Origin of the sequence: Paenibacillus sp. NFR01 (assembly GCF_900111565.1) — a bacterium.
GTDB lineage: Bacteria > Bacillota > Bacilli > Paenibacillales > Paenibacillaceae > Paenibacillus_AQ.
Genome location: NZ_FOIK01000002.1, coordinates 115344 through 173014, shown reverse-complemented (window position 1 = coordinate 173014; position 57671 = coordinate 115344). Strand labels below are relative to the sequence as shown.

Annotated in this window: 45 protein-coding genes and 1 tRNA gene (2 of these 46 cut by a window edge); 29 read left to right on the top strand and 17 right to left on the bottom strand. The window is 56.0% G+C overall.

Features of this window, described 5'->3' with window-relative positions; all coding sequences use genetic code 11:
- The 3 genes in view from BMW84_RS12005 to BMW84_RS11995 are tightly spaced (at most 40 nt apart) and all read left to right on the top strand, a layout consistent with a single transcriptional unit that may run on beyond the window.
- Nucleotides 1–274, top strand: partial view of a carbohydrate ABC transporter permease gene (locus BMW84_RS12005; protein WP_091068598.1) — the end only. It extends 635 nt beyond the left edge of the window; the window shows 274 of its 909 coding nt (coding positions 636–909); the start codon falls outside the window, past its left edge; it ends in the stop codon at nucleotides 272–274.
- Nucleotides 275–304: 30 nt separating this feature from the next.
- Nucleotides 305–1783 carry an alpha-N-arabinofuranosidase gene (locus BMW84_RS12000; protein ID WP_091068597.1) on the top strand — a complete coding sequence of 493 codons (1479 nt, stop codon included), beginning with the start codon at nucleotides 305–307 and terminating at the stop codon, nucleotides 1781–1783.
- A gap of 40 nt (nucleotides 1784–1823) precedes the next feature.
- Entirely contained in the window at nucleotides 1824–2795 is a 972-nt protein-coding gene (locus BMW84_RS11995; protein WP_091068594.1) for a glycoside hydrolase family 43 protein, read from the top strand.
- A gap of 633 nt (nucleotides 2796–3428) precedes the next feature.
- On the opposite strand, the gene BMW84_RS11990 is transcribed toward BMW84_RS11995, so the two are convergent.
- Together BMW84_RS11990 and BMW84_RS11985 are read right to left on the bottom strand one after the other, a co-directional pair.
- The gene (locus BMW84_RS11990; RefSeq protein WP_091068593.1) at nucleotides 3429–3857 is read right to left on the bottom strand and encodes a hypothetical protein; all 429 of its coding nucleotides are present in this window, start codon (nucleotides 3855–3857) and stop codon (nucleotides 3429–3431) included.
- A 132-nt stretch (nucleotides 3858–3989) separates the two neighbouring features.
- Nucleotides 3990–4517 (bottom strand): hypothetical protein, encoded by a 528-nt coding sequence (locus BMW84_RS11985; RefSeq protein WP_091068590.1) that lies wholly within the window; start codon nucleotides 4515–4517, stop codon nucleotides 3990–3992.
- Nucleotides 4518–4832: 315 nt separating this feature from the next.
- Between BMW84_RS11985 and BMW84_RS11980 the strand changes: the two genes are divergently transcribed.
- The 7 genes from BMW84_RS11980 to BMW84_RS11950 all read left to right on the top strand — a co-directional run bounded on the left by BMW84_RS11980 (nucleotide 4833) and on the right by BMW84_RS11950 (nucleotide 15872).
- Nucleotides 4833–6653 (top strand): cache domain-containing sensor histidine kinase, encoded by a 1821-nt coding sequence (locus tag BMW84_RS11980; RefSeq protein WP_091068587.1) that lies wholly within the window; start codon nucleotides 4833–4835, stop codon nucleotides 6651–6653.
- Nucleotides 6634–8250, top strand: coding sequence for a response regulator (locus BMW84_RS11975; protein WP_091068583.1), 1617 nt, complete (start codon nucleotides 6634–6636; stop codon nucleotides 8248–8250). The genes BMW84_RS11980 and BMW84_RS11975 overlap by 20 nt, the downstream gene beginning before the upstream one ends.
- A gap of 200 nt (nucleotides 8251–8450) precedes the next feature.
- Nucleotides 8451–9863 (top strand): ABC transporter substrate-binding protein, encoded by a 1413-nt coding sequence (locus BMW84_RS11970; protein WP_091068580.1) that lies wholly within the window; start codon nucleotides 8451–8453, stop codon nucleotides 9861–9863.
- A gap of 98 nt (nucleotides 9864–9961) precedes the next feature.
- Nucleotides 9962–10858: a carbohydrate ABC transporter permease gene (locus tag BMW84_RS11965; RefSeq protein WP_091068578.1), complete on the top strand. Its 897-nt coding sequence runs from the start codon at nucleotides 9962–9964 to the stop codon at nucleotides 10856–10858.
- 13 nt (nucleotides 10859–10871) lie between these two features.
- A complete protein-coding gene (locus BMW84_RS11960; RefSeq protein ID WP_091068572.1) occupies nucleotides 10872–11708 on the top strand; it encodes a carbohydrate ABC transporter permease in 837 nt (278 codons plus the stop codon).
- Nucleotides 11709–11761: 53 nt separating this feature from the next.
- Complete coding sequence (locus BMW84_RS11955; protein ID WP_091068570.1) at nucleotides 11762–12763, top strand: glycoside hydrolase family 130 protein; 1002 nt, start codon at nucleotides 11762–11764, stop codon at nucleotides 12761–12763.
- Between the two features lie 7 nt (nucleotides 12764–12770).
- The gene (locus BMW84_RS11950; protein WP_091068566.1) at nucleotides 12771–15872 is read left to right on the top strand and encodes a glycosyl hydrolase; all 3102 of its coding nucleotides are present in this window, start codon (nucleotides 12771–12773) and stop codon (nucleotides 15870–15872) included.
- Between the two features lie 15 nt (nucleotides 15873–15887).
- On the opposite strand, the gene BMW84_RS11945 is transcribed toward BMW84_RS11950, so the two are convergent.
- Both BMW84_RS11945 and BMW84_RS11940 read right to left on the bottom strand, forming a co-directional pair.
- Complete coding sequence (locus tag BMW84_RS11945) at nucleotides 15888–16700, bottom strand: ABC transporter permease subunit (RefSeq protein ID WP_091068564.1); 813 nt, start codon at nucleotides 16698–16700, stop codon at nucleotides 15888–15890.
- Nucleotides 16697–17584, bottom strand: coding sequence for an ABC transporter ATP-binding protein (locus tag BMW84_RS11940; protein WP_091068561.1), 888 nt, complete (start codon nucleotides 17582–17584; stop codon nucleotides 16697–16699). Before BMW84_RS11940 ends, BMW84_RS11945 begins: the two co-directional genes overlap by 4 nt.
- A 329-nt stretch (nucleotides 17585–17913) precedes the next feature.
- Between BMW84_RS11940 and BMW84_RS11930 the strand changes: the two genes are divergently transcribed.
- On the top strand, nucleotides 17914–18522 hold the full coding sequence (locus BMW84_RS11930) for a TetR/AcrR family transcriptional regulator (protein WP_091068557.1): 609 nt from the start codon (nucleotides 17914–17916) through the stop codon (nucleotides 18520–18522).
- Between the two features lie 81 nt (nucleotides 18523–18603).
- On the opposite strand, the gene BMW84_RS11925 is transcribed toward BMW84_RS11930, so the two are convergent.
- Nucleotides 18604–19059, bottom strand: coding sequence for a CBS domain-containing protein (locus BMW84_RS11925; protein ID WP_091068554.1), 456 nt, complete (start codon nucleotides 19057–19059; stop codon nucleotides 18604–18606).
- 189 nt (nucleotides 19060–19248) lie between these two features.
- On the opposite strand from BMW84_RS11925, the gene BMW84_RS11920 reads away from it, so the two are divergent.
- Nucleotides 19249–20046: a methyltransferase domain-containing protein gene (locus BMW84_RS11920; protein ID WP_175498786.1), complete on the top strand. Its 798-nt coding sequence runs from the start codon at nucleotides 19249–19251 to the stop codon at nucleotides 20044–20046.
- Nucleotides 20047–20137: 91 nt separating this feature from the next.
- Here the strand turns inward: BMW84_RS11920 and BMW84_RS11915 are convergent, their stop codons facing one another.
- Nucleotides 20138–21577, bottom strand: a complete 1440-nt coding sequence (locus tag BMW84_RS11915; RefSeq protein ID WP_091068549.1) for a glycoside hydrolase family 1 protein — start codon at nucleotides 21575–21577, stop codon at nucleotides 20138–20140.
- 119 nt (nucleotides 21578–21696) lie between these two features.
- Between BMW84_RS11915 and BMW84_RS11910 the strand changes: the two genes are divergently transcribed.
- Nucleotides 21697–22878, top strand: coding sequence for a LacI family DNA-binding transcriptional regulator (locus BMW84_RS11910; protein WP_091068545.1), 1182 nt, complete (start codon nucleotides 21697–21699; stop codon nucleotides 22876–22878).
- Nucleotides 22879–22992: 114 nt separating this feature from the next.
- On the opposite strand, the gene BMW84_RS11905 is transcribed toward BMW84_RS11910, so the two are convergent.
- Both BMW84_RS11905 and BMW84_RS11900 read right to left on the bottom strand, forming a co-directional pair.
- Nucleotides 22993–24036: a HAMP domain-containing sensor histidine kinase gene (locus BMW84_RS11905; protein ID WP_217646132.1), complete on the bottom strand. Its 1044-nt coding sequence runs from the start codon at nucleotides 24034–24036 to the stop codon at nucleotides 22993–22995.
- Complete coding sequence (locus tag BMW84_RS11900; protein ID WP_091068543.1) at nucleotides 24033–24707, bottom strand: response regulator transcription factor; 675 nt, start codon at nucleotides 24705–24707, stop codon at nucleotides 24033–24035. Before BMW84_RS11900 ends, BMW84_RS11905 begins: the two co-directional genes overlap by 4 nt.
- 158 nt (nucleotides 24708–24865) lie before the next feature.
- Here BMW84_RS11900 and BMW84_RS11895 point away from each other — a divergent pair, with 158 nt between their 5' ends.
- The gene (locus BMW84_RS11895) at nucleotides 24866–27247 is read left to right on the top strand and encodes an ABC transporter ATP-binding protein/permease (RefSeq protein WP_091068540.1); all 2382 of its coding nucleotides are present in this window, start codon (nucleotides 24866–24868) and stop codon (nucleotides 27245–27247) included.
- Between the two features lie 49 nt (nucleotides 27248–27296).
- On the opposite strand, the gene BMW84_RS11890 is transcribed toward BMW84_RS11895, so the two are convergent.
- The gene (locus BMW84_RS11890; RefSeq protein ID WP_091068538.1) at nucleotides 27297–28616 is read right to left on the bottom strand and encodes a sugar phosphate nucleotidyltransferase; all 1320 of its coding nucleotides are present in this window, start codon (nucleotides 28614–28616) and stop codon (nucleotides 27297–27299) included.
- 13 nt (nucleotides 28617–28629) lie between these two features.
- On the bottom strand, nucleotides 28630–29436 hold the full coding sequence (locus BMW84_RS11885; RefSeq protein ID WP_254772966.1) for a DUF6492 family protein: 807 nt from the start codon (nucleotides 29434–29436) through the stop codon (nucleotides 28630–28632).
- A gap of 279 nt (nucleotides 29437–29715) precedes the next feature.
- Here BMW84_RS11885 and BMW84_RS11880 point away from each other — a divergent pair, with 279 nt between their 5' ends.
- On the top strand, nucleotides 29716–33609 hold the full coding sequence (locus BMW84_RS11880) for a glycoside hydrolase family 10 protein (protein ID WP_091068534.1): 3894 nt from the start codon (nucleotides 29716–29718) through the stop codon (nucleotides 33607–33609).
- Nucleotides 33610–33715: 106 nt separating this feature from the next.
- Here the strand turns inward: BMW84_RS11880 and BMW84_RS11875 are convergent, their stop codons facing one another.
- Both BMW84_RS11875 and BMW84_RS11870 read right to left on the bottom strand, forming a co-directional pair.
- Complete coding sequence (locus BMW84_RS11875; RefSeq protein ID WP_091068532.1) at nucleotides 33716–34093, bottom strand: MerR family transcriptional regulator; 378 nt, start codon at nucleotides 34091–34093, stop codon at nucleotides 33716–33718.
- A gap of 66 nt (nucleotides 34094–34159) precedes the next feature.
- Nucleotides 34160–34993, bottom strand: a complete 834-nt coding sequence (locus BMW84_RS11870; protein WP_091068530.1) for an oxidoreductase — start codon at nucleotides 34991–34993, stop codon at nucleotides 34160–34162.
- Nucleotides 34994–35300: 307 nt separating this feature from the next.
- On the opposite strand from BMW84_RS11870, the gene BMW84_RS11865 reads away from it, so the two are divergent.
- The gene (locus BMW84_RS11865; protein ID WP_091068528.1) at nucleotides 35301–37079 is read left to right on the top strand and encodes a methyl-accepting chemotaxis protein; all 1779 of its coding nucleotides are present in this window, start codon (nucleotides 35301–35303) and stop codon (nucleotides 37077–37079) included.
- Nucleotides 37080–37165: 86 nt separating this feature from the next.
- Here the strand turns inward: BMW84_RS11865 and BMW84_RS11860 are convergent, their stop codons facing one another.
- Entirely contained in the window at nucleotides 37166–37759 is a 594-nt protein-coding gene (locus BMW84_RS11860) for a TetR/AcrR family transcriptional regulator (protein WP_217646131.1), read from the bottom strand.
- A gap of 114 nt (nucleotides 37760–37873) precedes the next feature.
- Between BMW84_RS11860 and BMW84_RS11855 the strand changes: the two genes are divergently transcribed.
- Both BMW84_RS11855 and tyrS read left to right on the top strand, forming a co-directional pair.
- Nucleotides 37874–39292 (top strand): MDR family MFS transporter, encoded by a 1419-nt coding sequence (locus tag BMW84_RS11855; protein WP_254772965.1) that lies wholly within the window; start codon nucleotides 37874–37876, stop codon nucleotides 39290–39292.
- A 454-nt stretch (nucleotides 39293–39746) separates the two neighbouring features.
- Complete coding sequence (tyrS, locus tag BMW84_RS11850) at nucleotides 39747–41006, top strand: tyrosine--tRNA ligase (protein ID WP_091069702.1); 1260 nt, start codon at nucleotides 39747–39749, stop codon at nucleotides 41004–41006.
- Nucleotides 41007–41082: 76 nt separating this feature from the next.
- Here the strand turns inward: tyrS and BMW84_RS24785 are convergent, their stop codons facing one another.
- The 3 genes from BMW84_RS24785 to BMW84_RS11840 form a co-directional block, all read right to left on the bottom strand.
- Entirely contained in the window at nucleotides 41083–41259 is a 177-nt protein-coding gene (locus BMW84_RS24785; protein ID WP_175498784.1) for a hypothetical protein, read from the bottom strand.
- 27 nt (nucleotides 41260–41286) lie between these two features.
- A complete protein-coding gene (locus BMW84_RS11845; protein WP_091068523.1) occupies nucleotides 41287–42672 on the bottom strand; it encodes an FUSC family protein in 1386 nt (461 codons plus the stop codon).
- Between the two features lie 152 nt (nucleotides 42673–42824).
- Nucleotides 42825–44366, bottom strand: a complete 1542-nt coding sequence (locus BMW84_RS11840) for a flavocytochrome c (protein WP_091068521.1) — start codon at nucleotides 44364–44366, stop codon at nucleotides 42825–42827.
- A 203-nt stretch (nucleotides 44367–44569) separates the two neighbouring features.
- Here BMW84_RS11840 and dcuS point away from each other — a divergent pair, with 203 nt between their 5' ends.
- Both dcuS and BMW84_RS11830 read left to right on the top strand, forming a co-directional pair.
- On the top strand, nucleotides 44570–46159 hold the full coding sequence (gene dcuS / locus BMW84_RS11835; protein WP_091068519.1) for a DcuS/MalK family sensor histidine kinase: 1590 nt from the start codon (nucleotides 44570–44572) through the stop codon (nucleotides 46157–46159).
- An 8-nt stretch (nucleotides 46160–46167) separates the two neighbouring features.
- Nucleotides 46168–46878, top strand: coding sequence for a response regulator (locus BMW84_RS11830; protein WP_091068516.1), 711 nt, complete (start codon nucleotides 46168–46170; stop codon nucleotides 46876–46878).
- Nucleotides 46879–46976: 98 nt separating this feature from the next.
- On the opposite strand, the gene BMW84_RS11825 is transcribed toward BMW84_RS11830, so the two are convergent.
- Nucleotides 46977–47053 (bottom strand) — tRNA-Pro (locus BMW84_RS11825).
- Between the two features lie 500 nt (nucleotides 47054–47553).
- Between BMW84_RS11825 and alaS the strand changes: the two genes are divergently transcribed.
- The 9 genes from alaS to BMW84_RS11780 form a co-directional block, all read left to right on the top strand.
- Complete coding sequence (alaS, locus tag BMW84_RS11820; RefSeq protein WP_091068514.1) at nucleotides 47554–50187, top strand: alanine--tRNA ligase; 2634 nt, start codon at nucleotides 47554–47556, stop codon at nucleotides 50185–50187.
- A gap of 333 nt (nucleotides 50188–50520) precedes the next feature.
- Nucleotides 50521–50796 carry an IreB family regulatory phosphoprotein gene (locus BMW84_RS11815; RefSeq protein ID WP_091068512.1) on the top strand — a complete coding sequence of 92 codons (276 nt, stop codon included), beginning with the start codon at nucleotides 50521–50523 and terminating at the stop codon, nucleotides 50794–50796.
- Nucleotides 50793–51209, top strand: a complete 417-nt coding sequence (gene ruvX / locus BMW84_RS11810) for a Holliday junction resolvase RuvX (protein ID WP_091068510.1) — start codon at nucleotides 50793–50795, stop codon at nucleotides 51207–51209. The genes BMW84_RS11815 and ruvX overlap by 4 nt, the downstream gene beginning before the upstream one ends.
- 13 nt (nucleotides 51210–51222) lie before the next feature.
- A complete protein-coding gene (locus BMW84_RS11805; protein ID WP_091068507.1) occupies nucleotides 51223–51531 on the top strand; it encodes a DUF1292 domain-containing protein in 309 nt (102 codons plus the stop codon).
- Nucleotides 51524–51832: a DUF1292 domain-containing protein gene (locus BMW84_RS11800; protein WP_091068505.1), complete on the top strand. Its 309-nt coding sequence runs from the start codon at nucleotides 51524–51526 to the stop codon at nucleotides 51830–51832. Before BMW84_RS11805 ends, BMW84_RS11800 begins: the two co-directional genes overlap by 8 nt.
- A 169-nt stretch (nucleotides 51833–52001) precedes the next feature.
- Entirely contained in the window at nucleotides 52002–53051 is a 1050-nt protein-coding gene (mltG, locus tag BMW84_RS11795) for an endolytic transglycosylase MltG (protein ID WP_091068503.1), read from the top strand.
- A gap of 14 nt (nucleotides 53052–53065) precedes the next feature.
- Complete coding sequence (locus BMW84_RS11790) at nucleotides 53066–53995, top strand: peptidase U32 family protein (protein WP_091068501.1); 930 nt, start codon at nucleotides 53066–53068, stop codon at nucleotides 53993–53995.
- A gap of 345 nt (nucleotides 53996–54340) precedes the next feature.
- The gene (locus BMW84_RS11785) at nucleotides 54341–55663 is read left to right on the top strand and encodes a peptidase U32 family protein (RefSeq protein ID WP_091069700.1); all 1323 of its coding nucleotides are present in this window, start codon (nucleotides 54341–54343) and stop codon (nucleotides 55661–55663) included.
- A 309-nt stretch (nucleotides 55664–55972) separates the two neighbouring features.
- Nucleotides 55973–57671: the 5' portion of a methyl-accepting chemotaxis protein gene (locus BMW84_RS11780; protein ID WP_254772964.1), read on the top strand. It continues 506 nt past the right edge of the window; 1699 of the gene's 2205 nt are visible here — the first part of the coding sequence; its start codon is at nucleotides 55973–55975; its stop codon lies beyond the right edge, outside the window.

Genomic DNA, 57671 nt, shown 5'->3' with positions numbered 1-57671 from the left:
GCTGATCAAGCCGGTGCTTATCGTGTGTGCGCTGTTCTCCTTTACGGGATCGTGGAACGACTTCCTGTGGCCGGTCATCGTGTTTACCGATGTGGATAAAATGCCGGTTACCGCAGGTCTGCTGCTTCTGCAGGATATCTACGGCAACTACCGGATGATCGGACAATTGATGGGCTCGGCCATTCTGGCGATTATTCCGACGCTGCTGCTGTTTTTGTTCGCGCAAAAATATTTCGTGCAATCCATCAACTTAAACTCGGGCATCAAAGGTTAATATATAAGCTTCGACTAAGGAGAGAGAAACATGACTGTACAACTGGTACTCAACACGGATTTGGCCAAGGGCCGGATCAATCCCAATATTTACGGGCATTTTGCCGAGCATCTCGGCCGGTGCATTTATGAAGGACTCTGGGTAGGCGAAGATTCGAAGGTACCGAACACGGACGGAATCCGCAACGATGTCGTCGAGGCGCTGAAAAAGCTGAACATTCCGGTGCTGCGCTGGCCGGGCGGCTGTTTCGCCGACGAGTATCACTGGAAGGACGGCATCGGGCCGAAGGAAGGCCGCAAGCGGATGATCAACACCCACTGGGGCGGTGTGGTGGAGAATAACCATTTCGGAACGCATGAATTTTTCCGGTTGTGCGAGCTGCTGGAATGCGAGCCGTATATCTGCGGCAATGTCGGCAGCGGCACGGTGCAGGAGATGTCAGAGTGGGTCGAGTACATGACCTTTGACGGCGAGTCGCCGATGGCCAATTGGCGTGCGGAGAACGGCCGCGAGCTCCCCTGGAAGCTGACTTATTTCGGCGTCGGCAACGAGAACTGGGGCTGCGGCGGCAATATGCGTCCTGAATACTACGCGGACCTGTACCGCCGGTACCAGACGTATGCCCGCAACTACGGCGCGAACAAGCTGTACAAAATCGCCGGCGGCGCCAATATCGACGATTACAACTGGACGGAAGTGCTGATGCGCGAAGCCGGCCATCTGATGGACGGGCTGAGCCTGCACAACTACACCATTCCGGGCAGCTGGGAGCAGAAACGTCCTGCGCTGGGCTTTGACACGGCCGAATGGTTTGAAACGATGCAAAAATCACTTCATATGGATGAACTCGTAGCCCGTCACTCGGCGATCATGGATAAATATGATCCACAGAAACGGGTTGGATTGATCATAGATGAATGGGGAACCTGGTTCCTGAGCGAGCCTGGCACCAATCCGGGATTCCTGTACCAGCAGAACACGCTGCGCGATGCGCTGGTGGCAGGCATTCACCTGAACATTTTCCACAACCACAGCGACCGGGTGCAAATGGCGAATCTGGCGCAAATGGTCAACGTGCTGCAGGCGCTTATCCTGACGGAAGGCGACAAGCTTGTACTTACGCCAACCTATCACGTATTCGAGATGTACAAGGTGCATCAGGGCAATGAGCGGCTGGATGTGTCTTATGAAAGTCCGGAGTATGCTTTCGAAGGCAAGTCGATTCCGCAATTGAGCTTGTCCGCATCCCGCGACGCGGAAGGCAAAGTCTATGTGTCCGTCTGCAACTTGAGCCATGAAGCCGCGGCCGAACTAGCGCTTGAACTGCGCGGTGCGGTCTTCACCCAGGTGGCCGGCACGATCCTGACGCATACGGAACTCGGTGCGCATAACAGCTTCCAAAGTCCCGACACCCTTGCCCCTGTAGCCTTTAGCGGTGCGGTGCTTGAAGGCGGCAAGCTGAGCTGCACGCTGCCGCCGGCATCCGTGGCCGTCTTCACGCTCGAATAACCTGCCCACTTACGGAGAATGAATTCAAAGGAGAAACCATATGAGCACTGGCAAAGAATATAACAACCCTCTCGTGGAGCAGCGCGCCGATCCCTGGGTTTATAAGCATAGCGATGGCTACTATTATTTCACTGCTTCCGTGCCGGAGTACGACCGGATCGAAATCCGCCGGGCGGCTTCGATCGAAGGCCTCAAGACGGCCGAGCCGTTCGTGGCCTGGCGAAAATACGAGTCCGGACCGCTTAGCGCGAATATCTGGGCGCCGGAAATCCACCATATCGACGGTAAATGGTATATTTATTTCGCCGCCGCCCGCACTACCGAAACCAACGACGGCTTGTTCGATCACCGGATGTTCGCGCTTGAAAATGCCTCCGCCGATCCGCTGACCGACGCGTGGGAGGAGAAGGGCCAGGTGAAAACGGCGTGGGAATCGTTCGCGCTGGATGCCACAACCTTCCGGCATAAAGGCGTGCTCTACTATGTATGGGCGCAGAAGGACCCGAATATTCCGGGCAATTCCAACCTGTACATCTCCGAAATGAGCAACCCTTGGACGCTGCAAGGGAAGCAGACGATGATCGCCACGCCGGAATACGGCTGGGAAAAAATCGGCTTCAGCGTCAACGAGGGCGCTGCCGTGCTGATCCGGGAAGGCCGCATCTTCATCAGCTATTCGGCCAGCGCGACCGACCACAATTATTGCATGGGTCTCCTGACCGCCGATGCGGACAGCGACCTGCTGGATGCGGCCTCCTGGAGCAAAACGCCGGAGCCGGTCTTCCAGACCAACGAAGAGAACGGGCAATACGGCCCGGGCCATAACAGCTTTACGGTGAATGAGGACGGGGAAGACGTGCTCATCTACCACGCCCGCAATTATAAGGAAATTACCGGCGACCCGCTGTACGATCCGAACCGCCATACCCGCGCGCAGGTGCTGCACTGGAACGAAGACGGCACGCCGAACTTCGGTATTCCGGTGAAAGACACCGTCAGAACACCGGAATAAAACGGATAAAGTGTAAGGCGTACCTTATCCCGCCGTCGTGGCGGGATAAGGTACGCCTTTTTGCGTGAGCGCGCTGCCGGGCTGACTAAGCTGAGCTAAGTGGCCGGGTGGAGCATGCGGACTGAATACGCTGAGCTGAGTGCGGCAGACTGGGCATACCAATTTTCCGGCGTGAAGCACGCCGAGTTGAGCACATGCCAACTTTTTGGCGTGAAGCACGCCAAGCCAAGGAGCACGCCAAGTACTTTTGGCGTTGGGCGGTCATGCGCCGTCCTGAAATTAATTAGTGGGAATATGCCCCACTAATTTACGCTGCAACAGCGGAAGTTTAGATTAGTGGGAAATCATCCCACTAATTTCTGAGAAATGGCCCTGTTTACTCGAAAAGACCTAATTTAGAGGGACTAAATCCCACTAAATGTGCAAAACCCGCGATTCTAGAGAGATTAGTGGGATGTTTTCCCACTAAATGATTTGGCAAAGGTTGAAAGTGAGGAAGCGCCTGCAATGCTCACCTCTAGTGGCATATTGTGCGGTTAGCGACCGTTACTACCGAGTTCGAGTGGTTGGTGACCGCGCCAGTGCCTGCCGAGCGGTTGGCGACCGGCCAGTGCCCGTAGACCGGTTAGCGGGTCAACGACCCTGTTTGCGGGCAGCCCGTTTCGCTTTTCGTGTTTGAACGAGCAGGTAAATGATGAGGAACAGATTCAGCGCCAAAGCAAGCATCGAAATCGCCTGCGCCGCATTCATGGCTCCCCCGTTATGGATCAGTCCGAAGAAAAAGCGGATGGAATCCGAGGTATCCCCGCCGTCGGGCAGCAGAACGTTAAACAGCAGGAAGGAGCCGTAAGCGAAATAAGCGGCGATCCGCATCTCCCGCGATTCGATTCCGCTGCGGTGGTAGGCGTAGACGGAGCAGTAGAACAGAATGGCATGAATCAGCATCGGGATCAGAAAGATGGCCCGGATCCAGCCTATATTCAAGAACCAGCTCAGGCCTGCAACGGCGACAAAGACTATGTGAAAAATGATTTTGGCTGCTTTGGTTGAAGAGACCGACATGGCGCCCCCCCTTATCTTCGATTTCGGCTTCGTCTCAATTCTACGAGTATTTTCTCATAAATGTACAAATGTTCCAAATGGAAAAATAAAAAAAAGAGCAGCCGCGCGGCGGCCTGCTCTTCGTTTCTGATATTATGGCGTATACTGCTGTACGATGGTGACCACTTTGCCGTCCTGGATGGTCAGGTGGTAGGGCGACTGGCTGAGATCAATCACGCCGGTTTCGGCGAATTCTTTTACAAAATCCTTCAGCGTAATTTCCTCATTCCAATGGATGTCGAGATCTTCAATCTTTCCGCTCCGGTCATGGATTTGCATGATCACTTTAGCATTGTCCGCCACCGGATAGGTTGCGAGCGTTTCATCGTCATTAATGATATAGTATCCGTCCGGCGCTCCGCCCAGCTCGGCATACCCTTCCGGGTCGGCTTTAGCGAATGCCTGATCTGCTGCAGGGCCTTCATACCACTGGATCGGATCGGCCTGCAGCGTGAGATGGCCGCCGGCAGAATGCAGCGAATGAATATATACAGTTTTCACTTCGGTGTTTCCGGCCGACGCATCCACCCGTCCGGTGGAGGTGCTGGCGGAAGTGGCAACGGTGAGCAGAAGCAGGATCAGGGCGGACAGGAGATAAACGGCGGTTTTTTTCTTCAACATGCAGGTGCAGCCCCCTTAACTTTCATCTAACACGTAACAATGCTTATACCCCTAATTACCCGCTATGATAAGTCTCAAACGGCTCAGGTACTCTTATAACGGAAGGACGGGCTAAAAAGTTTCAGCAGAATCCACTATGGGAAATGATGGTATAAAAAATTTTCATCCGGGGAGGCTTGCTCTTTCTTTCCGGTGATTTTATTGTAATTGAAGGACGCATCCGTTAGTCTGACCGTAGCGGGCAAATTCCCGGTTAACAGGCAATGCGGAAAGAGATGCAGCGGACATTCGGCAATAGGGCAGGGGGAACGGCTTATGACAATCCTGCGGAGAATCTGGCGGGGACTAACGGACCGGTACTACCGGATATCGATCAAACAGCGGATTTTATTTTCTTTCATCGTTTTGATAACGCTTTCGATCAGCGCCTTGGGCACTTTCACGTATTGGAGCTCCGCGAATGAAATTCAGGACAATGCCTATAAAGCGAGTCAGGAGACGGTGAGCAAAACCGCGCAGCTGCTCGATTCGCGCCTTACCCATGTGGGGTTATCGGTACAATCGCTGATGCTGAGCGACGCGTACCGCAAAATGATGATCGACGTATTCAGCCATGACGTCACCAATTATTACGTGCATTTATCGGAGCTGCAGTACGTGCTCTCTCAGGCGACCTTCAACGAACCGCTGATCGAAAATGTGCTGATCGTTACGCCGATCGGGGATTTTTATTCGACGACCCAGGTGCGGGCGCAGGACAATTCCTTTTACGGGTCCGAATTATATGATTTGAGCAAGGAAAGTCCCGGCGGGTATTGGGCCAAAGGACACTACGACCGCCTGTTTACCGGCAATCAGCGGGTGGTGTCGTTCGTCGTCCGGGGGATTTACGAATATCCGTATACCCCGATCAGCAACGTATTCATTGTCGTGAACATCCGGGAGAGCCGGATTGTCAGCCTGCTGAACCAGGGCGGACGGCAGGCCGGGCGGAATTACTTTCTGCTGAACGGCGAAGGGGATGCGGTGGTCGAGAGCAACTGGCCTTTCCGGGACAAGTTCCCGTGGAAGCCGTTGCTGTTGACGGATGGGCAGGCTGACCCGCCGGACCGCGCCTACGCTTATGATGGCAAAAAGTATCTGGTGAATTATGAGAAATCCGAGGTTGCCCGGGACTGGATCGTCTCCGGCATGCAGTCCAAAGACCAGTTGCTGAGTAAGCTGAAACAGGTGCAGCGCACCACGCTGTACGTCATCGGGGCCGTCCTGCTGACGGCCTGGTTCTTCTCCAACCAGCTGACATCCGCGCTGCTGCGGCCATTGTTCAAGCTCGGGCGGCTCATGCGGAGGGTCGAGGAGAATCAGCTTGGCGTCACCTACGAGAGCCGGTACAAAGATGAAATTGCCCAGGTGGGCTTCCAGTTCAACCGGATGATGGCGGAGATCAAAGCTCTGATCGCGGACGTGAAGACGAAGGAAGAGGACAAGCGGCATGCCGAGATCCGCGCGCTTACGGCGCAGATGGAGCCCCATTTCCTTTACAATACGCTTAACACGATTTACTGCAAATCCGTCATGGGCGAAAACGACGATGTGAACGAGATGATTCTGGCATTGTCGCAAATGTTCCAGCTGGGCCTCAGCGGCGGGAAGGACCTGATTCCGCTGGAGGATGAGCTGTCCCATCTGCAGCAGTACTGCGCCATCCAGCAAAAATGCTACGAGGATCTGTTCGAATACACCTTGACAGTTGAAGACGACGGGGAGCTGCTGTCCTGCCCTGTTCCAAAGATCGTGCTCCAGCCCATTGTGGAGAACAGCATCCAGCACGGCTTCAGCGATCGGACTTCGGGCGGAACCATCCGCGTGGCCGTATCCAGGGAACAGGACATGCTGCATATCGCCCTCCGGGACAACGGCAAGGGGATTGACCGGGAACGCCTGGAGCAGGCCATGCGAAGGGAAGCCCCGTCCAAGAAAGGGTATGCCCTGTTCAATATCCGGCACCGCCTGCAGCTGTATTACGGCAGCGGGGCCAGAATGGAAATCTCCGGCGAACCGGGGCAGGGTGCACGGACGGACTTATGGATACCGATGGGGGGAGGAGATGTGGGCCATGGAATTTCCGGCATTTAAAATATGCATTATCGATGATATCAAAAGCGTGGTGGACATGATCTCGAAGAAGCCCGACTGGCGGGAGCACGGCATCGAGGTGGCAGGAACGGCGCTGGACGGCGAAGAAGGGCTGCGGATGATCCGCGAAACCCGGCCTGATATTGTGCTGACCGATATCCGGATGCCGCGGATGGACGGGCTGGAGATGACCCGGGCGATCCTGGAGTTTTTGCCTTCCTGTAAAATCATCATTCTCAGCGCTTATTCCGAGTTCTCGTATGCCCAGGAGGCGATCCGTCTGGGGGCGCTCGATTTTGTGAAAAAGCCGTTCTCTATCGACGAAATCGTCGGCGCGGTGCTGAAGGCGAAGGAGCTGTGCCGGCAGGAACGCACGGAGAACGCGCGGCTTGCCGTGATGGAGCGGAAGATCAAGGAGAGCCTGCCGATTCTGCGTCAGGAGTATCTCACCTTTCTGATTCACCACCAGGCCGCGGCGTCCGGCACGGAGTCCCGCTGGGACTACCTGGAGATTCCGCTGGACCGGGAGCATTTCTTCGTCTTTGTCGCCGAAATCGACCATTTCCAGGAGATGTACCACAACCAGACCGTACAGGAAGTGGAGCTCGTCCGCTTCAGCCTGCACAACATTCTGGAGGAAACCATCTCCGCATGGACCCGGGGCGTGATCTTCCGGGAAGCGACCAACCGGTATGTATGCATCATCAACGCCACCGATCCCGATACGGCGGCGCTGATAACGGAAGCCTGCTGCGCCAACGTCGCCCGCTTCTCCAAGAGCACGATCTCCATCGGTCTGGGACTCGGGGTAGCGGCCATCCACGAGCTGTCGGAGTCGTTCGGACAGGCGCTTAGCGCGCTGGCGTATCATTTCTACACCGGCGGCAACGCGGTATTCAGTTATGGCAATATCGAGCATAAGCCACGGGCGTTCCACAGCTATTCCGCCTCCGCCGAGCAGGAATTCCTGTTCGCGCTTCGCTCGGGCAACCGCGCCAAAAGCCTGGCCGTACTGGAGCAGCTTTTCGAAGACATGCTGCGCGGCGGACCGCTTCCGGAGCCCCGTTATGTCGAAAGCTTCGGTTACGAGCTGGGCTTCAAGATCTGCCGCGTCATGCTGGAGCTGTTCCCCTACGAACAGGTGGAGCCGATGGAGCGGAGGGTGAACGGTCTCAAGAGCCGGTCGCTTTCGCTGCAGGAGATCCGCAGATTGCTTAACGACATGTGCGCGGAGGCCTGCGGCTGGGTGGAGGATGCACGCTCCCGCGAATCCACGCGGATCATCCATCAGGCGAGGGAATATATCCGTTCCAACCTGGATACGAGCCTGTCGCTGGAGCAGGTCGCGAAGCAGATCAACCTCAGCCAGGGGTATTTTTCGAATATGTTCAAGAAGGTGCTCGGCGTTTCGTTTCAGCAGTTTGTCATGCAGGAGAAGATGGAGAAAGCCAAGGCCATGCTGATCGGCGGCATGCAGGTGCAGGAGATTGCCATGGACCTCGGGTATGAGCACCGGCGTTATTTCAGCGAGGTGTTCAAGAAATACACGGGCATGACCCCGTCGGAATTCAAGACCGATTATCTGGGAAAAGAATAGGCGGCAGCCGCAACGCTAAAGGATGATTCCTTGCCCGGGGGCAGGAAACCATCCTTTTTGCTCTTCTGTGCACCGAATTTCTGCATCGGATTTCTGCCCTTAATGTGGGCTTACCCGCATTATGCGCGCGGGCGGCCTACCCTATAATCAAAGTGTAAGCGAAATCATCGCTAGCGATAAATAAGAGGGGGATACATTCAATGATGAAGCGCGTGCTTATTACATCATTAAGCGCAATGCTGGCTTTCGGGCTGGCGGCCTGCGGCAACGGGGACAACGGCGGAAACAACGCGGACGGCGCAAACGGCGGGAATCAAGCGGGCAACGCGAGCGCTCCGGCAAACAGCGGTTCCGGGGAAAAGACCAAGATCAGCTACTGGACGGGCGACCGCCACGATGCCGAATATATCAAGGAAAAGGTAGCGGAATTCAATGCGACGAATCCCGACAACATCGAAGTGGAGCTGGTGGTCAAGGGGGACGACTTCGATACCGCTCTGGACCTCTCCTTCCAGACTTCCGATGCGCCGGATGTGATCCGGGTCAAAGAGAACACGATCCAGACCTTCTACAAGAAAGGGTTCCTCGCCCCGATCGACGAGTTCCTGACCGACGAGATGAAAACGAAGTTCCCGGCCATGGACGATCTGAACACGTTCGACGGCAAGCGGTACAGCCTGCCGAACTACGGTACGACGATGCGGCTCGTCTACAACAAGGACCTGTTCGCCAAGGCGGGAATTGCAAATCCTCCGACCACCCTGCAGGAGCTGGTGGATACCGCCAAAAAGCTGACGGAAGCTGGGAAGGCGGACGGCGCCTACGGCTTCGCCCAGAACTTCAAAAACCCTTCCAGCGCGCTGGGGCGTTCGGCCCGCGTCATCGCCGAGATGAGCGGCTACGGCGGCTTCGGTTATGATTTCAAGACCGCGCGTTACGATTTCAGCGGCTTCAAGCCGATCATCGAGGCGTTCAAGCAGATCAAGGATGACGGCAGCATGCTGCCGGGCGTGGAATCGCTGGACATCGATCCGCTGCGTGCGCAGTTCGCCGAAGGAAAGATCGGCATGTATCTGTCCTTCTCCTCGGAGCCCGGCGTCTACAAGAATCAGTTCCCGGCCAAAATCGACTGGGCAGCCGCACCTGCTCCCACGATTGACGGCAATGTAAAAGGCGCCTCCGGCTTCCTCGGCGGGCAATGGCTGGGCCTCAGCTCCAAGACAAAGCATAAGGAAGCGGCCTGGAAGTTCATGGAGTACATGTACAGCGATCAGATTCTCACCGCCTACCAGGAGAACGGCTTCGGCATCTCGATGGTTCCGTCGATCAGTGCCGTCGCCAAAACGCCGGATGTCAACGGAATCGAGGGCTTCCTTCCAAATAAATACGACGGCGTGTGGCCGGTCTACCCGACAGTGGCCCCGGAAGGCATGAAATCGGATGACGCCTTCTTCAAATACATGCTGAACGGCGGCGACCTGGATGCGATCATCGCTGACCTCAACAAGCGCTACAATGCCGCGCTGGACAGCGCCATCGCCAATGACGGCGTCAAGGCGGAGCCGGATGCGGGCTTCGATCCTTCCAAACTGGGCGGCAAATTCGCCAAATAGACAGAGCCTTTCCGCAAAAGAAGGCCAGGATTGAACGGTGGGGGAGCGCGCTCCCCCATTTCTTTTACCGGGAGAGGGAAAGGAGACGGAAGAAAGCTATGAACCGAACCAAAAACGCTTTGTTTTCTTACAGCTTTATATTTCCAAGCGCATTCCTTACGCTGGTGCTGGGGATCTATCCCATCGCTTGGGCGTTCCGCTATATGTTCTATGAATACAAGGGCTACGGCCATGCCCGCTTTATCGGCCTGGACAATTTCACGCGCGTGATGAAGGATACCCAATTCTGGGATTCGGTCGGCCATACCTTCGTGTATGCCGGAGGGAAGCTGCTGATTACGATACCGCTGGCCCTGCTGCTGGCCGCCATATTAAACCGGGGGCTTAAGGGCAGACATCTGCTGCGGGCCATTTTCTTTATGCCCACTGTCATCAGCACGGCGGTGATGGCTGTTGTGTTTTTTACCATTTTCAATTCCTATAACGGGATTCTGAACCAGTTCTTGCTTAAAATGGGGTTCTCTCCGGTCGATTGGCTGGGCACGGACCATGCGATGCTTACCGTGATCCTGGTCGCCGCGTGGGGCGCGGTCGGCAACTACATGCTGCTTTTTCTGGCGGGACTTCAAAATATCCCCGAGGATGTCTACGAGAGCTCTTCCCTGGACGGCGCCGGCAAAATCCAGCAGTTCCGCTACATTACCCTGCCGATGCTGGGACCGGTCATGCAGATGGTCATCATGCTTGCGATTATTACGGCCCTGAAGGGCTATGAGAGCATTATGGTGCTCACGGAGGGCGGTCCGGTCGGCAAGACGGAGGTCATGTTCCTCTACCTGTACAAGTTGTTTTTCCCTGTCGGCGGCAATGCGGCTGCAGTGCAGGTGCAGGAATTCGGGTACGGCAGCGCGGTCGCATTTGTCTGCGCGGTCATTGTCGGCATGATTTCGCTCGTTTATTTCTATGCATCCCGGCGAATGAATTCCATGGATTGAGGTGAGTTGTGAGATGAGAGTACAGAACCTGCTGGGCAAAACCGTCCTTTGGACGTTCCTGCTGATTATCGCTTTTATTACGTTGATACCGGTGGTCATCACGATTCTCGGTTCCTTCAAGACCAATGCGGAGCTGACGACCGGAGCCACCTTCCTGCCGGGCAACTGGCAATTCGCCAATTACGGCGAAGCGTGGGAGCAGGCGAATTTCTCCCGGTATACGCTGAACAGCCTGATTGTGGCCGTCGCTTCCGTCATCGGCACCCTGCTGGTGTCCTCGATGGCCGCTTATGTGGTGGACCGGATGGACTTTTTCGGCAAAAAAATTTATGTCGGCCTGCAGGCCTTCACCATGTTCGTGGCGGTCGGCGCCGTGGTGCTGCGTCCCCAGTTCGATCTGATGGTTAAGCTGAACCTGCACAGCAGCCTGTGGGGCGTCATCCTGATCCTGATCTCCGCGCATGCGTCGATTTTCTTCATTCTGCTCAGCTTCATGAAAGGGATCCCCAGGGAACTGGATGAAGCCGCGCTCATTGACGGCAGCTCCCTGAACCGGACCTTCTGGCGGATCGTGCTGCCGCTGCTCGGTCCCGGACTCGGCGTCGGCGCGTTGTTCACTTTCCGCGGAGCCTGGAACGAATACCTGCTGCCGCTGGTCTTCACGATGACGAAGCCGGAGCTCCAGACGCTGACCGTCGGACTGGCCAATCTGAAATACGGGATCTCGGCGGCGTCCCAGACGCACTATATGATGGCCGGCGCGTGCCTGTCCATTTTGCCGATCCTGATCGCCTATATTTTCGCCAACAAATCGTTTATGCAGATGACGGCCGGCTCCCTGAAGGGATAACGGCACTTTCGGGCTGCACGCCCAATAGATGAATGTTCAAGGAGGACCTGACCATGACTCAACAAGTACCCAGCATTCTTACATCCAGCTCCGTAATCAAGCGGTATGCGGCGAATCCCATTCTGGATGCCGCCAGCGTGCCTTATCCCACGGCGCTGGTCTTCAACGCGGGCGTAACCAAGTTTAACGGTAAATACGTGATGATCTTCCGCAACGATTACGGCTCGCTGGAGAAGGAGATCCTCGAACCGCATCACACCACGGATTTGGGCATCGCCTACAGCGAAGACGGAATCACCTGGAAGGCGGGGCCGAAGCCGGTCTTCAAGCTGCATGACGAAGAGATCGTCCGCGCGTATGATCCGCGTCTTACCGTCATCGACGGACGCTGCTACTTGTGCTTTGCCGTCGATACGCAGCACGGCATCCGCGGCGGCATCGCCGTCACGGATGATCTGGAGCATTTCGAAATTCTCAGCCTGTCCACGCCGGATTTGCGCAACATGGTGTTGTTCCCCGAGAAAATCGGCGGCAAATACTACCGCCTGGAACGCCCGTTTACCGTCTACAGCCGGGGCGGCATGGACCGCTTCGACACCTGGATCGCCGAATCGCCGGATCTCAAATATTGGGGCAATTCCGAGCTGCTGCTCGCTGTGGAGCAGGTTCCTTTTGCGAATGACAAGGTGGGTCCCGCGGCGCCTCCCGTGAAGACGGACAAGGGCTGGCTCACGACCTTCCATGCGGTCGATATTGATCCGGCCCGGGGCAAAAACGGCTGGGAGGCTGCCTGGAAAAAGCGGTATACCGCCGGCATTATGCTGCTGGATCTCCACGATCCGAAGAAAATCGTCGGGATGTCCAAGGAGCCTTTAATCGCGCCGGAAACGGATTACGAGATTGCCGGCGGCTTCCGCAACAACGTGATTTTCCCGGGGGGCATGATTCTGGAGGATGACGGCGAGGTCAAAATCTATTACGGCTCGGCGGATACGGTCGAATGTCTGGCTACGGCCCATGTCGACGATCTTGTAGCCCTCTGCCTGAAAGGCTAGGCGCGGGATGACAGATATTTGGAGCAAGCTTGCCCAGCCCCCGGCGGAGTACCGCTCGGCTCCGCTCTGGTCCTGGAACGACAGGCTGGAGACAGAGGAGCTGGAGCGGCAGATTGGAGAGATGCACCGCGCGGGAATCGGCGGGTTCTTCATGCATGCCCGCGGAGGACTGCAGACGCCCTATATGGGGGAAGCGTGGATGGAAGCGGTCCGCGTCTCCATTGCGAAGAGCCGCGAGCTCGGAATGAAAGCCTGGTTCTACGACGAGAACGGCTGGCCGAGCGGCTTTGCGGACGGCGAAGTCCCGTCCAAGGGGTTGGCCTACCAGCAGAAGCGGCTGGCTTGGGAGCAGGCGCCCTTCCAGGAGCCGGACGGGCGGACGCTTGCTTATTATGCGTTACAGGACGGCGAGTACCGTCTGCTTCCGGACAGTGAAGCCGGTCAGGCCGACCTGCGGATCTACTATGAAGTGAATCCGTACTACACGGATACCCTGAGCAAGCTTGCGGTCGGCGAATTCATCCAGGCCGCCTACGAGCGGTACTGGCAGGAATTCGGCGCGGCCTTCGGTCCGGAACTGCCCGGGGTGTTCACGGATGAGCCGCAGTTCGCCCGGGGCGGCCTGCCCTGGTCCTTCGAGCTGGAGGAGGTTTTTGCTTCCCGTAACGGGTACACGGTGTTGGATATACTGCCCTCCCTGTTCTTCGACACCGGGAGGTTCCGGAAAGCCCGCTACGACTACTGGGAATGTGTTACGGCGATGTTCACGGAGGCGTATGCCAAGCAGATCGGCGATTTCTGCGCGAGCCGAGGCTGGTCGGCGACCGGGCATGTGGTAGACGAGCAGGAGCTGATGCATCAGGTGACATCTGTAGGCGATCCGCTGGCCTTCTATGAATACCTGCAGATTCCCGGCTGCGACTGGCTGGGGCGGTTCGTCGGCGAGGAGCCGCTGGTGCCGAAGCAGGTCGGCTCCGTTGCCCGGCAGCTCGGCAAAAAGCGGACGATTACCGAAAGCTTCGGCTGCTCAGGCTGGAATGTCAGCTTTCAGGATTTAAAGCGGATCGGAGAGTGGCAGTTCGTCCACGGCATCAACTTCCTGTGCCAGCATTTGGAGGGGTACTCGCTGCGGGGGCTCCGGAAGCGGGATTATCCGCCTTCATTGTTCTATCAGCAGCCGTGGTGGGAGGATTATCGCCGCTTCAATGACTATTTCGCCCGCCTGTCCCTGCTGCTGGCGGAAGGCGCCGGCCGGGCCGAGGTGCTTGTGCTGCATCCGGTACGAACCGCTTGGGTTCTGCAGCGCGGGGAAGACCACGCCGAAACCATGCCCTATCATGAGTCGTTTGCGCAGCTGACCCGTTGGCTCTGCCGGGACTTTATCGAACATGATTACGGCAGCGAGAGCATCATCGCCCGGCATGGCAGGGTAGCGGATGGACGGTTTATAGTGGGCGAAGCCGCTTACCGGACCGTCATTGTTCCGCCCTGTCTGACACTGGACGCGGCGACGGTACGGCTGCTTCGCGAGTTCGCCCTTCAAGGCGGCCGGCTGATCGCCTGCGCCCCGTACCCGGTCCTCGTGGACGGGGAGGAAAGCCGGGAGCTTGCCGGGCTGCTGGAGAACGCCGTCCGCCCGGCATGGACGGCGGAAGCATTGTACGAGGCGGTGATTCCGGCGTCGCCTCCGCTGGTGTCCATCACAGGTGAAGATGGGCGGCGGCTTGCGGCGGATACGCTGAACGTGCGGTCCATGACCCTGGAGGATTCCCGGCTGTATTATATCGTGAACTCCGGGACCGAAGGCTTGGGCCGGGCCGAGATCACTCTGCGGCAGCGGGGGAGCGTTGCCCTGATCGATCTGGAGACCGGTGAAACTTCCGCCCTGGAGACGAGGGATTCCGCCGGGGGAACGTTTGTCGCTCTGGAGCTGTATCCCGCCCGTTCCCTTATGCTGAAGGTGGATGAAGGGCCGGCCGGTTTAAGCGGCAGGATAACCGGAAATGGGCCGGACGCCGGCCAGGTTATACGGAATGCAGAGGAATCGAGGGCAATCGCCGAGCAAGAGGAGAATGAGGGCTCCGTGCTGCGGCTTGGCCCGGTATGGAATGTGAGGGAAGCGGACCTGAACAGTCTGACGCTGGATCGGGCACGCCTGCGCATAGGCGGCGGAGAATGTTCTCTGGAGCAGCCCGTGATCTTTATTCAGGAACGGCTGCTTGCCTATGGCCAGCCTGCCGAAGTCGAGCTGGAGTTCCGGTTTGCGGTGGAATTCGACCTCACGCCGGAGCGGGAGCTGTATCTCGTGCTGGAGCGTCCCGAGCTGCATGCCCTTGAACTGAACGGCGAAGCCTTGGCTAACGCGGATTGCGGCTGGTGGCGGGACATTTCCTTCCGAAAAATCGACATCGCGGGGAAGGTCAGATCAGGGGAAAATATCGTCAGGCTGCGGACATCCTATCATCCGTCGGCGGAGCTCCTGGCAAAGCTTGCGAAAGCGGAACAGTTCGAGGCCGAAGGCAATAACCTGACGCTCGAACAGGAGTTTGAGAGCCTTTATATCGTAGGGACGTTTGGCGTGGAATCCGAAGCAGGCTTCACGGCGGAGGAACGCAGGGCGGTATGCACCGAAGGCCCGTTTAAGCTGACCGAAAGATCCGATACTGTCGGTGCGGGCGATTTGACGGAGCAGGGCTTTCCGTTTTTTGCCGGAACGGTAGTTTTGGAGCAGATCGTTCCTTATGAGCCGGGCCATGGACGGCTGCTGTGGTCCTTCGGTACGGCGCCGGATGCCATCGTGGCCCGCCTCTCCATTAACGGCGCGGAGGTCCGTCCGTTTCTGTGGGAGCCCTATTTCGCAGACATCACCGAATGGATGCGGGAAGGGGACAATGTCGTCACGCTAGCGCTTACCGGCAGCTGCCGCAACCTGCTCGGCCCGCATCATCATATCAAAGGCGAGGTATACAAGGTGGGTCCGGACAGCTTCAAGGATAAACCGGGCTGGACGGATAAAGACCTGGCGGCGGATACGCATGTTTATCAAGAGCGGTATGCGTTCGTCCGGTTTGGGCTGTCTTCGGACCCCCTGATCATTGGGAAGGCATAAATCACGGATGCTTGGTCATAGCGGAAGGTCGCGCCGTCTGAAGAGCTGGATACCCAGCAGAAAGGCGGCCAGACCGACCAGCGCAAGCACGATGCAGGACTGCGGAATGTCGGCGGTGCCGCCTACAATATCCCCGGGGCGGTACAGCGTGAAGAGCGTGAAATAACGCAGCGCGTCCAGCTTATCGCTGATTTTGCCGAGCAGATCCAGCGTGAAAAATATGAAGACAAGAGCGCCGGAGATTCCGAGCGCTTTTTTCTCGTCATTCGCCGCGCAGGAGACCAGGAACGAAATCGCGCCGACGGCGAAGAACAGCAGGAATGCCACGGTATTGAGCTGCAAAAAGCGGCCGCTGTCGAATTCGTAATCGCCCTTCAGAAAAATCGCATTTCCGGCAAAGCCGGCTGCCGTCGTCACCGCCATAATCAGGAACAGCGCGGTCGCCAGCACCAGCGCCTGGGTTGTGGCTACCTTTCGGCGCGTGGTCGGCGCGGTCAGGAGGTAGGCCATAGAGCCTCTGTCGACCAGCCGGGCCATCAGCTGGGTTGACATCTGCACGCAGACAACGGCGAGAATAAGGACCAGGATGAGCCCGTAGTACTCCCCGGAGATAAAGGCTTCGAAATTGGAAAAACCGTTGGTTAGCCCGAATGCGTTGTTGACGCCTGCCGGCATGGCGGACACCAGATCGTTCAGGGCATCCGTGTTTTTGCCGATCCCGGGGTAAAGCCAGATCATGAACAGGATGTAGAACGCGGAGCCGACGGCATAATTCATAATCCCCTTCAGGTTTACCTTGAGCATCTGCTTATATAAGGTCAGGTTCATTGGGAACGCTCCTCGCGGTCATAATAATTCATGAAAATATCCTCCAGGTTCTGGGTGAACACATCGATGCTGCGGATGTTGTATTTGCCCGTCTCCCTAGTGAACTCGTTATAATTGCCCTGCACGGCAACCCGGACCATACGACCTTCGCGGGCGGCAATCCGCAGCCCGGAGGCGGCGAAGCTTGCGGCATCGGCTTCCTGCTCAAATACGATCTCGAACAGCTTGCGCTGCATCGACTGCAGCTCGTGGATATTTTTCACCGTCACGATCCGGCCTTCGCGGATGATTGCCGCCCGGTCGCACGTGCGCTCGATCTCCTGAAAGCTGTGCGAGGACATCAGGAACGTCGTGCCCGCCGCTTTCTCCTCCAGCACCAGCTCGATGAACACCCGCTGCATCAGCGGATCGAGGCCCGAGGTCGGTTCATCGAGGATAATGACCTGCGGCTTATGCATGAAGGCGGCGACGATGCCGACCTTCTGCTTCATGCCCTTGGACATTTTGCGGATCGGCGTGGCGGGGTCGAACTGCAGTCGCCGGATCAGCTCCTCGCGTCTGGCCTTATCCCGGATCCCCTGCATAGCGCCGATAAAATCAAGAAACCCCGTCCCGGTCATGCCGTCGATAAAATTGATCTCACCTGGCAAATACCCGACGAGCTTCTGCACCTCGCCCTGCGCGTTCCAGACATCGAGTCCTCCGATGCTTGCCGTACCGCGGTCCGGGCGCATAAAGCCCATGAGCTGCCGGATCGTCGTCGACTTGCCCGCGCCGTTCGGCCCGAGGAACCCGAACACCTCGCCTTTCTCCACGGTAAACGTGACATCTTCGATGCCCCGGCCATTCGCGAACCGTTTCGTTAATCCTTCCACTTTAAGCATTCCGGCACCCCCGCCACAAATGATGAAATATTCTTGCTTGTAGATTTCATATGTTATAATAGTCTTGGGTATACGCGAAGTCAATATAGTTATGAAATATTTTGTTGTATATATTTCATGAATTTAAGGGGAAAGTGGCGAAAGGGAAGTTTGGAACTGGAGGAGCGAAAGCGTTCGCCTTTGTCTGAAGATTTCACCCGCAGTAGCGGTAATAATTCAAGAAATCTGCAGACAACAGCGACCGGAAGTCCAAACATTCTCTGCAGTTACGACTCACCCCGAATGAAAAATACAAATCTAGATTATATACATACAGCAAGGAGGACGCCATGAACGGCTATGAGAAGCGCGCGGCAATCATTAAAGAGAAGATCCTGAAAACGACCCTCGGCATGCTGAACGAAAGCGACTTGAAAAAGCTGCGGATCGCCGACATCGCCAAAGCCGCCCAGGTGTCCCAGGTCACGATATACAACTATTTCGGCAGCAAGGAAGCGCTGATCGGGGAAGCGTTCAAATATTTCATCGAGGAAGCGATCCGGGAGTTTGAGGCCGTGCTGCAGACGCGGTCGCTCAAAGCGCTGATTGAATATATTCTGACCAAGGAGAAAAAGACCTACACCGAGCTGTCGCCGGCGCTGGTCAAAACGCTGATGATCGACAATCCCGACATCAGCCGGTATGTGCAGGAGCGTTACGATGCAAGCATCATTCCGCTGATGGTACGGATGGTGGAAGACGGCAAGGCGCGCGGGGAAATTTCGGACAAAATCTCTGTCGCTGCGGTGCTGCTGATGATGCAGGTTTATATGAACGGTTCGGCGTTAATGCTGGGGACGCTGGAGCAGCGGGAGGATAAGGAGGCGTTCCTGGAAGAGGTGCTGCACTTGTTTTTCTACGGAATGTACGGGCAGAAGCCGGAGCTGCTGCAAGAGTAAGATACCCGGTAATAATCGATCCTACTAAAAAGGCCGCAGGCTTAGCGGATTTCTCCGTATGCTTCTGCGGCCATTCTGATGTTATAGCAGGCTCTTGAACGAGTGACGGAGCACATCGCCCCGGCTGATAATGCCGACGAGCACGCCGCTGCGTTCCACCGGAACCTTTTTGATTTGCTTTTTGCCGAGGATGGCGGCGATCTTCTCGATGTCCTCATCCCACGGGACGGTAACGACCTTCTTCTTGGCAATCATCAGCACGTTAAGGTCGAGCAGCCGCTGGGTCCGTTCCTCGAAGGCATCATCGTCTCCGCGCAAGAGATTCACCTGGAAAAAGGAATCCACGATAATATCCTCGTGTTTGCCGATATACCGCATGACATCCCCGTCGCTGATGTAGGCGACGATTTCGTTGCGGTCGTTGATGACCGGCATGCCGCTGATGCGGTGCTCGATGCATTTTTCAATAAACGTTCTGACGGTGTCGTAAGCCTTGACCTTATAAACTTGGCGGATCATAAATTCATGGGCTTTCATAATTCCCCTCCGTGTCGCAGTGCATCAAGACAAGTATACCGTGATCTACGGGAGCTTCATAGAGATAAATGTCATGCCCCCGGACAGGGAAATGGCGGAAATAGGCGGATCGACAGGGGGCGAACGTTTATACGCGAATGCCCCGGCTTGAATAGGATACAGAAAACAGCCGGGAAAGAAGTGAGCGGGATGAGAATTGACCTGGGTAGCGGAAAAAACAAACACCGGGACTGTATCGGGGTGGACCGGGCCCGGTACCGTACGACCGACATTGTCCACGATCTGAATCGGCGTCTTCCCTTTCAGGATCACAGCGTAAGCTTTGTGATGTGCTCGCATAGTCTCCAGCATGTCGACGATGTGAATGCGGTGATGCGGGAGATTTACCGGATTTGCCGGCATAAAGCGGTGGTCTGCGTGGTTGCGCCGTATGCTTCCGGCGGTTCGGGGGAGAACTCTCCTCCGGCGGAGCCGCAGTTCAATGAATATTGGCCCCGCATGCTTTCCCTGGAAACGCGGGGAGATCATCGCGAAGGTCCGGAGCCGCAGGGACAAGAGAACGCCGTGTCGGGCACGATAACGGGAGAACCGCAGATGGATTTTCGTCTGCTGCGGATGGAATTTTTTTATTTCCCTTCGTTCTACGGTTTGTATGACGAGGTCGAGCTGGCGCTGCTGCGGCAGACGCAGCCCAATGTGGCTTATCAGATCATGTATCATTTTCTGGTTGCCAAAGAACCGGTCGCGGAGGGCGAGATCGCTTCCATCGTTCAAGGCGGACTGGAGGAGCCGGAGTATGTCCGGGACCAGCGGCGCTTGATCCCCCCGGGGAGCGCGGAGGATGTGGAGGAGGAAGAGGAGGCGCAGCTGGCCGCTCCGGCGGCGGCTGAAGCCAAACCGAAGTCCCCAAAACCGGCCAAATTAAAAGCCACCCAGCGCTCAAGGCCGATGCGCGAGATCCGCCAGCGGCGGAAGAACTGGCGCTAAACGCCACCGGATGACCGAACGCGACGCAGCATGAAAAAGACCTCTTCCTCCAAAGCATTGGAGCGAAGAGGTCTTATTGTTCAAAACATGCTTAACGTTGCTCCGAAAGGCTGGCACCGTTTGTGGCGATGACGTCCTTGTACCAGTAGAATGATTGTTTGCGGTACCGCTCGAGCGTGCCCGATCCGTCGTCATGACGGTCGACGTAGATGAAGCCGTACCGCTTCTTGAGCTGTGCGCTTGTCGCGCTGACCAGATCGATGCAGCCCCACGAGGTGAAGCCCATGATCTCTACGCCGTCCTCCAGCGCTTCCGCTACCTGCAGCAGGTGATCGCGCAGATACGCGATACGGTAATCGTCTTTTACGGTCGGCACGCCGTCGTCTCCGGCAACGAGCTCGTCCACGGCGCCCAGGCCGTTTTCCACGATGAACAGCGGCTTCTGGTAACGGTCGTAAAAGGCGTTCAGCACCACGCGGAGCCCCTGCGGATCGATCTGCCAGCCCCAATCGCTTTCCGCGAGAAACGGGTTGGGAACGCCGCCGATAATATTGCCGCGTCCGGCTTGCGCTTTAGCGGGATCGGCCGTCTGACAGACGCTCATGTAATAGCTGAACGAAATGAAGTCTACGGTGTGCTTCAGGATGTCTTCGTCGCCCGGCTCCATCTGGATGGTGATGCCACGCTCGCGGAAGTAGCGTTTCATGTAACCCGGATAACGGCCGCGGGCGTGGACGTCGCCGAAAAAGTAGTTTTTATGCTCGAATTCCATGGCGGCGATCACGTCGTCAGGATGCGGCGTCAGCGGATAGGCAGGCATGCTGAGAATCATGCAGCCGATTTGCGCGCCTGGGATCAGCTCATGGCACAGCTTGACGGCCGCCGCGCTGGCGACGAGCTCATGATGCACCGCTTGGTACAAATCCTGCTTTCTGAGCTGCTCCTTCGGCGTATAAATGCCCCCGCTCAGGAACGGCGCCTCCAGAATGGAGTTGATTTCGTTAAAGGTAAGCCAATAGTTTACTTTGTCCTTATAGCGCTTGAACACGGTCTCCGCAAAACGGAGGTAATAATCAATGAGCTTGCGGTTGACCCAGCCGTCATACGTTTTGGACAGGTGCAGCGGCGTCTCGTAATGGGAGATCGTCACCAGCGGCTCGATACCGTATTTGCGGCATTCGTCGAACACATTGTCGTAAAATTGCAAACCTTCCTCGTTCGGTTCCAGCTCATCCCCGTTCGGGAAAATCCGCGCCCAGGCGATCGACGTCCGGAACACCTTAAAGCCCATTTCGGCGAACAGCTTGATGTCTTCCTTATACCGGTGGTAAAAATCGATCCCGATCAGCTTCATATTGTCTGCGGTCGGCGCTTCGGTGATCGGCCCCATGATGCCGCGCGGTGCGACGTCTTGGGTGGACAGGCCTTTGCCGCCTTCATTGTAGGCACCCTCAAGCTGGTTGGCCGCTACCGCTCCGCCCCACAGAAATCCTTCCGGAAAAGCCGGCTTTGTGCGTGTTGCATGGTTCATGGTATCTCTCCGTTTCTGCCTGTTTTTAATCTGTGCTACACTGAATCAAACGTCATGGACAGCGTAAGCGTTGTAACGCGTTACATGTCAAGGGCAATTTTGCGGCAAGGAGCGAGCCGATGTCCAAATTCGAAAAAATCATGGAGCTGTCCGGGTATTCGCGGGCGACGGTCTCCCGCGTCATCAACCGCTCCCCGCATGTGAGCGCAGCGGCCCGGGCGAAAATCCTGGCCATTATGGCCGAGCTGGACTATGTGCCAAACCGTAATGCCGTGTCGCTCTCGACCGGCCAGACCCGGCAGATCGGCATGGTGTGCAGTGTGATCGAGGAGATTATGCGGGACTTCATGAACGGCTTTGTCGAAGTTGCCCTGGAGGGCGGCTATCAGACAATTATCTATACCTCGCGCGGCGACCGGGCGACAGAGCTGCAGGCGTTCGAGGATCTGCGCAGCAAACGCGTAGACGCGCTCGTCATCGTGACCTGCGTCAACGATCCGGCCGTGCTGCAGGGCTACTGCGAATACGGGCCGATCGTGTCCTGGCAGCGGATGGCGGAAGGCGGCATCCCGTCGGTAGCGATGGACCAGGGCGGCGGCTACCGTCTGGCGCTGGAGCATCTCTTAGCCCGCGGCCATACGCGTATCGCCAATATATTCGGCAGAAAAGACAGTTTAAATACGCACAGCCGCCGCGAAGCCTATGAAGACATGATGTCCCGCCGCGGCCTGCCCATGCGGCGCGAGTGGTACCGCTATACGCTGCAGGCGATATCCGACGGCGAGCGAGCGCTCGACGAGTTAGGGTTTGGCGGACAGGCGGCGGGAAGCGGGCTGATGCGGGCGAGTACGGCGGATAACTTGCGGGAAGAAACGGCGCAGGTCAGCGTGGAGGAGGCAGCTGAAGGAAAGCGGGTTGGCCATGCACTGAATGCCGAACTGGCGCGGGCAGGTGAGGAGCGGGAGACCGCAAACGACATGTCTTGCGCGAACCGGAGCGGACAGGCCCAAGCGGCCCGGGAAAGCGGTACGCTGCCGAGCGCGGTGCTTTGCGCGAACGACTCTATCGCCGCGGGGATCGTCGCGGCGGCGCGGCGCCGGGGAATCGCCGTCCCCGGCGAGCTTGCGGTTGTCGGCTTCGATAATACCGAGCTTGCGGCAGCGCTCGGGATTACGACCGTCGACAACCCGATCGGCCCGCAGGCCCGCGCCGCCTTCGCGGAGCTGGCGGCGCAGCTTGCGGGCCGGGAGCCGGTACGCGAAGCGCTGGCGTACCGGCTCGTCGTGCGCGAGACGACGTGACTCGCGCGCCAGGTTGCGGCACACCGGCCCACCCATATCGCTCTTCGGCTCGCTGTCCCGTACCATAGTCTTCGCTGCCCCAGACCACTCCGCGTCACCCCCAGTGCCGCGCCCTTATCCCCGCGGCAGCTCCACCGTAAACGCCGCGCCCGCGCCCGGCGCGCTTTCGACGCGGATGGCGCCGCCGCTGAGGTCGAGGATGCGGCGCACCAGCGCCAGGCCGAGGCCGTTGCCCTCGCGGGAGCGGGAGCGGTCGCCTTGGTAGAACTTTTCGAAGATGTGCTTTTGCACCTCTTCAGACATCCCGATGCCGGTATCGGCGATCCGTACCCGGACGGCGTCCGCGTCGGCGGTCAGCGCAATGGCGATGCTGCCGCCGGGCGCGGTGAACTTGATTGCGTTGGCGAGCAGGTTGAACCAGATTTGCATCAGCAGTTCTTCGCTCCCCCGGATGCGGGCCGGTGCCAGCTCGATATCGAGCTCGAGCTGCTTTTCGCTCCACTGCGGCTCCAGAAGCAGCAGTGCCTGGCGGAGCTGCTCGGCAAGATCGAACTCGTCCAGCTCCGGCACGAGTTCCTGGTTCTCCAGCTTGGAGAGCCGGAGTATGTTGCTCGACAAGGAGGAGAGCTGCTTGGTGCTCTCCATGATCAGCCGGCTGTAGTCCTTGCGTTCTTCCGCCGTCAGATCGTCGCTCTGCATCAGCGAGGCGTACCCTTCGATGGCGGCGATCGGCGTTTTGAACTCATGCGACACGTTGGCGACAAAGTCGCCCCGCAGCGTCTCGATGCCGGCGAGCTCCCGGGCCATTTTATTGAAATTCACCGCCATTTCGCCCAGCTCGCGGACCCGGTGGTTCTCGTAACCCAGCTCCACGTTAAAATTGCCTTTGGCAATCTCCTGGGTGGCGTCGCTGAGGCTGGTGATCGGGGCCAGTATTTTGCGTCCGGTCAGTGCGGTTATGACCGTGCCGATCAGGATGCTGGTCAACGCGGCGATGATGACCATCCACGGGAGGCGCAGCCGGACGATCCCGGCCAGGTTCAGCTTGATCACAATAAAGGCCATCACCATCATCAGAATACCCGCGGACAGCATAATCAGAAAAACAAGCAGAACCAGCGTGCCCCACAGGTTCCTTGGCTTCCGTGTTTCGCTCAAACGTGCTTCACCGCCTTGTAGCCAAGGCCGCGCACCGTGGTGATTTCGAACTCGCCGGTGTCTTTGAAGCGGTCGCGCAGACGGTTAATGTGCACGTCGACGGTGCGCTCGTCGGTCTCGGAGTCCATGCCCCAGATTTCGTCCATCAGCTGCTGCCGGGTGAAGATTTTGTTCGGGTAGGCGAGCAGCTTGTACAGCAGATAAAATTCCTTCTGCGGCAGCTGCGTGCTCTCCTCGCCTCTGCGGACGGTGATGGTGTCGTAATCCAGCGTCAGCCCGCCGATCCGCAGCATCCGTTCCGTGGCGATTTTGGCCCGGCGCAGCAATGCACCGACCCGCAGGATCATTTCGTTGACGTCGATCGGCTTCACCATATAATCATCGATGCCGATGCCGTACGCCCGCTGCTTATCAGTAAAGCTCTCTTTCGCCGTTACCATCAGAATCGGCTTGGCATAGCCCGACTCCCGCAGCTTCCGCGCCAAATCGTAGCCGTCCACATGCGGCATCATAATATCCGAAATAATCAAGTCGATATATTGCGTATCGAGAATGTCGAGCGCCTGCCGGCCGTCTTCGGCCGGAACCGGATGATAGCCGTTTTTGCTCAGCACGGTGCACATCAGCTGGCGCAGTTTTTCATTGTCTTCGGCGACAAGTATGTTAAACATCGATTTTCCCTCCTGCCCCCATTATAACGGAACAATATAAATTCATTATGAACGAAGCCGGCCCCGCGCACTCTGCTTTCGTTGATGTTTAGTTCATAAAGCTGTGTTACCATGGCCCTGTGTTTGTTACAAAGAGAGAAGAAGGGAAGAGCATAACCATGCTGCGATTACAAAATATCACGAAAACCTACACGACGGGAACATTCACCCAGACGGCGCTGAACGGAATCAGCCTGAACTTTCGCGAAAACGAGTTTGTAGCGATTCTCGGACCGAGCGGCTCCGGCAAGACGACCTGCCTTAACCTGATCGGCGGGCTGGACCAATACGACTCCGGCGATCTGATCATCAACGGGGTATCCACCAAAAACTTCAAGGACGGCGATTGGGACGCCTACCGCAACAACAGCGTCGGGTTTGTTTTTCAAAGCTATAACCTGATCTCCCATCTCAGCATCATCGAAAATGTGGAAATGGGCATGACCCTCAGCGGCGTAGCTTCCTCCGTCAAACGGGCGAAAGCGCTGGAAGTGCTGGACCGGGTCGGTCTCAAGGACCATGTGCACAAGAAACCGGGGCAGCTATCCGGCGGACAGATGCAGCGTGTGGCGATCGCGCGGGCGCTGGCCAACGATCCCGATATTATCCTGGCGGATGAGCCGACCGGCGCGCTGGATACGGCGACAAGCGGGCAGATTATGGAGCTGATCAAGGAGATTGCCAAGGACAAGCTCGTCGTGATGGTCACGCACAACCCCGAGCTGGCCGAACAATACGCCGACCGGATCGTTCAGTTCCGCGACGGCAGCATCGTCTCCGACAACAACCCGCCGCTGGAAGAGCAGACGGCAAGCAATTATAAGCTGAAAAAGACGGCGATGAACTACTGGACGGCGCTGAAGCTGTCCGGCCGGAACATTATGACCAAGAAGTGGCGGACCGCGCTGACCGCTTTTGCCTCCAGCATCGGGATTATCGGCATCGCCTTGATATTGTCGCTTTCGAACGGCTTTGACAAGCAGATTTCCAGCTACGAATCGGGGGCCTTGTCCAATTTTCCGATTCAGATCAACCAGACGGCAACGAATATCGATTTGTCCGGCGGACCTTCCCGCAGCGAAGATTCGACGAAAGACCTGACCGAATTCACGGACGCGAAATCGATCTATCCGTATGACCCTTCGGCCAACACCGTGCTGCATACGAATGTGCTTACCGACGAATACATGCAGTACCTGCAGGCCATCGACCCGACGCTGCTGGACGGAACGTCGTACAGCCGCCAGGTGAGCATGAATATCCTGCGCTCGGACGGAACGAAGGCGGTTGCGGTTAACACGCAAAGCAGCAACTTCACCGTGTTCCCGGCCCGCCCGGACGGCAGCCTTGACGGTTATTTGAAGGATTATTACGACCTGCTGGACGGCAGTTTCCCTGCCGCGCCGACCGACCTGATGATGGTGGTGGACGAATATAACCGGATGAGCCTGTCCTCCCTGGAAGCGCTCGGTTTGGATTACAAAGCGTCCAGCATCGACTTTAAGGATATCGTGGGCAAAGAGTTCAAGCTGGTCTACAATAACGATTTTTATGCAAAATCGGGCGAACTGTTCCAGGTGAACGGCGATCCGGCCAATCTGGAGCCGATGTACAACGGCAGCAGCGCCGTGACGCTGAAGATCGCGGGGATTATCCGGGCGAAAGAGGATTCGCCGATGTCGACGATGTCCGCCGGCATTGCCTATTCCGATAAACTGGCGGCGCAGTTCATTGAGAACGCGCAAAACTCGGATATCGTGCAGGCGCAACTGAAGAACGACAGCATCAACGTGCTTAGCGGGAAAACCTTTGCCGAGGAGTCCTTTGCGGGAACAGGCAGAGGAATGGGCATGGGCATGGCAAGCGGTTCGAACGTCAGCGATCCGGCCGTCGCCGATACGAAGAAGGATGCCTTGGCCACGCTCGGCTCCGTCGCGATTCCGTCCGCGGTCGCGCTGTATCCGAAGGACTTTGAAGCCAAGGAGGCCATCACGGCCTATCTGGACCAATGGAACGTAAACCGCGCCGATAAGGACATGATCGTATATACCGATTTGGCGGAGCTGGTGACGAACCTGTCCGGCAGCATTCTGGACGGCATCACGATCGTGCTGGTCGCGTTTGCCTCCATCTCGCTCGTGGTTTCGCTGATTATGATCGGCATCATCACCTATATTTCAGTCTTGGAACGCACCAAGGAGATCGGCGTACTCCGGGCACTGGGGGCGCGCAAAAAAGACATCACCCGCGTGTTCAACGCCGAAACGGCGATCATCGGCACGATTTCCGGCCTGCTCGGCATCGGCATTGCGTACCTGCTGACGATCCCCGTCAATATTATACTAAAGAACATCACCGACTTGTCCGGCGTGGCACAGTTGAATCCGCTGCATGCATTTGGGCTGGTGGTGATCAGCGTTGTGCTGACGATGCTCGGCGGCTTCATCCCGGCGAAGTTCGCGGCGAAGAAGGATCCGGTTGTGGCATTGCGGAGCGAATAAGGGCAAACATCACAAAAGCGGCCGAAAGGCCGCTTTTTCATTTATAGGTTCAGGTTGGTAAACGCAGCTCATCCTCGTGATCACAAATGCGGATTTCAAGCAGAGACAGCGCCGTATAAGCCTTGAGCCCATGCAACTCGCCCCGAGCCATCGTGAATATATCGCCCGTCCGGGCCGCTTCGGCCGTCCCTTCCCGCAAATATTCGCCTTGTCCGGATAGAATAATCCAGCTTTTACGGGCCGGGAGACTGGGCGACTCCGTAAATCGTTGACCCGGCAGCAGAGACAATTTCATCGTAACCACGACCTGCGTACCGCTTACCGTACGATCGATTACGGTATAACTTCCCCAATCGCTTTCTCCGTACCGGGTCATATCCGATCCCGCTTGCTGAATGTCTTTGATTGCATTGGCTTCGCCCTTGTCTGCAACCAGAATGCCCTCTGGGCTGCCTACGGCGATGATGCCGGGTACGCCGATGACATGAAGCGGAATATCCAACTGGTTAACGATATGGGAATCCCGGCTTGCGCCCCAAATCCCGCCGGCTCCGGTAACCGGCTCGGAGAGCTCCGAAGACAGCGTGCTCCAGCTGCCCAGATCGCGCCATTCGCCTTCATGCGGCAGCACGACCGCGCGATGGCAGCGTTCGGCGACCTCCTTGTCAAAGCTGCGGACGGGCAGACCGGGATATTGATCGATCAACGGGGCCGGTTCAAGAGGCAGCCCCATTTGCTCCAGCTTTGCCAGCATCATGCTGAGGGGAAACGCAAAAACGCCGCAGTTCCATAACGCCTGGTCCTTTAGCAGCTGCTGCGCACGCGCAATATCCGGTTTTTCTTCAAAAGCTACGACCGGGGCGTACGCTTCCGGGCCGCCCTTCCCCGGAACGATATACCCGTATTGGTCGGAGGGATAGGCAGGTCTTGTCCCGAGCAGAGCAAGGTCGGCTTGGGATGACGATAATATGTCCGTGAATTGATGGAACAGCCGGAAGAAGCCGTCGTCCGCAAACATATCGGCAGGGGCCACGCAGAGGATGTCCTCGGGCTTTGCTTTTCCGGAACTGTACAGGTATAGGGCGCCCAGCGCAGCCGCGGTAAACGTGCCGCGTTTTTCAGGTTCGCCGATCACCGGGTAACGGTCACGCGTATACCGCCGGGTGAGCGCCAGTTGATCCCGGTGGGTAACGAACAATGCCGTTTCGCCCAGACCGGTTTGTTCCAGTTGCCGGGATACCCGGCCGATCATGGATTCTTTGCCTCCGCCCGGTGCGGGCAGGAGCTCCAGATACATTTTGGAACGGATGCGGCCGGACAGCGGCCATAGCCGCTGCCCGGAACCGCCGCAGAGAAGAATGGTATGCAAGCTGTCCGCCTCCTTAACGCTTGGCTGGAATGGAATATCCTTTTCGCTGATGGAAGGACAACGAGCGGTACGTTCGCGCCAGCTTTTGAAGCCGCTCTTTTTTTAAGGCGGTTACCGGGATCTTCAAGCTTTTGTTGGCGGCATTTTTCAGAATGACTCCGCCGCTGTTCCTGCTGTACACATAATTCGCATACGTTTCAAACTCGGAGAACCCGAACTGCTTTTTCTTGTTGATGCTGCGGAGAATGGCCGCATGCCAGGACATGCCGTGGCGGGCTTCGATGTTTCGTTTCAACGCGGCGAGTTTCGTTTTTTCAAACAGCATGTAGTGGGTGACGAAGGACCGGGGAGAAGGTGCGGCTGCGCCCATCAGCTTCCGGTACGTCCGGAAATATTCCGGCTGGCTCCAGCTGCGGCAGTAGAAAATGCTTTTTCCTCCTGAACGGAAACGATGGGGACGAATCAGCACCGTATCGGCGTCGATGACGAGAAAAAAGGCTTCCCGGCAAATATGGTCGCCGTTCATCTTCAGCAGCTGCTGGTACAGCCAGCCGGAGCGGTTCCAGCGGGGGGAGGAATAATGAATGGCGTTTTTGGTAAACGGCAGGACAGTGGTTTCGTCGACGAAAATGCAGCCTTTAAGGGAACACAGCCTGCGGATTCTGCTGCTGCTTGGCGAAACGATGTAAATATGGCTGATCGGATGGCGGACATAACGGCGCAGGCCGTCGATGACATGAGGAAGAGTCGCCAGATCTTTTTCAATGGCTGGAATCAGAATGTCTATGGCGGGACCCTGGCTCGAGGAGTGTGTTGACATCAAGTTCATCTCCCGGTGTGAATTGACACGTGAGCGTCTTCACTACGTTATGCCGTGAACATGAGGGATGACCGGGGCAATCGCTTTGTACGGCTAAGGTTTCTTTCTTCTATCCCTGCGGCACGGAAGAACTATAAAAAGTCCGGTACAATCTTTAATTTCGGGCAAGAATCCTTTTTTGGCGTTGTGCTACGATTTGGGTGGAGAGCAGGGAGGGCTTTTTCAGGTTTGTAAGCGCTTAACCGGATGCTCCCAAATTTCTGCAAAGGAGTGCAACGCATGAGGAGAATCAGAAACGGGATCCTAACGGCTGTGCTGGCCGCAAGTCTGGTGCTGCCGGCAGGCGGGCTTGTTCCGGCGGTGCAGGCTGCGGATAGCGGCCAAGCGGCAGTGACAACGATCTACCACGAAACCTTCGAGAACGGCGCGGGCAAAGCGGCACAGGCCGGCAGCGCGAGCCTCTCGGTCGTCAAAAACAAGGTATTCGACGGCAATGCCGACGGCGCGGCGTTATATGTAAGCAACCGGGTGAACAACTGGGATTCTGCCGATTTCAGCTACAGCGCGCTTGGACTCGTCGACGGCAAAACCTACACCGTAACCGCGATCCTGTACGTCGATGCGGATGTCAGCGTGCCGGAGGGAGCCAAAGCGGCGCTGCAAACGGTCGACAGCTACGAAAATTATGCGGAGGCGAATTTTACGGCAGGTCAGGCAGTTACGCTGACCCGGGAGTTTACCGCGGATACCGACAAGGATACCGCGCTGCGAATCAACTCCAACGCCGAAGGGAAGGCCGTGCCGTATTATATCGGCGATGTCCTGTTCACGGAGCAGGCCGCTGCCGGCGGCGGAGAACAGCCTCCCCGCGATCCTGCGCTTTCTTTTGCGGCAATCACCTTTGAGGATCAATCCGCCGGCGGCTTCACCGGCAGATCCGGCCAAGAAACCTTGACCGTCACCGATGAGGCGAACCATACGGAGAACGGGGCTTACGCGCTCAAGGTCGAGAACCGCTCGGACACCTGGCACGGCCCGTCGCTGCGGATCGAGAAGTATGTGGACCAAGGCAGCGAATACCGCGTCTCCGCCTGGGTCAAGCTGATCAGCCCGGAAAGCTCGCAGCTCCAGCTATCCACGCAAATCGGCGACGGCAGCAGCGCGAACTATGTAGCGCTCTCCCCGAAGACGGTGAACGCCGCCGACGGCTGGGTCAAATTCGAAGGAAGCTACCGCTATAACAGCGTAGGCGGCGAATATTTAACGCTCTATGTGGAGAGCGCAAACAACAAAAGCGCTTCTTTTTACATTGACGATATCCGCTTTGAACGAACCGGCGCCGGCCCGATCGAGATTCAAAAGGATTTGGTGCCGGTCAAGGCCGCGTATGGCAGCGACTTTCTGATCGGCAATGCGATCTCCGCCGAGGATTTGGAAGGGCCGCGGCTGGAGCTGCTGAAGATGCACCATAATGTCGCCACCGCCGGGAATGCCATGAAGCCGGATGCCCTGCAGCCGACGAAGGGGAATTTTACGTTTGCCGCAGCCGATGCCATGGTCTCCAAGGTTCTGGCTGAGGGCATGAAGATGCACGGCCACGTCCTGGTCTGGCACGAGCAATCCCCTGCATGGCTGAATACCACCCAGGATGCAGGAGGCAATACCGTACCCTTGGGCCGGGATGAAGCGCTGGAGAACATGAGAACCCATATCCGGACCGTGATGGAGCATTTCGGCGACAAGGTCATCTCCTGGGATGTCGTGAACGAAGCGATGAGCGATAACCCGGGGAGTCCGGCCGATTGGGAAAAAGCGCTGCGGCAATCGCCTTGGCAAAGGGCCATCGGCTCGGACTACGTGGAGCAGGCATTCCTGGCTGCCCGTGAGGTGCTGGACGATCACCCGGCGTGGGACATCAAGCTGTATTACAACGACTACAACGATGACAACCAGAACAAGGCTACGGCCATTTACAGTATGGTTAAAGCGATCAACGACAAATATGCGCTGACCCATCCCGGCAAGCGGCTGATTGACGGCATCGGCATGCAGGGGCACTACAACGTCAACACCAATCCCGAAAACGTGAAATTGTCCCTGGAAAAGTTCCTTTCCCTGGGTGTGGAAGTCAGCGTGACGGAGCTTGATATTCAAGCCGGCAGCAAATATGAGCTCTCCGACAAGCTGGCAGAGGCACAGGGTTACCTGTATGCACAATTGCTGAAGATCTATAAGGAACATGCGGCAGGTATTTCGCGCGTAACGTTCTGGGGGATGGACGACAACACCAGCTGGCGGGCCGAGAACAATCCGCTGCTGTTCGATAAGAACCTGCAGGCCAAACCGGCCTATTACGGTGTCATTGATCCTGAAAAATACATTGCCGAGCATCAGCCGGACACCACGGATGCGAATCAATCCACCGCAGAGTACGGTTCGCCGACGATCGACGGAAATGTCGACGCGGCCTGGAGCGCCGCCGCGGAGATGCCGGTGAACCGCTACCAGTTGGCGTGGCAGGGAGCGTCCGGCACGGCCAAGGCGCTGTGGGACGAGAAAAATTTGTATGTGCTGATCCAGGTCAGCGACGCCCAGCTCGACAAAAGCAATGCCAACAAATGGGAGCAGGATTCCATAGAAGTATTCCTGGACGAGAACAACGCGAAAACGACCTTTTATCAGGAAGATGACGGGCAGTTCCGCGTGAATTTCGACAATGAGACCTCCTTCAGTCCGGAAAGCTTTGCCGCAGGCTTCGAATCCGCAACAAAGGTATCGGGAACCAGCTACACCGTGGAGCTGAAAATTCCGTTCCGAACCGTTACGGGCGCAAATCATGCCAAACTCGGCTTTGATGTCCAGATCAACGATGCCAAAGACGGGGCGCGGCAGAGCGTGGCTGCCTGGAACGACACGACCGGCAACGGGTATCAGGATACATCGGTTTACGGGATCCTGTCGCTTACAGGCAAACCGGTGCAGCCCGGATCGCCGACACCCGGCAGCTCCAGTGAATCCAATGCGCCCGTATCCCCCGTCGAGGTTAAAGACGGCGTGATTACCCTTAAGCCGCAGGTGACAACCGCCGGAGGCATAGCCAAAGCGGAAGTGAGCAGCGCGCTATTGAAAAAAGCTCTGGAGCAGGCGCTCTCTTCGGCCGGCGGGCGTAAAGAGATCCTCGTTGAAGTGCCGAAGCAGGCCGGCGCCGATTCTTATGAAGTGCAGCTGCGGGTGCAGGGGTTGAAAGGGCAAGCGGATGTAGCGCTGCTGCTGAAGACGGAACTCGGAACCGTTGCGGTTCCAAGTCAAATGCTGTCTACGGCCGCTTCGGATAAGGAGACGGTAACCTTCCGCCTAAAACAGGCGCCGGTGCAAGGCGTCAGCGGTCCGGCGCTTGAACTTGGGGTGCTTGCCGGTGGTCAGGCAGTTCCCTGGGAGATGCCGATAACCGTATCTCTCCCTTACACGCCGTTGGCAGAGCAGCTCCGCACTTCGCAGGCGCTTGTGGTAAAGCGGGTCGACGAAAGCGGCGGCATGGCCGGCATTCCGAGCAGCCGCTATGATGCCGCAAGCGGCGCGCTGGTGTTCCGGACAACGCAAGCCGGAACCTTCGCAGCCGTATATGCGCCGCCAAGGTTTGCCGATACGGGCAACGTTTCTTGGGCGCAGGAAGCGATTGCCGCAATGGCGGCGCGGGATATCCTGCAGGGCGTGTCCGCAGACAGCTATGCCCCTGCGGCTCCGGTGACCCGCGCCGAGTTTGTGGCGCTGCTGGTGAAGGCCCTTGAACTGAAGGGCCCCGTTTCAGCAGGCACCGCGTTCAGCGATGTCCCGCCGGGCGCAGCCTATGCCGGCGAACTGTCCGCCGCCCAGCAGTTGGGCATGGTGAACGGGTACGCCGATCACACCTTCCGTCCGGACGGAGAAATTACCCGTCAGGACATGATAGTGCTGGCTGCCCGCGCGCTCGCCGCCGCCGGCAAACCCGTTCCGGCAAGCGGCCTGCCGGCAGGGTTCACCGATGCCGGCCAGGTCGCTGCGTATGCCAAGGACAGCCTGGCTGCGTTGCTGAAGGCCGGCATCGTGAACGGCAAAAACGGCCTGCTGGCTCCGGGCGATCCCCTTACCCGCGCGGAGGCGGCGGTAATCGTTTACCGTCTGTGGCAGCTGTAATTGTGAAGTGCACTGCCGGAAATACGCACAAGTTAATATAAGGTAAGAATCCCCATCATGAACAAGGCAGGCCCCCGAATACGGGGCCTGCCTTGTTTGTCATCGTTTACGCATCCAGATAACCCTTTTTGAGCACCGTGGCGTCATAAAAAGCGATTTTTTGGTTGATCCGTTCGAGATTAGCGAACATCTCCGCCATTTGTTTTTCCACGTTTTCTTTATGCTGGACAAGAAACTCCCTGCGTTCCATGACCGTCGGTTCGCCTTGCAGGGTCATTTCCATATAGGCTTTAATTTCTTCGATGCTCATGCCGGTATTTTTCAGGGCCAGGACAAATTTGAGCCATTTCAGCTGTTCCTCGGTATAGACCCGTCTTCCGCTTTCATTGCGGCCGATATTGAGGAGGATGCCTTCTTTTTCATAATAACGGAGCGTAGAGGCGTTGATGCCGGCCATGGACTCCACTTCACCGATGGTATACATGTTTCCACCTCGAACTTAAAGTTAGCTTTAAATCCAGTTTATCATAAAAGGGTAGATTCCCCGCCATCAGCCTGGAAAATCAGCGTTTACCGTTACGTCCTTCCATTCCTCTATACTTTGAAGGAGCGTGGTAAATTTGCCGACAGCCACATGGTAGGCTCCGTTTCCGAGCAGCAGGCGGAGCGGCGGTTGTTCTGTTTCCACGACCTTGATGATTGCCTCGGCCGCCTTGCGCGGGTCCCCGGGCTCGTTGCCGCTGCCGCTGCCCGCAAGCATTGGCCCGATGAGTTGCTGATATTCCGGAATCGTTGGCATCGTTTTGGCGGACGAACGTCCCGCCCAGTCCGTGCGGAAGCCGCTTGGTTCAATTAAGGTAACATGTATATTAAAAGCGGCAACTTCTTTCGCCAGGCTTTCGGAGACGCCTTCTACCGCGTATTTGGTTGCGTGATAGTATCCGAGCGAAGGGAAGGATGCCAGGCCGCCGATGGAAGAAATATTAATGATATGTCCCGACTTTTGGCTGCGCATATGCGGAAGTACGGCATTCGTCATGTTCATGAGGCCCCAAAAATTGATTTCAAACATTTTGCGGGCTTCCTCCGGAACACTTTCTTCCACGCTGCTGAAATAACCGATGCCCGCATTGTTAACCAGAACGTCAACCCGCCCGAATTTTTGTACGGCTGCAGCAACGCTATGCTCGATTTGTTCTGGTTTGGTTACATCCAGCTCCAGTGTCAGTACCTGCTCCTCACGCCCCGCGGCAAGCGCGGAAATCGAACTTAAATTGCGTGCGGTAACTGTCACCTTATAGCCGGCGCCGATTACTTGCTCGGCCAGCTCCCGTCCGAAGCCGGTCGAACATCCTGTAATGAACCAGACTTTATTGTTTGTCATTTGAATCTCTCCTTTGGGGATGGGTTAAATTATCAGCCTGAGTGTACAACTTAAAGTTAACTTTAAGTCAAGCCGGAGAGGAGCTTTCCGTCCAATCCCTGTAAAGACAATGCTCTCCGGAGTCGTTATTCGGGAAGCTTCTTTTTTTTGCTGACCAAGAGATGACATCATCTAAACAACGTCTTCCGTTCTGCCGAAGAAAATAATGTACGGTATCGTTCTGCCTAAACTTGAAAATGAAAGCAAACAATCCGTTTAACATGGAATTTACATGGAAGGTTTTTGAAAAATCAAAGGAGGCATCATTGTGGGAAAAAAGCGGATGCGTTTAGGCTCCATACTGAAACAGGCAGACGGTAAAATGAAAAAGGTCCTGGCAGCCAGAAAAGAGAGTGTTGGAGCGAAAATCGCTTCGGGCTACATAGGTTTGGCGCTATTGGTGCTGCTGATCGGGGGGACGACCCTCTACCAAATGAACAAGATGCACAACAATACACGAACGATCGTGGATGAGACCATTCCTGCACTCAACCAAGTACATAATATCAATTACTATACGGAACATATCATGTCGATCAGCATGCAGCATATCCTTACCGCCGATCCCGGAGCGAAAAAGAAGCTGGAGGAGGAACGGGACCGGTTTATCCGCAGTATATCCGATGCGATGAAGAGCTACCGGCAATCGCATGCCGGCGATACTGCTGAACTGGAGCAGCTTGCGGCTCTAAGCGATAAGTGGGAAGAATACCTGGCGATCAATAACCAGGCCATCAAGCTCAGCGATGGGGGCGACGAAGAGCTAGCACTGGAGGTGTCCGGCAAGGGAATCAGCGCATTTAACGCCATGCAGACGGATCTGGATGCGCTGGTTGGAGGCAGCCAGGAGGATGCCAAGCAGGCAGGCAAGAGTTCGGATCAGTCATTCCGGATTTCTTACCTGGTCACGATTGCCGTTATTGCGCTCGTACTTCTGATCATCGGCGTGATCAACATGCTGATCCGCAAGACCATGATTCGCCCGATCAAGACCGTGACCGCCCATTTGCAGCGGATTGCCGAAGGGAATCTGGCTTCGGAAGAGACGCTGATCCCGAATGTCGACGAGGTCGGTCAGCTTGCCAAAACCGTAAATGAAACCAACCGCACGCTGCTGGCCATTGTCAGCCAAATCCGCAATGTCTCCGGAATCATCGCCAGCCAGAGCGAGGATCTGGTGCGCACGGTGTCGGGGACGAAGGAAGGCAGCAGCCAAATCGCCCTGACGATGGAGGAGCTGGCCCGTGCGGCAGCAAGCCAGGCGGAATCGGCCGTGGAAGCCTCCAAGGCGGTCGATGACCTGAATAAACTGATTGGAGACTTCTCCGGAAAAGGAGACGAGCTGCACCGGCATTCCGAACAGGTACGCGCCAAAGGGGAACGTGGCCGGCATCTGATGGACACCTCGGTTGCACAGCTCGACCGGATTGCCGGAGCTGTATCGTTATCCATGGAGACGGTGGAAGAGCTGAACCGCAAGAACGAAGGGATTTACAGGCTCGTCGGCTCCATCCGCAGCATCTCCGAACAGACGCATTTGCTGGCGATTAACGCGGCCATCGAAGCGGCAAGAGCGGGAGAGAGCGGACGCGGTTTTGCGGTTGTCGCCGAGGAAGTGCGCAAGCTCTCGCAGGATGTGCAGGAGACCGTAAACGAAATTACCGCGATTACGCAGGGGATTCAGGCGGATTCCAGAAGCATGGTTGATCATCTGCGCGAAGGTGTCCGGATGACGCAGGAAGGCAGCCGGCAGATTGTGGAGACGGGCAGCGCCTTGGACGAGATTAACCGGTCGGTGAATGTCATGGCCGGCACGATCGGAAATATGGGCAGCGACATCCAGCGGATGGCTGAGGCCAGCGGAACGATGAACGAATTCAGCCAGCATATTTCCGCCCTTGCCCAGCAATCCGCCGCCGGCGTCGAGGAGACCTCGGCATCCGCCAATGAGCAGGTAAACGCGACCAGCGAAGTGGCGGCAGGGATCGGCGAGCTGAGAAGCCGCCTGGTGGAGCTTGAGGAATCGGTCACGCGGTTCCGGTTGTAAAACAGGTGACGACATACGAACAGGGGTCCATCCCGCAGCGATTCAAGATGCTGCAGGACGGACCCTTTTTTGCGGTCAGAAGCTTTTCAACGTTTAAGTATAAGCGGCAAGTAACATTCGTCCACGATCTCGGCGATCGTCTGCTCCGACATGGGCCCGTTGTAGAGAATTAGCTCATTGCGGGCCAAATCTCCCGGCATCGTAAGCATCCGGGGCGTAACGGCTTCGGCCGCGATCTCTCCCCGCTCTACAGCCCGCTGCAGGACAATCTTCATGGTCCTGTTGTGGCGTCCTTCGGGAAATAGCAAGGAAGCCAGCGGCATAGGGCCGATTTCCGTGACCAGGCCATAGAAAGCATGCATCATCACTTCGGTCGTGTTTTTGTTCATTACCCGGAGAACGCCGCAAACATCGTCTCTCAAATTCCCGCAATTGGGCACCTCCTCCAGCGGCAGGGGCACGCGTTCGCGGATCGCCGCGAGTACAATCTCTGCGCGGTTGGCCCAGCGCCGGTAAAGGACGGCTTTGCTTGTGCCCGCCCGCTGCGCCACGCCGTTCATCGAAAGATTGGAATATCCGACTTCGTTCAGTTCCTCCCGCACCGCTTGCAGGATGGCCGCTTCCAGCTCTTTGCCGGTGCGTCTGTTTTTCATGGGATCTGGATTCTGCACAATGGACATGGGATTCTCATGCTCCTCAAAAAATTCGTTGCGTTTCCTATAGCGATAGTATATCATAAGCGCAAACAAGAAACTCGGAGTTTCTTGTTTGCATCGCAAAGGGAGGTAATTAACTTGCAGAAACAAAGCTCCGAAAGCATGGGATCGGCTGAACCGCAGGCAGGCATGATGAAAATAGCGTTGGTTCTTATGCTCGGGATGCTGGCCCCGCTATTTGATACAACGATCACGAATGTTGCCATTGATACACTGGTTCGGGAGTTTCATACTTCGGTATCCACCATTCAATGGGTAATGACGAGTTATCTTCTAGCGCTTGGCATGGTCATCCCCCTCACCGGATGGGCGGTGGAACGGTTCGGTGGCAAAACGATGTGGATCGTTTCGCTTTTCGTATTCTTGTTTGGTTCTGTGCTATGCAGCTTGGCGTGGAACATCGAGAGCCTGATTGCTTTCCGTACGCTCCAGGGGATCGGCGGAGGGCTGCTGATGCCGATTATGCAAACCTTGGGCGTACGCGCCATGAAGGGGCAGAATATGGGCAAAATGATGGCTACGGTCGGTTTGCCAGCGCTGCTTGGACCGATTTTGGGGCCGGTGGCCGGAGGCCTCATTATCAATCATCTGAGCTGGCACTGGATTTTTTTAGTAAATATTCCGCTTTGTATTGCTGCCATCGTCCTGGCCTGGAGAATGCTGCCGGGTGATGAGCGCGGAACCCGCACGATACGGCTGGATTTGCCTGGACTGATCCTGCTTTCTCCGGCCATCGTTTTGATTATTTACGGGCTCGGAGAAGTAAGCTCCCGCCGCGGGTTCGGCCACTCCGCCGTTCTTGTTCCCCTCATTGCCGGCTTGGTGCTTCTGGCCGGGTTCGTCGTTTATGCGGCCCGTAAAGGCAAGGAAGCGTTGATTGATGTCCGGCTCTTCCGGGTGCGTTCTTTGGCCGTATCCTCGATCCTGCTTTTTTTATCCGGCCTGACCACCTATGGAGCGATGCTGCTGCTGCCGTTATATCTCCAGCAAGTCCGCGGCGAATCTGTCCTGATGTCCGGTTTGCTGCTGGCGCCGCAGGGAATCGGAATGCTGCTGACCCGGTCGCTTGCCGGCAAACTGACCGATCAGATCGGTCCGAAACCCGTCGTGCTTGCCGGGACCCTGCTTACCTTGCTTGGAACATGGCCGCTGTCGCAGCTTGGCGCGGATACGAGCTTTTATTACTTAAGCGCTGTATTGATTGTGCGGGGGGCCGGATTGGGGGCGGTGTTTCTTCCGGTTATGGCGTCCGCTTATGTCGGCTTGTCTTCGGATCAAATCCCGCATGCCAGCAGCACCACCCGGATTATGCAGCAGATCGGCGGCGCCTTTGGCGCATCGGTCATCGCGATTATTTTGCAGAACCAGTTCAATACGATGGTGTCGCATGGCCCGGCAGCGTTGGCTGCAGCATTCGATCACGCGTTTATCTGGTCGATTGCGTTCTCCGCACTGGGGCTGATTCCGGCGACGCTTCTGCCTAAGATCAAAAGATAAATTCAAGAGCGTCCACCATGCCAAAGGGCTGCGGTCTATTGCATTTGACAACAAATTTACACATAGGCTATACTTTCTGTAATCTTATAGTTGGTATACGTTGAATGAGCGCAGTAGCAGCTTAGTCCCTGTTACAGAAAGCCGGGGGAAGATGGAACCCGGACATACGAGGGCTGCGAATTACACTCAGGAGTATCTTGGGTAATGCCAAGCGGAGCGAAGCGAACGATAACTCGCTGAAAAGTGGTACGGACACAGCCTTCATGGGGGTGTTCGTGCAATTTGGGTGGTAACACGGTTAATCCAATCGTCCCTGTGTCTATATAGACAAGGGGCGATTTTTTTATGGTTTTTCCGGCCGCTGCTTCCTGAACGTAGGATACCGGCAGAGGCTGCCGCTGCGCAAACGTAGATACCAACAACCATATCTTGATCAAAAAAGGGGCTGTACATGTTGAATATTATCGATGAACTGGAGTGGCGCGGCGCCATTAACCAGCAGACCGACGCGGAAGGACTGCGGGAACTCACGAACAGCAAGGCGGTTTCGCTGTATTGCGGCGTGGACCCGACCGGCGACAGTATGCATATCGGTCACCTGATTCCGTTTATGATGCTCCGCCGTTTCCAACTGGCCGGACACCGCCCGGTGATTTTGATCGGCGGCGCGACAGGAACCATCGGCGATCCGAGCGGACGCCAGAGCGAGCGCACCCTGCAGACCATGGAGCAGGTCGAAGAGAATGTCGCGGCGCTGACTGCACAGATGAAGAAGCTGTTCATCGCCGAGGGCGACAACCAGGTGAGACTGGTCAACAACTACGACTGGACGAAAAATATCAATGTCATTGAATTCCTGCGCGACTTCGGCAAAAACTTCAGCATCAACACGATGCTGGCCAAAGACGTGGTCTCCAGCCGGCTGGACAGCGGCATTTCGTTTACCGAATTTTCGTACCAGATTCTGCAGTCGATCGACTACCTGCATCTCTTCAAGCATGAGGATGTGCAGCTGCAGATCGGCGGTTCCGATCAATGGGGCAACATCACCAGCGGCTTGGACCTGATCCGTAAAAAAGAAGGCAACGAAGCCAAAGCCTTCGGCCTTACCATCCCGCTGATGCTGAAAGCGGACGGCACCAAGTTCGGCAAAACCGCCGGCGGCGCGGTATGGCTTGACCCGAAAAAGACAACGCCTTATGAATTCTACCAGTTCTGGGCGAACACCGATGACCGGGATGTGGTGAAATACCTCAAGTACTTCACCTTCCTCGGCAAAGAAGAGATCGAAGCGCTGGAAGCCAAGGTGGAATCCGAACCGCATAAACGGGAGGCCCAGAAGGCGCTGGCTGAGGAAATGACCCGGTTCGTGCACGGCGAGGAGCTGTTGGAGCAGGCGAAGCGCATTACCGCGGCGTTGTTCAGCGGCGATATCTCTTCCCTGACCGCCGATGAAATCGAAGAAGGCTTCAAGGAAATGCCGACCTTCACCGCTTCCAAGGAATCGAAGAACATTGTCGATTGGCTGGTGGAGCTGGGGATCGAGCCATCCAAACGCCAGGCGCGCGAGGACATCACCAAAGGCGCAATTTCCATCAACGGGGAGCGCGTCAATGAGCTTGAGGTCGAAATTACCGCTGATCAAGCCATCGGCGGCAAATTCATCATCGTCCGCAAAGGCAAAAAGAACTACAGCCTCGTGAAATTAGGCTAATCGCGGACGGTACGGGTTTTATAAATAAAAGAGGCAATCCCATCGCTCTTGGATGCGGACTGCCTCTTTTTCGTGCTTAATCCTCCAGCTGCGCCAGTTCCTCTTCCAGCCGCTCCAGCTTCTTGAGGATGTTGGCGGCGCGTGTTTCGTCGTTGGCTTGCACGGCTTCGGCCAGTTCCTCGGCGGCCTTGCCGATTTGAAACTCCAGAATGACGTAATCGGAAGATGCGGCGGATCGTTGTGAATAGGTCATGGGTACACTTCCTTCCTCATTATGATTTCAGGAGCGTTCGGAATCGGCTGACGTCGCCGGCGCCGCGGGTGCAACCGCCCGGCCAGGCCGTCGGTAATGGAACAGCCGGTCGATTGCCCGGATGACGGCTCTGGGCGAGCTGGCAGACAGAACTTGCATCTCTTGCAGGTTACTATATGCCTCGCCGGCAGGGAGCGCATATTTTTCGTCCGCAGGTTCCGCCTGCATGAGTACATCGTTGCTTGCACCGATCAATGCCACGGTTTGCGCTCCCGAGGTTGCTTTAAGGTCGGCAATCGCCCGGGCAAATACCGTTTTCGCGCTGTAGATATCGAAGCGTACGGCGGACTGCGATCCGGCGTCGGGATTACAGCGGCATATCCGCAGAAAGCGGGCGTCCGCTAGCGCCGCCAATGCTGCCGCGAGCCGGTCAGCCTCGGCAATCGGAGCGAAAGCCGCGATGTGCAGCGCCTCCCGTCCTGCCGGCAGTTCGGCCAGCAGGGAATGCTGCCGCGGATACCGCCGCAGCGCCTCATGATACTCTTGCTCGGCCGGCCCGTCCAACGCCGCATGATAGATGTACAGGTCATCTTCAATCACGTAAGCGTAGAAGCCGTTCAGCCCGTACTGGATCAGAAGCTCCCGCACATGTGCAGTGGCGGTCGGCAGAATAGGAGCTGTACAAAGATAAGTCTCCTTCTCCAGATCATACAAGGCTGCTCCGTTCAACACCAGGACAGGGAGTGCCGGACCGGTGCCGCTGAGCAGCGGGGCGGTCTCGGCCGGCGTCCGTTTCGTGGAGAAAGCAATGGCGGCTCCCTTCCGGCGCAGGTCGTTCAGCTTGAACCGGGTGGCGTTGTCCAGCTCGTTCTGATTGTTCAGCAGAACACCTTCAAGCGAGGCGATGACAAGCAGATCCCGCCGCCGTTTGCGCAGCGGATGGAGTGCATTTACGCCGAGCGACACAAAGATGCCGAGCAGCGTATCCAGCATCCGGTTGACTGCAAATAAAAACGGGCTGGCATCGCCGCTGTGCGAAATCGTCACGCTAAAGAAGACGACGCAGGTGATGTACGCCGCCGCGGGTTTTTTGAAGAGCAAGGTGATATAGATTAGCGGAATGACGCAGAACGCTTCAATCAGATAAGCAAAAGGGCCGCCGCCGGTTGGAAGCAGGCCGCGCTCAAGCAGGAGAATGGCCATCCCGGACAGTCCTCCAATCAAGGTGCCCCAGGTGCGGTTAAGCGCAACTTTGATGCTGTTGGGCACATCCGGCTGCATGCATAGAACAGCAGCAATGGCTGAATAGAAAGGGAGGCCGTCCTTCCACAGCAGTGCGTTGAGGTACATGCACAGGCAGACCGCGACGAAGGTCTTAACCATCCGCATTCCGATTGTCGGCATTCGTTCCATTCTTTTTTCCACTTCTTTCGTTGTTTCGATTTACGGGTTCACTTCCTATATCATACACGCACATGAAACTTTCATGAAACAAAAAATCGCTCCCCGGTACGATTGTCGGTATCATCCGACCTTCACCGGGGAGCCATTGATAGGGCGTTAAATTATTGCTTGAGTCCGGCAAACTCGGCCGATTTGAGGCCGGCCTGGCGTCCGAAAATGATAATCTCGGCCACCGAGTTTCCGCCGATCCGGTTCTGGCCATGCAAGCCGCCTGTTACTTCACCTGCTGCAAACAGGCCGGGAATGGGCTGTCCGTCCTTATCCAGGACCTCTGTGTCCGTATTGATCTTCACGCCGCCCATTGTGTAGTGGATGCCCGGAGCAATTTTAATGGCATAGTAAGGACCGGCGGAAAGATCGTGATCCATCCCGGTCGTTCTTCCAAATTCGGAATCCTTCTTATTGCTGACGGCGCCATTCCAGGTATCGATCGCAGCCTGCAGCTTATCCGCCGGGACATTCATCGTGCCGGCCAGCGCCTCAACCGAATCCCCCTGCAGGACAAAACCCATTTTTGCATATTGCTCGATGGCTTTTGCCCGGGATCTGACGCCGGAGTCAAATACGAGATACGCCGCTTTATCCGGAAGCGCATTGATTGCCGCCGTTACTTTATCCCGCGTATCCAGTTCATTCGTGAACCGGCTGCCTGAGCTTGAAACGAGGATAGCCCCTTCACCGCGAACGGCCTCTCCGATCAGATAGGATTTCTCCTGCTGTACAGTCGGATGCACCTGAATCTGATCCATATCCACCGTCGTACCGCCCAGCTCCAGAATCATTTTGATGCCATCTCCGGTGCTGCCCGCCTGGTTAGTCGTTACATAACCTTTAAGGTCGGGTCTCACCTCGGTTATCATTTCCATATTGGCGCCGAAACCACCTGTTGTCACAACGACCGCCTTGGCCGCAATCGCTTTTTCATCGGTTTGGTTAAACAAAACTTTAACGCCGTCCACTTTCCCGTCCTGCGCGGTAATCTGCTTCACATCCGCATTCACGAACAACGGAATTCCCTGCTTCTGGACATTGCCGACTAACCCTTTGACCAGATACTGGCCGATCGCCGAGCCATCCTCGGGACGATGCGTGCGCTTCTCGTTCATTCCCCCGGTGATGGTGATATTGTTCAGGCGGATGCCAATCGAATCGAGCCAATCAATGGCGGCAGCGGAATGGTCGACGAAGAAACGGAGCATTTCCTTATCATTGGTGCCGTGGCCGCCTTTGAGCGTCTCCTCGTAGAAGAGGTCATTGCTGTCCTCGATTCCCTGCTCCTTCTGGAACTTGGTCTCAGAGGCGTTCATGCCTGAGGAAGACTTGGTTGTATTTCCTCCGGCGACCGGCATTTTTTCGAAAATGACAGGGCTCATGCCTTTGGCTTTGGCTTCAAGCGCGGCGGTCATCCCGGCGCCGCCCGCGCCGATAATCACGATATCGTAGCTGCTTTTTAGCTGGTCAAGCGGTGTGTAGCTGGCTTCGGACGCTCCCGATACGGCTTCCGTTGCTTTCGGGTTCTCCGTTGCTTCGGCTGAATCCTTGTTCTCGCCAGTGGAATGGTTTGCATTGTTGTTGCCGCACCCTGCGCCGATTAGCATAATCGAAAGAATAAGGGCAAGGATGGCAGCGGGTTTCTTTTTCATGTGTATGTTTCCCCCTTGTGCATAATTTCACAAATATCATAGCGTCCGGAGAAGCACGTTAGGAAGCTTTTATAACTTTAAAAAGAGTTTCGTAAATAAAAAAAGCGGATGAATTTGCCGGATAAAGGGAAGCGGCGTTTCTCTTTGCGGATGTTATGGGGTATAATCGACAAAAATTGTTGCAGGTGAAGCGCGTGAGATCTATGAAAATAACGCTGCGGCTTCGAACGACGGTTACTTTAATGATCGGGCTCATCGTTGCCATTGTTCTTTTGATCGTATACATCATGTTTGGCGTGAAATTCTCCGAGCAGGCCCGTAAGACGCTGGAGGACAAGGCGCTGACCGTTGCCCGGACGGTGGCGGGTACGCCCGTCGTCATTGAGGGTCTGACCGGAAAGGGGGATTCCGGGCGCATCCAGGCTTATGCCTCCCGGGTCAGTGCGGTCAACCATGTCCAATTTGTGGTTGTCATTGATATGGAGGGAATCCGTCATTCCCACCCGGATCCGGACCGGATCGGCAAGCATTTTACCGGTGGCGACGAAACGGAAGCCTTGCGGGGCCAAGAGAAAACTTCCATCGCCAAAGGCTCTCTCGGATATTCGGTGAGGGCGTTCTCTCCGGTCTTCGGGACGGATGGAGAGCAGATCGGGGCCGTTGCCGTGGGCATCCCGCTTGGCAGCGTACAGTCAGCCGTAAAACAAAATCAATGGATCATGTATACGGGGATACTGGTCGGCGGGTTAACGGGAATCGCCGGAGCGGTCATGCTGGCCTGGAAAATCAAGCGGATGATCTTCGGCATGGAACCGGGCGAAATCGCCAAGGTACTGGAAGAACGCAGCGCCATGCTGCAATCGACCAAAGAAGGCATTCTGGCGGTGGACCGTGAATCAAGGATAACCCTGATGAATATGGAGGCCAATAGGCTGATGGGCAGCGTCGGATTGACCCAGGATCCGCTTCACCAAAAAGTCGGGCAAATCTGGCCTTTCCTGCAGATGGACCGGGTGCTGGCCGACGGTCAGCCCTTGCAGGATATCGAAGTGGAGCAAAACGGGATTACGCTTCTGGTCAATATCGTTCCGGTCAAGGTCAAGGGGAAGATCGAAGGCGCAATTGCCACGTTCCGGGACAAAACCGAAGTCAGTCTGCTGATCGAAAGATTATCGGGAATTTCCTTGTATGCAGAAGCGCTGCGGGCCCAGACGCATGAGTTCAAGAACAGGCTGCACGTCATTATGGGGCTGACGACCATGCGTCAATATGAACGGCTGGAAGAATATTTAACCGATCTTGTGCAAAATAGCCATACCGAAGCGGATGCGGTGGTGAAACAGGTCAAGGACCCGGTCATGGTCGGGTTCTTACTTGGCAAGCTCAGCCGGATCAGGGAAGCGGGTGCTCAACTTCTTATGGCAGCGGACGGGGGATTGCCCGAGCCGGATCAACGTGAAGTGTCGCGGGAAATGGTTACAATCGTCGGCAATCTGCTTGACAACGCGCTGGAGGCCGTATCCGGCGTCGACGACAAGACGATTACGTTAGGCTTCAAATACGAAGACGGCGGGCTTACCCTTAAGGTTCGGGACAATGGAAGAGGCATTGCCAAAGAAGCCGGGGAGCGCATGTTTGACCAGGGGTATTCCACCAAAGGAAGGGACAGGGGAATCGGGTTGTATCTGGTGAAACGCAGCGTCGGCAAGCTTGGCGGAAGCATCCGGTGGGAGAGCATGCCCGAGGAAGGAACGGAGTTTACGGTGTTGTTACCTTATATGGCAAAGGTTTGAGGATAACGATGATAAAGGTATTGATTGTGGAAGATGATCCAATGGTTGCGGAGATGAATAAATTTTATCTGTCGCAGACAGAGGGGTTCATCGCGGCAGGCTCCGCCCGTTCGGCGGAAGAAGCGCTGGGTCTGCTTTTGAAGCATTCCTATGATTTGATCCTTCTGGATATTTACATGAAGTCGGGCAACGGATTGGAGCTGTTGTCCGAAATCCGGCGCAGAGGCATAAAGGTCGATGTGATAATCATCTCCGCGGCCAGCGACAAGGGTAATATTCAGGAGGCCTTGCAAAACGGGGTGGTGGATTATTTGATCAAACCGTTCGAGTTCTCCAGATTTCGTACAGCGTTGGACGGATACAGGGAACAAAATAAATTATTCAGGAACCGGCAAAGCTTAAGCCAATCGGAGCTGGACAAGTTTGCGAGGTTCAAGCAAGACCGTGCGGGTTCGATGGAGCTTGGCAAAGGATTTACCCGTCAAACGCTGCAGACGATCTGGACTGCACTGGAATGCGGCGACAGCGATTCGTTCTCCGCGGATGAGATTTCGGCGAGGTCCGGGATATCCCGTGTTTCGGTAAATAAGTATCTGGTTGGACTGGCGGAGTTGGGGATTCTGGATATGGAGCTGAGCTATGGGCATATCGGCAGACCTGTTCAGAAATACAGGATTTCGCAGAATGGCAGAACCTTGATTATGCAGTATATCCGCTAGAGCCGGGCGAAGTAAGAAAACCATAGGATTAATTAAAGGGTAAAGCTTGGGCGTGGGAGGAAATGCATTGGAAACGAACGGTTTGAGGATAAACGAGGTGGTCGAGACGACAGGATTTGAACCTGCGACCTCTTGCTCCCGAAGCAAGCGCTCTACCAAGCTGAGCCACGTCTCGACGAATGTAAGGTCTGTCGGTATCAAATTATACGCCTGCCCAAAGGGCCTGTAAAGAGTCTCGAACGCGAAATGTTTACGCTTTCTTGTCCGCTTGACGGGCCTGCCGTAAAGTGTCCGCATTGACAGGACACGCGGGTCTGGCTATACTGGAAATGTTAAAAAAAGCAAAGCGGATAAATCATTGATGAAATGGAGTACGCCGGAGCATGGCTCCCCAGAGAAGAGGTTCCTTTACGGTATGCGTAATGGCTGCGAGAACCTCGAGGACAGACCGGCGGAAAGCTGATTTCGGAGTGCGGGGCAATCCCGCCGGGGGCGCCCGTTAACAGCCGCGACAAGGCGATCGTCCGCAATTCTTTCCATTGCAGCACGGGGAGAGGACGATAACCAGGGTGGTACCGCGATAATCATCGTCCCTGAATTTCATTCAGGGGCGTTTTTGTGCATCCAGGCAGCAATGCCGGATGAAGATCAATACGAAAACGGGGGCTGTACACAATGAAAGCTAGTGAAATCCGTTCCAAATGGCTGAAGTTCTTTGAGAGCAAAGGCCACAAAATCGAGCCGAGCGCATCGCTCGTGCCGCACAACGACCCATCTTTGCTGTGGATCAACGCCGGCATGGCGCCGCTGAAGGTGTATTTCGACGGCCGCGAAGTGCCGGAGAATCCGCGTATCGCCAACTCGCAGAAGTGTATCCGCACCAACGACATCGAGAATGTCGGCAAGACGCGCCGGCACCATACCTTTTTCGAGATGCTGGGCAACTTCTCAATCGGCGACTACTTCAAGGAAGAAGCCATTACCTGGGCCTGGGAGTTTCTGACCGGCAAGGAATGGATCGGCTTCGACGGCAACCGGATTTCCGTAACTGTCTATGCCGAAGACGAAGAAGCGTATAGACTGTGGAATGAAAAAGTCGGCCTGCCGCCGGAACGCATCATCAAGCTGGGCGACGAGAACTTCTGGGATATCGGCGAAGGCCCTTGCGGCCCTTGCTCGGAAATCTTCTACGACCGCGGCGAAGCGTACGGCAGCGACATGAGCGATCCGGAAATGTATCCGGGCGGGGAAAATGAACGCTGGCTCGAGGTCTGGAACCTCGTGTTCTCGCAGTTCAACCATAATAAGGACGGCAGCTACACGCCGCTTCCGAACAAAAACATCGATACCGGCGCCGGTCTTGAACGTTTGACCTCGATCCTGCAGGATGTGGACTCGAACTTCGACACCGACCTGTTCCAGCCGGTGATTCAAAGAACGGCCAAGCTGGCCGGCGTGAATTATAAAGACAATCTGGAGCAGGACATTGCGCTCAAAGTGATTGCCGACCATGTCCGCACCGTTACCTTTGCCGTCGGCGACGGCGTGCTGCCGTCGAACGAAGGCCGCGGCTACATCATCCGTCGTTTGCTCCGCCGCGCGGTGCGCTACGGAAAAACGCTGGGTCTGGATCGTCCATTCCTGTTCGAGCTGACCGAAACCGTCGGCGAAATCATGGGTGTATACTATCCGACCGTGGTGGAGAACCGCGAATACATCGCCAAAATCATCCGTTTGGAGGAAGAACGTTTCCATGAAACATTGTCCGACGGCCTGGCGATCCTCAGTGAAGTTTCCGCCAAGGCGAAGGAAGACGGCGTAGGCGTTATCGCCGGCGCGGATGCCTTCAAACTGTACGATACGTACGGCTTCCCGTTTGACCTGACCGAAGACTTCGCGCTGGAGCAAGGCTTGAGCGTCGACCGCGAGGGCTTCGATGCCGCGATGCAGGAGCAGCGCGACCGCGCCAGAGCGGCCCGCCAGGATAGCGCCAGCATGAAGATTCAAGGCGGCGCACTGGCCGAGCTGACCGTGAAAAGCGAGTTTGTCGGCTATAATGACCTGGTAACCGAATCCAAGATCGCCGCCATCGTGGTGGACGGTGAACTGGCCGAGATTGCCGGCGAAGGCGCCGAGTGCCAGGTAATCCTCGACACAACGCCTTTCTATGCGGAAAGCGGCGGCCAGGTGAGCGACACCGGGATCATTACCGGAGGCTCGGTAACTGCCAAAGTCAATGGACTGTTCAAAGCGCCGCACGGCCAACCTGTCCATCTCGTTACGGTGGAAGCCGGCGAGCTGAAGGTTGGAGATACAGTGCGCGCTGAAGTAAACCGCGAAGTGCGCGAAGATATCGTCAAGAACCACACGGCGACCCACTTGCTGCATAAAGCGCTGAAGGAAGTGCTCGGCACGCATGTCAACCAGGCCGGATCGCTTGTAGAAGGCGCACGCCTGCGTTTCGACTTCTCGCATTTCGGCGCGATTACGCCGGAAGAGCTGAGCGACATCGAGCAACGCGTCAACGCGCAAATCTGGCGCGGGCTGGACGTCGTGATCGAGAACAAGCCGATTGACGAAGCAAAAGCGATGGGCGCCATGGCGCTCTTCGGTGAAAAATACGGCAACATCGTGCGTGTGGTCCAGGTCGGCGATTACAGCCTGGAGCTGTGCGGCGGCTGCCACGTGAAGAACACCTCGCAGATCGGCATCTTCAAGCTGGTCAGCGAAAGCGGCATCGGCTCCGGCGTGCGCCGGATCGAAGCCGTTACCGGCCGATTTGCCTACCAGTTCACCGAAAGCCAGCTGGATGTGCTGAAGCAAGCCGCCGGACTGCTCAAGTCCTCGCTGAACGACGTGCCTAAGCGCATCGATGCGCTGCATGCCCAAGTCCGCGAGCTCTCCCGCGAGAACGAGTCGCTGCAAGGCAAGCTGAGCGCGACCTTCGCGGCTGAGCTGACCGGTAACGTGAAGACGGTTGGCACAGATACGCAGCTTCTTGCAGTGAAGGTAGAGGCCGGCAACATGGATGCGCTGCGTTCTACGGCCGATGAGCTGAAGAATAAGCTGCCGGAAGCGGTGCTTGTGCTCGGCGCGACGATGGAGGACAAGGTAAACTTCGTCGTATCGGTACCGCAGGAGCTGGTCAAGAAGGGCTTCCACGCCGGCAAGCTCGTCAAAGAGATCGCTGCAGTCTGCGGCGGCGGCGGCGGCGGACGGCCGGATATGGCCCAGGCCGGCGGCAAAGACGCCTCTAAGCTGGGCGAGGCGTTGGCCAAAGCGGAAGAATTGGTGGCTGCACTGGCATAAAGGCATAATTTTCGCCGGAAATGCCTAAATTAGTGATAAGCAATACGCATAATGGATGCGGCGGTACTGAGGCTTTCATCTTGGTACCGCCGCTTTATGCGGCGTTCAAGCATTTTTGCGAACATACAGCGTTTACAAGTTTATGCAATAGCCCGAAAAGCCAAAAATATCAAGTTTTTTGTAGACGAAATGCCAAAAAAAGCGTTATTTCCGCGGGAGGATTTCCTCGCGGGGCCATGAATATGTTATGATGAAGGCAGCACGTACGCTACAGCAGCAACACTGCGAAGCCGCCCGCTTTCGGGTGATTTTGCGAAAAGGAAGGTGTCACAAATGGACTCCATGGACAAAACGGTCAAATTCAATGTAAGGGGCGACGAAAAGGAAGCTTCTCCCGAAGAGATACTGCTCGCCGTATACGATGCGCTGGTCGAAAAGGAATATCATCCCATCAACCAGATCGTCGGGTACCTTCTTTCCGGAGATCCGGCTTACATTCCGCGCCACAATAATGCGAGAAGTTTGGTCCGGAGGAAAGAACGTGATGAGCTGATTGAAGAACTGGTCCGTTTCTATCTCGACAATCACCGGGTGGAACGTCAGAAATGAAGAAGCTGGGACTTGATTATGGCGACCGGAGAATCGGCGTCGCCGCTAGCGACATCTTCGGATGGACGGCCCAGGCTTTGGAGACGATCGAGCGCCGCGGCAACGACAACGAGTTCGAGCGAATTGAAGCACTGGTGAAAGAGCATGAAATCGGAGAAATTGTGGTAGGATTGCCGAAGAACATGAACGGCTCAGTAGGACCCCGTGGTGAAATATGCATGGAATTTGCCGACAAGCTGCGCGAGCGGCTAGGCATACCCGTACACCTTTGGGATGAGCGTCTGACAACGGTATCCGCCGAGCGGGTGCTGATTGAAGGGGACGTCAGCCGGAAGAAACGCAAAGGGATTGTGGACAAAATGGCCGCAGCCCTGATACTGCAAAATTTTTTGGATGCTAATAGTAAAAGGTGAGGGGTGCGCTGAAATGACAAACGAGCGGATTGGCCAAGAAGAAGAACCGGAAATTATCTATATTCCCGATGAGGAAGGTAATGAAGAGGAATTTGAGGTCATCATGAAGTTTGAAGTCGACGGTTCGGATGCCAAATACATGATGGTGGTTCCGCTGGATTCCGAAGACGAGGACAGCGATGAAGTATACGCGTTCCGTTATGAGGAAGACGGCGACGATCTTCAGCTGTTTATGATCGAGGACGACGAAGAGTGGGAGATCGTTGAAGAAACGTTCAACACGCTCGTTGACGAACTTGACGGAGGCGCGGAGAATGACTGAGTATTCCGCGGACCGTACGGTTTGGACCTCCAAACTGAAAGAGGCCTACGGGGAAACGGTGGAACTGGAGGATGAGCGCGGCAAATCTTCCGTTTATCATATTGATGCCGAGTTCGAAGTGAACGGACGAGGCTATGCGGTGCTGACCGGAACCGGTAAACTGGCGGAGCAGGAAATTCTGCGGATCGTCACGTCTCCGGACGGGTTGCCCGAGCTTGAGAGCATTGACGACGACGAGGAATGGGAAGACATATCCGAGTTGTATGATGAATTGACGTTCCCGGACGACGATGAAGTATAGCCGTCCGGGTAACTACATTTAAACGTTAGGGAAGAGGGCGGATTTTTCCGCGCTCTTTTTTTCCAAAGCCCCACTTTGTGGGGTTGTTTCACGTTAAATACATTTTTTATATATTGAATTTAAGATGAATGCGATTTATACTAAAATGTCGGAAAGTGAGGAGTAACCCTTGAAAGCCGCGATACGCGTCGTACTTATTATCATTCTTTTACTGGTTATTGCCGTCGGCGGTGGCGCCTGGTATGTCTGGAACGGAATGCAGCCTGTGAAGCCTGCCGGCCAGGCCGTTACCTTTACGGTCGAAAAAGGCATGGGCAGCAGCGAGATTGCCGATTTGCTTCAGGATCAGGGGCTGATCCGCAATGCGCTGTTTTTTAAAGGCTATCTGAAATGGGTGAATGAAGGTTCCAGTTTTAAGGCGGGAACGTATGAGGCAGCCCCCGGCATCACGTATGACGAACTGATCACCCGGCTGAACGCAGGGGATATCGTCAAGGCGGAGACCGTCGTGTTTACGATTCCGGAAGGCTACACAGCAGTACAGATCGCCGATAAACTGTCGGCCGCGTGGAACATCAAGCCGGAGACCTTTCTTGCGCTGATGGATTCGGGCGAAGGGCTGCAGGCCGTGGAATCGCTCGGCATCCCGAAAGATGATAAGCTGCGTCACCGTCTGGAAGGTTACCTGTTCCCCGAGACGTATGAGCTGGCCAAAGACAGCACCCCGGAACAGATTATCGAGGCGATGCTGGAGCAGCTGCAGAAGAAGCTGGATAGCATTCCCGATTATAAAAGCAAGCTGGCGGCGCGCGGCATGACGCTGCATAAGCTGCTGACCGTTGCGTCCCTTGTAGAACGCGAGGTCGTCGTCAATGAAGAGCGGCCGATCGTAGCCGGCGTTATCTACAACCGGATCGATAAAGGCATGAAGCTGCAGATCGACGCTACCGTTCAGTATTTGCTGGACAAGCAGAAGGAGCGCCTGCTGGAGAAGGATTTGCAAGTGGACAGCCCTTATAATACGTACAAGAACGAAGGACTTCCGCCGGGACCGATCAGCAGCCCGGGTCTCAAGTCGATTGAGGCGGCGCTGTCGCCTAAGGCTTCGGAGTATTATTATTACGTAACGAAGAAAGACGGCTCGCAAAGCCATCTGTTCGGCAAAACCTATAAGGAACATTTAGCCAATATTCAAAAAAGCGAACAAAATTCGCAGTAAGCGGAGGGTGCAACATGGATAACAAACCGGAGCTGCTGGTGACGGCAGCCTCGCTACAGGAGGCGTCCGCGCTGCTGGATGCGGGAGCGGATGCGCTCCTGATCGGCGATGACCGTTTTGGCATGCGGCTCGCCGGGCATTTTACCTTGGAGGATACCGCTGAAGCGGTCCGTCTGGCTCACGCCAAAGGGGCCAAAGTCTACATCGGGATGGGCGGCATCATGTCCAACCGGCTGCTGGATGAGCTGCCTGCTTATGTAAAAGCGGTTGGCGAGCTCGGCGTCGACGGCATCGAATTCGGCGATCCCGCGGTGCTGGCCGCGGTAAAACGCGAAGCGCCGGAGGTTAAGCTGCATTGGAACGCAGAGATGACTTCCACTAACTATGCCACCGCTAATTATTGGGGCACCAAAGGCGCCACGCGGGTCGTGCTGGCCCGGGAATTGAACATGGACGAAATTACCGAAATGGTGCCTATGCTGAAGGTTGAAGCGCAGGCTCAGGTACACGGAATGACCAATATCTATCATTCCAAGCGCCGTCTGGTCGCGAGCTACATGTCCCATCAGGGGCGTGCAGTCGAAGGCGACCTCGGCAAAGAACGCGGCTTGTTCCTGATCGAAGCCGAACGCCAGGACGAGAAATTCCCGATCTACGAAGATATCAACGGCACGCATATCATGAGCTCCGACGATATCTGCATTCTGGAGGATTTGCATATTCTGATGGCAGCTGGCGTGCACAGCTTCAAGATCGAAGGGCTGCTCAAACCGACCGCGTACAACGTGGCCGTGGTCAAAGCGTACCGTAAAGCCATTGACCTGTATGCCGCCGATCCAGGCGGGTACGCCTTCGACGAGTCGTGGATGGAGGAAATCCGCGCCTTGCAGGACCCCGAGCGGAACCTGTCGTTCGGCTTCTTCTATAAAGAGCAAGTGTATTAAAAACAGCTCCACAAAGTGGGCGCATCAGCTTCGCGTCTTTTTCCAATACTTTGCGTGAACCCGAAGGACACGCAAAGGGGGGCATTTAATAAAGAAGTGGCTCAGTTTATAAAGATTTTCCGTTTTGTACCAAGGCGTAGCGGCGAAGAGGAAGTTTGGAGCCGGAGGAGCGAGAGCGTCCGCCTTTAGAATCGGATTTCAACCGCGATTAGCGGTATTAATCAAGAAATCCGATTATAACAGCGGCCGGAGGCCCAAATCTTCCCGCAGCTGCGGAGTGCCCTGTTACCAAGAGGTTATCTTTTTAACGTGAGCTCACGGAGAGGAGAACAGGAATTGGAAACCATGACAACACCCAACTTGAAGGGCAAGCGTTACCGTCTGGATAAACCGGAGCTCCTGGCTCCGGCAGGCAATCTCGAAAAATTGAAATTTGCCGTGCACTATGGCGCGGATGCGGTATATATCGGAGGACAAAAATACGGTCTGCGTTCGAACGCCGACAACTTCAGCTTTGAGGAAATGCGCGAGGGCGTGGAGTTTGCCAAGAAATACGGGGCCAAAGTATTCGTCGCCACCAATATTTACGCCCATAACGAGGATGTCGAAGGAATTGAAGAGTATCTGCGCAATCTGTATGAGGCCGGCATCGCCGCCATCATCGTTGCCGATCCTGCCATTGTTGATGTCGCGCGACGCCTCGTGCCAGGACTGGAGGTGCACCTCAGCACCCAGCAGTCAACGCTGAACTGGCAGGCGGTATCCTTCTGGAAGGAAGAAGGCCTGCCGCGCGTCGTGCTGGGCCGCGAAACCAGCCTAGAGGAAATCGCGGAGATCAAGCAGCATGTCGATATCGAAATCGAAAGCTTCATTCACGGAGCGATGTGCTCTTCGTATTCCGGCCGCTGCGTGCTGTCCAACCATTTTACGGACCGCGACTCGAACCGCGGGGGCTGCTGCCAGTCCTGCCGTTGGAAATACGATCTGTTCGAAGACGGCCGGCCGGAAGGAACATGGGTGTCCGAGGAAGAGCAGGCGACGGCCCAAGCCTCGCCGCAGCCGCTGCAGCCGGGCGTAACGCAGCTGCCGCTGTTTGCGCCGGAGGACAATCAGTTTACAATGGGCTCGAAGGATCTGTGCATGCTCGAGCGCATTCCGGATCTGATCGAAGCCGGAATCGACAGCTTCAAGATTGAAGGCCGGATGAAGTCGATCCACTATGTGGCGACGGTTGTCAATGCGTACCGCCAGGCGATCGACGCATACATGGCCGACCCGGAAGGGTATGTCATGAAGCCGGAATGGATGCAGGAGCTGCAGAAAGCGGCAAACCGGCCGCTGAACACCGGATTTTTCTATGATACGCCGGACCATGAAGACCATATCTACGAGCCGGAAGAAAAAGCCGCGCCGTACGATTTTGCCGGACTGGTGCTTGAATACGACGCGGAGACCGGCACAGCGCTGGTGCAGCAGCGAAATCACTTCAAGCCGGGGCAGGAAGTGGAATTTTTCGGCCCGAATCATACATGGTTCAAGCAAACGGTTGGCGAGCTGTGGGACGAGGAAGGAAATGCGCTTGATGCAGCCCGTCACCCCCTTCAGCGCGTGCGCATGAAAGTGGATCAGCCGGTAGCGTATTTCGACATGATGCGGAAGAAAAAATAAATTCGAGTAAGAGGGTTATTCTAGCAAATATTGCGGGAATATCCCTCTTTTTGTGATATAATCGGTTCCGGTGCAAAAAAAGGAAATTATATGAAACTGGTTTCCTAAAATTACATAGGTTTTCCGAGTAACACGACCAGATTTTTAGGGTGTAAATCTTTAAAAAAAGCTAAGTAAAAAGTCCTAATCATCCGATATAGTACTTAGTGAACGCTTACATACGTCTTCTATTCTAACAGGTGGGTGATGGGCATGGGTGCACTCGGTGATGGAAATCGTAGGGACGAGCAGAAAGGGAGTAGGATCAGTGTGAGGAAGAACAGAGAAAAGCCGACGATTGTGAAAGAGAAAAAAGCAGATCGTAAAGGTGAACAAAAACAGCGCAGAAACAAAGAATCTCGCGGAACATCCAAATTATCCTTTTCGGGAGTGTTGAACGGCTCGGTACGTCAGGTCAAAAAAGCGAACCCCGTCAAATCGGTGGGCGTGAAGCTATTCCTGATTTTTCTGGCCTCCATTGTCGTAGTTGTCCTATTGCTGGGGCTGCTCTCGTACAACAAGGCTAAAAGCACAATTAAAGAGAATGTTTCGGAAGCCAACCATCAGACCATCGTCCAAACCGCGGACAAGATGGATATTCTGTTGAAGCAATATGAAAATATGGCGATGCAAATTTACTTCGATACGACCGTTCAGACGGAGCTGACCAACCTGGCTACCGCGCAGACGGCGTATGACAGCTTTGTCGCCACGGATTCCATCAATAAAAAGCTGGCCAGCCAGGTAGCTGCGGATTCGAATATCCAATCCATTAGTCTGATTCCATCGACGCCGGATTCCACGATTATTTCGAGCGGGATCTCCAGCTTGACCATGGATAAGGTGTGGGAGCAGGCCTGGTACAAAACCGTGGTTGCGAATACCCAGAAATATCAATCCTATTACAGCGAAGATGTCAAAACCTCGCAAAATTACTGGTTCTCCACCTCGCTTGACGGCGAAGGCAAAAACATCGCCATGGTGCGGGCGCTCAAGAGCATGTCGGGCAACACGGAATATGTCGTCCTGATGGAGCTCAAAAGCTCGGTGCTGGAGCAGGCCTTCAAGAGCGTCGATTTCGGCGAAGGCTCGCAGATCCAGCTGGTGACGCCTGACGGCAAGGTAGTCGCTTCCTCTGTTCCGGAAGAAGACGGACTGGATTCGAACCTAACTTTTATTAAAGACAGCAAGATGAGCAACGACAGCATCGAAGCGGAGAATGCCAAGGGCAAAAATGTGCTGGTTGTATACAACCCGTTGGCTCGTGCGGACTGGAAGCTGGCTGGCCTCATTCCGACCGGCGAACTGGTCAAAGCAGCCAAGCCGATCCTGTCCACAACGTATTTGATCTCCGCCGTTGCGGCGCTTATGGCGATTCTGCTCGGCATCCTGATGGTGCGAATGATCGCCAGACCGCTGTCCAACCTGAAGGACCTGATGGTCCAAGGTGCGAAAGGCGATTTGAGCGTCCGTACAAAGTATGTGTCGAGGGACGAAATCGGACAACTCTCCAGCTCCTTTAACCTGATGATGGAGCGGATTACTGATTTGGTAGCGCAGACGACGGATACAGCCCAGGAAGTGCTGTACACCGCAGGCGAGCTGAGCGAAGCATCCCGCAAGACGGCGATCTCGGCGAAGGAAATCGCCGCAGCCACGGAGGAAATTGCCGGCGGCGCAGGCAGCCTAGCGACCGAAGCCGAGCGGGGCAACGAGCTGACCGAACTGATCGGCACGCAGATGCAGAACGTCATCGCCGCTAACACGGTGATGGACGAAGCGGCGCGCAGCGTCGGAGAAGCCAGCGGCGAAGGAGCGAAGCAGCTGGAAGTGCTGCTCACGCAAACGGCGCATACGGGCGAAATGACCAACGCGCTTGTCGAGCGGGTCAACAACCTGAAAGAGACGGTAACATCGGTCATTAAAGTGCTCGATGTGATGAAGAATATTACCCAACAAACGAACATTC

Coding starts and splice junctions, on each gene's coding strand:
- BMW84_RS12000 (WP_091068597.1), top strand. CDS start 305: ATGACTGTACAACTGGTACTCAACACGGATTTGGCCAAGGGCCGGATC.
- BMW84_RS11995 (WP_091068594.1), top strand. CDS start 1,824: ATGAGCACTGGCAAAGAATATAACAACCCTCTCGTGGAGCAGCGCGCC.
- BMW84_RS11990 (WP_091068593.1), bottom strand. CDS start 3,857: ATGTCGGTCTCTTCAACCAAAGCAGCCAAAATCATTTTTCACATAGTC.
- BMW84_RS11985 (WP_091068590.1), bottom strand. CDS start 4,517: ATGTTGAAGAAAAAAACCGCCGTTTATCTCCTGTCCGCCCTGATCCTG.
- BMW84_RS11980 (WP_091068587.1), top strand. CDS start 4,833: ATGACAATCCTGCGGAGAATCTGGCGGGGACTAACGGACCGGTACTAC.
- BMW84_RS11975 (WP_091068583.1), top strand. CDS start 6,634: ATGGAATTTCCGGCATTTAAAATATGCATTATCGATGATATCAAAAGC.
- BMW84_RS11970 (WP_091068580.1), top strand. CDS start 8,451: ATGATGAAGCGCGTGCTTATTACATCATTAAGCGCAATGCTGGCTTTC.
- BMW84_RS11965 (WP_091068578.1), top strand. CDS start 9,962: ATGAACCGAACCAAAAACGCTTTGTTTTCTTACAGCTTTATATTTCCA.
- BMW84_RS11960 (WP_091068572.1), top strand. CDS start 10,872: ATGAGAGTACAGAACCTGCTGGGCAAAACCGTCCTTTGGACGTTCCTG.
- BMW84_RS11955 (WP_091068570.1), top strand. CDS start 11,762: ATGACTCAACAAGTACCCAGCATTCTTACATCCAGCTCCGTAATCAAG.
- BMW84_RS11950 (WP_091068566.1), top strand. CDS start 12,771: ATGACAGATATTTGGAGCAAGCTTGCCCAGCCCCCGGCGGAGTACCGC.
- BMW84_RS11945 (WP_091068564.1), bottom strand. CDS start 16,700: ATGAACCTGACCTTATATAAGCAGATGCTCAAGGTAAACCTGAAGGGG.
- BMW84_RS11940 (WP_091068561.1), bottom strand. CDS start 17,584: ATGCTTAAAGTGGAAGGATTAACGAAACGGTTCGCGAATGGCCGGGGC.
- BMW84_RS11930 (WP_091068557.1), top strand. CDS start 17,914: ATGAACGGCTATGAGAAGCGCGCGGCAATCATTAAAGAGAAGATCCTG.
- BMW84_RS11925 (WP_091068554.1), bottom strand. CDS start 19,059: ATGAAAGCCCATGAATTTATGATCCGCCAAGTTTATAAGGTCAAGGCT.
- BMW84_RS11920 (WP_175498786.1), top strand. CDS start 19,249: ATGAGAATTGACCTGGGTAGCGGAAAAAACAAACACCGGGACTGTATC.
- BMW84_RS11915 (WP_091068549.1), bottom strand. CDS start 21,577: ATGAACCATGCAACACGCACAAAGCCGGCTTTTCCGGAAGGATTTCTG.
- BMW84_RS11910 (WP_091068545.1), top strand. CDS start 21,697: ATGTCCAAATTCGAAAAAATCATGGAGCTGTCCGGGTATTCGCGGGCG.
- BMW84_RS11900 (WP_091068543.1), bottom strand. CDS start 24,707: ATGTTTAACATACTTGTCGCCGAAGACAATGAAAAACTGCGCCAGCTG.
- BMW84_RS11895 (WP_091068540.1), top strand. CDS start 24,866: ATGCTGCGATTACAAAATATCACGAAAACCTACACGACGGGAACATTC.
- BMW84_RS11885 (WP_254772966.1), bottom strand. CDS start 29,436: ATGTCAACACACTCCTCGAGCCAGGGTCCCGCCATAGACATTCTGATT.
- BMW84_RS11880 (WP_091068534.1), top strand. CDS start 29,716: ATGAGGAGAATCAGAAACGGGATCCTAACGGCTGTGCTGGCCGCAAGT.
- BMW84_RS11875 (WP_091068532.1), bottom strand. CDS start 34,093: ATGTATACCATCGGTGAAGTGGAGTCCATGGCCGGCATCAACGCCTCT.
- BMW84_RS11870 (WP_091068530.1), bottom strand. CDS start 34,993: ATGACAAACAATAAAGTCTGGTTCATTACAGGATGTTCGACCGGCTTC.
- BMW84_RS11860 (WP_217646131.1), bottom strand. CDS start 37,759: ATGTCCATTGTGCAGAATCCAGATCCCATGAAAAACAGACGCACCGGC.
- BMW84_RS24785 (WP_175498784.1), bottom strand. CDS start 41,259: ATGACCTATTCACAACGATCCGCCGCATCTTCCGATTACGTCATTCTG.
- BMW84_RS11845 (WP_091068523.1), bottom strand. CDS start 42,672: ATGGAACGAATGCCGACAATCGGAATGCGGATGGTTAAGACCTTCGTC.
- BMW84_RS11840 (WP_091068521.1), bottom strand. CDS start 44,366: ATGAAAAAGAAACCCGCTGCCATCCTTGCCCTTATTCTTTCGATTATG.
- dcuS (WP_091068519.1), top strand. CDS start 44,570: ATGAAAATAACGCTGCGGCTTCGAACGACGGTTACTTTAATGATCGGG.
- BMW84_RS11830 (WP_091068516.1), top strand. CDS start 46,168: ATGATAAAGGTATTGATTGTGGAAGATGATCCAATGGTTGCGGAGATG.
- alaS (WP_091068514.1), top strand. CDS start 47,554: ATGAAAGCTAGTGAAATCCGTTCCAAATGGCTGAAGTTCTTTGAGAGC.
- BMW84_RS11815 (WP_091068512.1), top strand. CDS start 50,521: ATGGACTCCATGGACAAAACGGTCAAATTCAATGTAAGGGGCGACGAA.
- ruvX (WP_091068510.1), top strand. CDS start 50,793: ATGAAGAAGCTGGGACTTGATTATGGCGACCGGAGAATCGGCGTCGCC.
- BMW84_RS11805 (WP_091068507.1), top strand. CDS start 51,223: ATGACAAACGAGCGGATTGGCCAAGAAGAAGAACCGGAAATTATCTAT.
- BMW84_RS11800 (WP_091068505.1), top strand. CDS start 51,524: ATGACTGAGTATTCCGCGGACCGTACGGTTTGGACCTCCAAACTGAAA.
- BMW84_RS11790 (WP_091068501.1), top strand. CDS start 53,066: ATGGATAACAAACCGGAGCTGCTGGTGACGGCAGCCTCGCTACAGGAG.
- BMW84_RS11785 (WP_091069700.1), top strand. CDS start 54,341: ATGACAACACCCAACTTGAAGGGCAAGCGTTACCGTCTGGATAAACCG.